This window comes from Bacteroidales bacterium (genome assembly GCA_035342335.1).
Taxonomy (GTDB): Bacteria; Bacteroidota; Bacteroidia; order Bacteroidales; family JAGONC01; genus JAGONC01.
In genome coordinates this window covers 1-57,671 of the sequence record DAOQWY010000001.1, presented here as the reverse complement: position 1 = coordinate 57,671, position 57,671 = coordinate 1, and the positions used below count along the sequence as shown (strand labels likewise).

At 50.1% G+C, this 57,671-nt stretch carries 47 protein-coding genes (1 of these 47 running past the window's edge); 27 read left to right on the top strand and 20 right to left on the bottom strand.

Annotated features, from left to right (window positions below):
- From PKI34_00235 to leuS, 3 genes are all read right to left on the bottom strand, one after another.
- The coding region annotated (locus tag PKI34_00235; GenBank protein ID HNS16230.1) for an alpha-2-macroglobulin family protein crosses the window boundary (this coding region is incomplete at its 3' end): on the bottom strand, positions 1-3,949 show 3,949 of its 6,109 nt. Its footprint begins 2,160 nt before the window's first position.
- A gap of 112 nt (positions 3,950-4,061) precedes the next feature.
- A complete protein-coding gene (locus tag PKI34_00230) occupies positions 4,062-4,868 on the bottom strand; it encodes a DUF3108 domain-containing protein (protein ID HNS16229.1) in 807 nt (268 codons plus the stop codon).
- Between the two features lie 142 nt (positions 4,869-5,010).
- The gene (leuS, locus tag PKI34_00225) at positions 5,011-7,794 is read right to left on the bottom strand and encodes a leucine--tRNA ligase (protein HNS16228.1); all 2,784 of its coding nucleotides are present in this window, start codon (positions 7,792-7,794) and stop codon (positions 5,011-5,013) included.
- A gap of 124 nt (positions 7,795-7,918) precedes the next feature.
- Between leuS and PKI34_00220 the strand changes: the two genes are divergently transcribed.
- The 7 genes from PKI34_00220 to ruvC all read left to right on the top strand — a co-directional run bounded on the left by PKI34_00220 (position 7,919) and on the right by ruvC (position 13,116).
- On the top strand, positions 7,919-8,797 hold the full coding sequence (locus PKI34_00220) for a permease-like cell division protein FtsX (GenBank protein ID HNS16227.1): 879 nt from the start codon (positions 7,919-7,921) through the stop codon (positions 8,795-8,797).
- Positions 8,798-8,807: 10 nt separating this feature from the next.
- Positions 8,808-9,092, top strand: a complete 285-nt coding sequence (locus tag PKI34_00215; protein HNS16226.1) for a DUF3098 domain-containing protein — start codon at positions 8,808-8,810, stop codon at positions 9,090-9,092.
- 28 nt (positions 9,093-9,120) lie between these two features.
- Positions 9,121-9,906 carry an undecaprenyl-diphosphate phosphatase gene (locus PKI34_00210; GenBank protein ID HNS16225.1) on the top strand — a complete coding sequence of 262 codons (786 nt, stop codon included), beginning with the start codon at positions 9,121-9,123 and terminating at the stop codon, positions 9,904-9,906.
- A gap of 22 nt (positions 9,907-9,928) precedes the next feature.
- Positions 9,929-10,657: a tRNA pseudouridine(55) synthase TruB gene (gene truB, locus PKI34_00205; GenBank protein ID HNS16224.1), complete on the top strand. Its 729-nt coding sequence runs from the start codon at positions 9,929-9,931 to the stop codon at positions 10,655-10,657.
- A gap of 113 nt (positions 10,658-10,770) precedes the next feature.
- The gene (queA, locus tag PKI34_00200) at positions 10,771-11,826 is read left to right on the top strand and encodes a tRNA preQ1(34) S-adenosylmethionine ribosyltransferase-isomerase QueA (protein ID HNS16223.1); all 1,056 of its coding nucleotides are present in this window, start codon (positions 10,771-10,773) and stop codon (positions 11,824-11,826) included.
- Between the two features lie 3 nt (positions 11,827-11,829).
- Complete coding sequence (locus tag PKI34_00195; protein ID HNS16222.1) at positions 11,830-12,519, top strand: 2-C-methyl-D-erythritol 4-phosphate cytidylyltransferase; 690 nt, start codon at positions 11,830-11,832, stop codon at positions 12,517-12,519.
- Between the two features lie 42 nt (positions 12,520-12,561).
- Entirely contained in the window at positions 12,562-13,116 is a 555-nt protein-coding gene (ruvC, locus tag PKI34_00190; GenBank protein HNS16221.1) for a crossover junction endodeoxyribonuclease RuvC, read from the top strand.
- 5 nt (positions 13,117-13,121) lie between these two features.
- On the opposite strand, the gene PKI34_00185 is transcribed toward ruvC, so the two are convergent.
- Both PKI34_00185 and topA read right to left on the bottom strand, forming a co-directional pair.
- Positions 13,122-14,297, bottom strand: coding sequence for a formimidoylglutamase (locus PKI34_00185; protein HNS16220.1), 1,176 nt, complete (start codon positions 14,295-14,297; stop codon positions 13,122-13,124).
- A gap of 34 nt (positions 14,298-14,331) precedes the next feature.
- Positions 14,332-16,656: a type I DNA topoisomerase gene (gene topA, locus PKI34_00180; GenBank protein HNS16219.1), complete on the bottom strand. Its 2,325-nt coding sequence runs from the start codon at positions 16,654-16,656 to the stop codon at positions 14,332-14,334.
- A 174-nt stretch (positions 16,657-16,830) separates the two neighbouring features.
- On the opposite strand from topA, the gene miaB reads away from it, so the two are divergent.
- The 6 genes from miaB (at position 16,831) to PKI34_00150 (ending at position 23,956) form a co-directional block, all read left to right on the top strand.
- On the top strand, positions 16,831-18,171 hold the full coding sequence (gene miaB / locus PKI34_00175) for a tRNA (N6-isopentenyl adenosine(37)-C2)-methylthiotransferase MiaB (GenBank protein HNS16218.1): 1,341 nt from the start codon (positions 16,831-16,833) through the stop codon (positions 18,169-18,171).
- A gap of 142 nt (positions 18,172-18,313) precedes the next feature.
- Positions 18,314-18,946 carry an adenylyl-sulfate kinase gene (gene cysC, locus PKI34_00170; protein ID HNS16217.1) on the top strand — a complete coding sequence of 211 codons (633 nt, stop codon included), beginning with the start codon at positions 18,314-18,316 and terminating at the stop codon, positions 18,944-18,946.
- A 20-nt stretch (positions 18,947-18,966) separates the two neighbouring features.
- Positions 18,967-19,872, top strand: coding sequence for a sulfate adenylyltransferase subunit CysD (gene cysD / locus PKI34_00165; protein ID HNS16216.1), 906 nt, complete (start codon positions 18,967-18,969; stop codon positions 19,870-19,872).
- Between the two features lie 26 nt (positions 19,873-19,898).
- Complete coding sequence (gene cysN, locus PKI34_00160; GenBank protein ID HNS16215.1) at positions 19,899-21,179, top strand: sulfate adenylyltransferase subunit CysN; 1,281 nt, start codon at positions 19,899-19,901, stop codon at positions 21,177-21,179.
- A 52-nt stretch (positions 21,180-21,231) separates the two neighbouring features.
- A complete protein-coding gene (locus PKI34_00155; protein ID HNS16214.1) occupies positions 21,232-22,941 on the top strand; it encodes a C69 family dipeptidase in 1,710 nt (569 codons plus the stop codon).
- Positions 22,942-23,014: 73 nt separating this feature from the next.
- Positions 23,015-23,956 carry a hypothetical protein gene (locus tag PKI34_00150; GenBank protein ID HNS16213.1) on the top strand — a complete coding sequence of 314 codons (942 nt, stop codon included), beginning with the start codon at positions 23,015-23,017 and terminating at the stop codon, positions 23,954-23,956.
- Here PKI34_00150 and PKI34_00145 read toward each other — a convergent pair.
- The 4 genes from PKI34_00145 to PKI34_00130 all read right to left on the bottom strand — a co-directional run bounded on the left by PKI34_00145 (position 23,950) and on the right by PKI34_00130 (position 28,653).
- Positions 23,950-24,570 carry an exosortase/archaeosortase family protein gene (locus PKI34_00145; protein HNS16212.1) on the bottom strand — a complete coding sequence of 207 codons (621 nt, stop codon included), beginning with the start codon at positions 24,568-24,570 and terminating at the stop codon, positions 23,950-23,952. The two genes, PKI34_00150 and PKI34_00145, sit on opposite strands and share 7 nt — an antisense overlap.
- Entirely contained in the window at positions 24,563-24,802 is a 240-nt protein-coding gene (locus tag PKI34_00140) for a hypothetical protein (protein HNS16211.1), read from the bottom strand. The genes PKI34_00145 and PKI34_00140 overlap by 8 nt, the downstream gene beginning before the upstream one ends.
- A gap of 12 nt (positions 24,803-24,814) precedes the next feature.
- Positions 24,815-27,838: a lamin tail domain-containing protein gene (locus PKI34_00135; protein ID HNS16210.1), complete on the bottom strand. Its 3,024-nt coding sequence runs from the start codon at positions 27,836-27,838 to the stop codon at positions 24,815-24,817.
- Between the two features lie 182 nt (positions 27,839-28,020).
- Positions 28,021-28,653 (bottom strand): ribonuclease H family protein, encoded by a 633-nt coding sequence (locus tag PKI34_00130; GenBank protein ID HNS16209.1) that lies wholly within the window; start codon positions 28,651-28,653, stop codon positions 28,021-28,023.
- 97 nt (positions 28,654-28,750) lie between these two features.
- Here PKI34_00130 and PKI34_00125 point away from each other — a divergent pair, with 97 nt between their 5' ends.
- Positions 28,751-29,227 (top strand): gliding motility lipoprotein GldH, encoded by a 477-nt coding sequence (locus PKI34_00125; protein HNS16208.1) that lies wholly within the window; start codon positions 28,751-28,753, stop codon positions 29,225-29,227.
- A gap of 17 nt (positions 29,228-29,244) precedes the next feature.
- Here the strand turns inward: PKI34_00125 and PKI34_00120 are convergent, their stop codons facing one another.
- Positions 29,245-30,180: a bifunctional riboflavin kinase/FAD synthetase gene (locus tag PKI34_00120; protein ID HNS16207.1), complete on the bottom strand. Its 936-nt coding sequence runs from the start codon at positions 30,178-30,180 to the stop codon at positions 29,245-29,247.
- A 107-nt stretch (positions 30,181-30,287) separates the two neighbouring features.
- Here PKI34_00120 and PKI34_00115 point away from each other — a divergent pair, with 107 nt between their 5' ends.
- Positions 30,288-32,891, top strand: a complete 2,604-nt coding sequence (locus PKI34_00115) for a lamin tail domain-containing protein (protein HNS16206.1) — start codon at positions 30,288-30,290, stop codon at positions 32,889-32,891.
- On the opposite strand, the gene PKI34_00110 is transcribed toward PKI34_00115, so the two are convergent.
- The 3 genes from PKI34_00110 to PKI34_00100 form a co-directional block, all read right to left on the bottom strand.
- On the bottom strand, positions 32,872-33,642 hold the full coding sequence (locus PKI34_00110; GenBank protein ID HNS16205.1) for a porin family protein: 771 nt from the start codon (positions 33,640-33,642) through the stop codon (positions 32,872-32,874). The genes PKI34_00115 and PKI34_00110 overlap by 20 nt on opposite strands.
- Positions 33,643-33,659: 17 nt before the next feature.
- The gene (locus PKI34_00105) at positions 33,660-34,532 is read right to left on the bottom strand and encodes a PCMD domain-containing protein (protein ID HNS16204.1); all 873 of its coding nucleotides are present in this window, start codon (positions 34,530-34,532) and stop codon (positions 33,660-33,662) included.
- Between the two features lie 206 nt (positions 34,533-34,738).
- Positions 34,739-35,428, bottom strand: coding sequence for a phosphoribosyltransferase family protein (locus PKI34_00100; protein HNS16203.1), 690 nt, complete (start codon positions 35,426-35,428; stop codon positions 34,739-34,741).
- Positions 35,429-35,547: 119 nt separating this feature from the next.
- Here PKI34_00100 and PKI34_00095 point away from each other — a divergent pair, with 119 nt between their 5' ends.
- From PKI34_00095 to PKI34_00075, 5 genes are all read left to right on the top strand, one after another.
- On the top strand, positions 35,548-37,335 hold the full coding sequence (locus tag PKI34_00095) for an ABC transporter ATP-binding protein (protein ID HNS16202.1): 1,788 nt from the start codon (positions 35,548-35,550) through the stop codon (positions 37,333-37,335).
- A 101-nt stretch (positions 37,336-37,436) separates the two neighbouring features.
- The gene (gene rnr, locus PKI34_00090) at positions 37,437-39,596 is read left to right on the top strand and encodes a ribonuclease R (protein HNS16201.1); all 2,160 of its coding nucleotides are present in this window, start codon (positions 37,437-37,439) and stop codon (positions 39,594-39,596) included.
- A 22-nt stretch (positions 39,597-39,618) separates the two neighbouring features.
- Positions 39,619-40,956, top strand: a complete 1,338-nt coding sequence (locus tag PKI34_00085) for a YihY/virulence factor BrkB family protein (protein HNS16200.1) — start codon at positions 39,619-39,621, stop codon at positions 40,954-40,956.
- A gap of 221 nt (positions 40,957-41,177) precedes the next feature.
- Positions 41,178-41,459 carry a type II toxin-antitoxin system RelE/ParE family toxin gene (locus tag PKI34_00080; GenBank protein HNS16199.1) on the top strand — a complete coding sequence of 94 codons (282 nt, stop codon included), beginning with the start codon at positions 41,178-41,180 and terminating at the stop codon, positions 41,457-41,459.
- Positions 41,460-41,464: 5 nt separating this feature from the next.
- Positions 41,465-41,779, top strand: a complete 315-nt coding sequence (locus tag PKI34_00075; protein HNS16198.1) for a HigA family addiction module antitoxin — start codon at positions 41,465-41,467, stop codon at positions 41,777-41,779.
- 136 nt (positions 41,780-41,915) lie between these two features.
- Here PKI34_00075 and PKI34_00070 read toward each other — a convergent pair whose 3' ends face one another.
- Entirely contained in the window at positions 41,916-44,297 is a 2,382-nt protein-coding gene (locus tag PKI34_00070) for a VIT domain-containing protein (protein ID HNS16197.1), read from the bottom strand.
- 76 nt (positions 44,298-44,373) lie between these two features.
- Here PKI34_00070 and PKI34_00065 point away from each other — a divergent pair, with 76 nt between their 5' ends.
- Both PKI34_00065 and PKI34_00060 read left to right on the top strand, forming a co-directional pair.
- A complete protein-coding gene (locus PKI34_00065; GenBank protein ID HNS16196.1) occupies positions 44,374-44,970 on the top strand; it encodes a sigma-70 family RNA polymerase sigma factor in 597 nt (198 codons plus the stop codon).
- Complete coding sequence (locus tag PKI34_00060; protein HNS16195.1) at positions 44,963-46,087, top strand: TonB family protein; 1,125 nt, start codon at positions 44,963-44,965, stop codon at positions 46,085-46,087. The genes PKI34_00065 and PKI34_00060 overlap by 8 nt, the downstream gene beginning before the upstream one ends.
- Before the next feature lie 33 nt (positions 46,088-46,120).
- Here the strand turns inward: PKI34_00060 and PKI34_00055 are convergent, their stop codons facing one another.
- On the bottom strand, positions 46,121-46,804 hold the full coding sequence (locus tag PKI34_00055; protein HNS16194.1) for a hypothetical protein: 684 nt from the start codon (positions 46,802-46,804) through the stop codon (positions 46,121-46,123).
- Positions 46,805-47,010: 206 nt separating this feature from the next.
- Between PKI34_00055 and PKI34_00050 the strand changes: the two genes are divergently transcribed.
- Complete coding sequence (locus tag PKI34_00050; protein HNS16193.1) at positions 47,011-47,853, top strand: histidinol-phosphatase; 843 nt, start codon at positions 47,011-47,013, stop codon at positions 47,851-47,853.
- Between the two features lie 6 nt (positions 47,854-47,859).
- Here PKI34_00050 and PKI34_00045 read toward each other — a convergent pair whose 3' ends face one another.
- Genes PKI34_00045 through PKI34_00030 form a run of 4 tightly spaced genes read right to left on the bottom strand, consistent with a single transcriptional unit; the run spans position 47,860 to position 50,683 of the window.
- On the bottom strand, positions 47,860-48,864 hold the full coding sequence (locus tag PKI34_00045; GenBank protein HNS16192.1) for a beta-ketoacyl-ACP synthase III: 1,005 nt from the start codon (positions 48,862-48,864) through the stop codon (positions 47,860-47,862).
- 56 nt (positions 48,865-48,920) lie between these two features.
- Positions 48,921-49,880: a phosphate acyltransferase PlsX gene (plsX, locus tag PKI34_00040; GenBank protein HNS16191.1), complete on the bottom strand. Its 960-nt coding sequence runs from the start codon at positions 49,878-49,880 to the stop codon at positions 48,921-48,923.
- Positions 49,881-49,923: 43 nt separating this feature from the next.
- On the bottom strand, positions 49,924-50,109 hold the full coding sequence (rpmF, locus tag PKI34_00035) for a 50S ribosomal protein L32 (protein ID HNS16190.1): 186 nt from the start codon (positions 50,107-50,109) through the stop codon (positions 49,924-49,926).
- A 31-nt stretch (positions 50,110-50,140) separates the two neighbouring features.
- A complete protein-coding gene (locus PKI34_00030) occupies positions 50,141-50,683 on the bottom strand; it encodes a DUF177 domain-containing protein (GenBank protein ID HNS16189.1) in 543 nt (180 codons plus the stop codon).
- 120 nt (positions 50,684-50,803) lie between these two features.
- Here PKI34_00030 and PKI34_00025 point away from each other — a divergent pair, with 120 nt between their 5' ends.
- The 4 genes from PKI34_00025 (at position 50,804) to PKI34_00010 (ending at position 56,554) form a co-directional block, all read left to right on the top strand.
- Positions 50,804-51,136, top strand: a complete 333-nt coding sequence (locus PKI34_00025) for a hypothetical protein (protein ID HNS16188.1) — start codon at positions 50,804-50,806, stop codon at positions 51,134-51,136.
- A 149-nt stretch (positions 51,137-51,285) separates the two neighbouring features.
- Positions 51,286-52,050: a LytTR family DNA-binding domain-containing protein gene (locus PKI34_00020; protein HNS16187.1), complete on the top strand. Its 765-nt coding sequence runs from the start codon at positions 51,286-51,288 to the stop codon at positions 52,048-52,050.
- 13 nt (positions 52,051-52,063) lie between these two features.
- Positions 52,064-55,258 carry a histidine kinase gene (locus tag PKI34_00015; GenBank protein HNS16186.1) on the top strand — a complete coding sequence of 1,065 codons (3,195 nt, stop codon included), beginning with the start codon at positions 52,064-52,066 and terminating at the stop codon, positions 55,256-55,258.
- A gap of 126 nt (positions 55,259-55,384) precedes the next feature.
- The gene (locus PKI34_00010) at positions 55,385-56,554 is read left to right on the top strand and encodes an ATP-binding protein (GenBank protein HNS16185.1); all 1,170 of its coding nucleotides are present in this window, start codon (positions 55,385-55,387) and stop codon (positions 56,552-56,554) included.
- 320 nt (positions 56,555-56,874) lie between these two features.
- On the opposite strand, the gene PKI34_00005 is transcribed toward PKI34_00010, so the two are convergent.
- Positions 56,875-57,636 (bottom strand): T9SS type A sorting domain-containing protein, encoded by a 762-nt coding sequence (locus tag PKI34_00005; GenBank protein ID HNS16184.1) that lies wholly within the window; start codon positions 57,634-57,636, stop codon positions 56,875-56,877.
- Positions 57,637-57,671 lie beyond the last annotated feature (35 nt).

Here is a 57,671-nt window from a genome sequence, read left to right as displayed (position 1 = left end):
TGGGAAACACCATCAGGTCCTTCTGCGTGATCAGTTCCTTAGTAACCATCCCGTTCTGCAATTGCTGCGTGTGTGCGAATCCCAGCATCTTCCAGCGGCTGAGCGCCTCGGGGATCGTGAACTGTATGACGACATCGCCGTCCTGATTGGTCTGTAAAGTAGGATAAAAGAAAGCCGTTTCCCGAAATTCCTTCCGGATCTGCAAACTCCCTGCAGGAGCCGGCATCTCTTCGGAGACCGGTGCGGGTGGTACTTCGCCCTTTGCGCTTTCGGTTTCAGCCATGGCTGCGTCCTGCTCCATGGCAACATCCATCATCCCTTCCTCTCGTGCGTTCACGCCCGTGCTTCTGGCTGCCATTCCTTTGAGCATGGGCCGGTAATGTCCTGACCAGGAATCAAACCCGAACCAGTTCAGCGCATCGTACTGCCGGATGATGGGCTGAATATCCACGTAAGGAGCACTGGTGTACGATTCACTGGTGCGCGTTCCAAAGGCATTTTCCACATTCCATCCTACGATGCCGGACAAGGGTTTGAACAGGTCAAAATTCCAGGCGTGAGGCACAAAGGCATCCAGCGAAGCATCATACAGGGTGGCGACCATTTCAGCTGCCACCCTGTCACCTTTCCTGTCGATGATCCTGATCTTCCATTCTTCCTGCTGGCCGGGTAATAATTTGTTCCTGAAGGTTTCAAAGGTGATGGCCAGCTCCTTATTGGTAAAGGGGACCGTTATAAGCTGTTTATCCTGGTAACTGCGGTTGTGCCTGATAAAGGCAGTGAGCACCTGGAAGTTGCCACGATACTCCTCCCGGATGGGGACTTCCCACAGCCGCTGCTGGTCGTTCAAGCGAATCCATTCCCTGGAAACGGTCCGGTTCTCGTGGATCACCTCCCGGATGACCCGTACATTCTTTTCGGCGGTACCCATCACAAGCTGAGCCTTATCACCGGGCTCTCCGGTGGTTTTCAGCGCAGTGTGCCAGTGCAGCATTTCACCGGGGGCCTTCTTATCCTGGGGTGAGAACACCGTAGCGTACTTTTTAACCTCGATCTTCTCGCCAAAAGCATCGGTTGTATTCAGGGCAATCAGGTAGGTCCCGCTCTTCCATCCCCAAAGTCCTTCCAGTACAATCAGTGAATCAGCCGGTGTCCGGATTTCTTTTTCAACAAGGGTGGACTCTTTTGCCCAGGTTTCCTTGTTGTCTTCCTCTTGATAGATATCGTACGGGAAGAGATCATAGAATTCTTTCTGCGACAGAATGAATTTATCCGGACGGGACCATTGTCTCTCCCTGAAGATCCGGCCGGGTTCCTGTAATTTATAAATACCCACCCTGACTGTTGCCGGCTCCGGCTGTCCGTTCAGATTGGTGGTCCGGACGGCAAAAGAGGTGTTCCCGGTCTTGCTGACCTGTGCCGGAACATCGGCATCCACCAGCAAGGCGTTATATCCCACAGCGACCACCGTAAACGATGATTGTGTTTCACCGTTGACATCGGTCACATCCGCATAGATCCTGTAATGAAAGACAGGTTTATGGATCTTTTGAAGACCGGGGTCGGGGACAGCCCTGAAGGTGATCGCAAACTGTCCGGTGTCGCCCGTTATGACCTCGCCATTGGCGATTTCCATTTCAGGGCTGGCAGGGTACCATCCCCGCCACCAGATCGGATAAGGGAAAATGGCAGAACGAACCACCCGGTACTTCACCCGGGCCTGATCCAGGCCCGTGCCTGCATAGGACTTTGCCGCACCGGTCACCGTAACCTGTTCATTAAGCTTATAGACACCCTTCACGGGTTCAAAGACCACCTCAAATTTTGGCCGTTTATATTCCTCGACCTGAACAGCAACTGATCCCGACTCATTGCGGATGGTCATGCGTCCGGTCAGAACGCCCGCGGGAGCTGTAAACGAACCATTGAACGATCCGTATTCATTGGTTATCAGGCTTATCCCGGATATTTTCTGGTTATTGGCATCATAAAAGACAACCTCGCTGGGTTGCTTTTTCAGAATCTCATTGACCTTCCCGTCAGATTCGATCATGATCCCTTTGAAAAACACGGTCTGGCCCGGGCGGTAAATAGCGCGGTCAGTGAAGAAGTAGGTCCTTGGTTTTCTTTCTTTTTCTTTAGAAGACTTGTAATAATGATAAAAATAGGTGTCGGTCATGAACCGGTCATCCGCCTTATGGAAATCCATGATCAGCGACTGTGACCGTTCACCCTTGCCTGCAGCGGGGATTTGAACCAGGCCCTGGGCGTCGGTCACAAACTCCTTCCATACGGTCATCCTGTATTCCCTGGTCTGGTAATCATAATCCCGTCTGTAGGCGGTCACTGCAACGTCAGCAAGGGGTGTCCCTTCATCGCGGTGCAGCACATACACGTCGTACCCCTTTTTATCGGATTCCCTGCTGACATAACTGATATCGGTGATCCAGAGCGCCGTAAAGGCAACCGGTTCGGTTTTGAAGGAAAAATCGGGATTGGGGCTGATGATGAAGATATAATAACCCAGCGGCAGCTCAGGTAAGGCAACTTCCACCGAATGTGACTGGAAGTCACCGTCATCCGGGAGCTTGATATTCCATTCGCGCTCGATGGGTTGTTTGAGGTAGGTGATGAGCGGAGTATCTCCCCGGCCCAGCTCCCGTAATTCTTTATCCTTCTGCGGATCCATCTGAATGATCCTGATATAGGCCGTTGAAGTGTTCCGGTAACGGACCAGCCCGGGGAAAGGGCTGCCGTGGTAGGTGGCATAATCCGTCGTCAGCGAGATCTCCCTGGTTTGAATCCTTTCCAGCAGGGATTTACAGCTTACGGCGCCTTCCGATTCAGGATGGTTCTTGAGGGCATCCAGGCAAAGCTCGCGGGCTTTTTTGATATCCCACTTATGATCGTCCGACTTCAGGGGATCATAGGCAGAGCCTTTTTCATAAAAGGCACTGGCCAGCCGGAAACTGATCTCTGCTGAAGATGGATGGCTTCTGTGGTCATCGAGCATTGTCTGTAAAGCCTGACGATAGAGGCTGTCTTTCAGGTCCATCACACCCTCCTGATGCACAAAATTCAGCCGCTTCAGGTCAACATCGATCAGTGCCTCGGGGGTCTTGTCATTCAGGTGCAGGCGGGCAAGTTCCTGGAACAACCGGATCGCGTGATAGGTTCGGGAAAGAGTGTCTTTAGCAGTAACGTCAAGCCTGGTAAACTCCCTGGCCGGCGCAAAATAGTCAGGTGAATCCAGGGTAAAGCGATAGATGGGTTCGGTCAGGCCGGTCTCTTCATTCATAAAGAAATCCACGGCCCGGTGAGCCAGAAAATCGTACAACGTCGGGCGATATTTTTTGGAATCCTTCTCCGTGACGAGGATCGCATCATAGTCTTTCAGCGGGATCTTCCGGAGGTTTTCCTTTCCTTCGAGGGATGAATCATAGCACAGGTTCACTTCCGATACAAACCTTGTCAAATCCCACGTTTCGACGTCCGGATTTTCAAAATCAACGGTTGGAGTCCGGCTGAGGATCAGATGGCGGTTCATTGAATAATAACGCCAGTAAAGCTCAGCCTGGATGGAATGAAGGATCTGGCGGACCGGAAATTCGGCCTGGTGGATCTCCTCCCGGGTATCAGAGAGGAACATTTTCATGTAATCCTCCTCGAAATCAGAACGGAGGCTCATCTGGTACAGGATGGATTTGACAAATTGCGGCGAATTGTGGGTGGATTGAGCCCTTGCATAGATCTCCCTGACAATTTCAAGTGCTGATTGGGGCAGCCCCTGCCCGACAAGGGAATCCACTTTCATCCATTCTGCAACAAATTCTTCTGCAGGGCGATCCTGCGATGGATGATCCCTGGATGTAATATGTATCATGGTATAACCTGTTAGCACGAAGATGACACCTAAAAGGCTGAGAAGTAAGATGGATCTGGTTTTCATATATGCAATTGATTTCTGGAAAACTTCCTAAGCTTAAAGATGATGAAATCTCCAAAATTCCATAATATGGAAGGTTGGGAAGGCAAAGATAAGGAAACTTTGGTACAGAGTGTTAATCCAGCTTTGCTGTCAGGGGATTGGCCAGGCCCGAAAAATCCTGCAGTTCCACCTTGATTTTTCCGACAAGCACTTTTGACTCAACCCGTACGGGGATACGGTTCGAGTCGTCGGTCACCCACACGGTCATCGGGTAAGGTTCACTGAACACGGGTCCAACAAGCACCATGGGTTTGAATTTCAGGCAGCGGTACGACGTACGGTTCGACTTTATGGTTTCCTTTCCCTGATAAACGACCTGAGAAATATAGACCGAATCATCCAGGAAAAAGTCTAAGGGGAACACATCTCCTTTCTGTGCTGATGAAAAATCAAGCGTACGGGCATAGTAAACAGCAGAAAGGATATCCTGTACGTTGTCGGGAACTGTCCTGGTCGCATAGGTGCCTTTGGCGAGTTTATTTTTACGGTCAAACTCCACGTCGTCGTTCCTTACATAGGATCCTTCCTTGGTGCGACGCAAAAAGTACCAGGGGATCAGGGCCTGCTCGTCAAGATAGGATTCGTACCTGTCACTCACCGTGTAGAACTTCGCCAGCATCCCGCTGGAGCTTCCGACGCCAACGATGTGATACGTATTGCGGGAATCGAATTGTTTGTTTTCTTCGGTGATCTGAAGGGTGGCCGTCCCGGCGACCATCTTGGGCAAGATCCAGGCATCCCAGAAGACTTTGTATTCGAGATGTTCCCCCCGTTCAAATGCAAAATTGTTGACGAATCGGTAGTCCTGGGCACTGGCGTACAAGGCAAGGATACACGGAAATGACACAGACAGAAATATATGAAAGAGGGTTTTCATCATTTGTTGCGGGAATTTGTTGCAGGAGAATCAACAAACATGCCAAAACCTGGAGATGGGATCTGGAGCAATGGAACACAGACGACACGGATAACACGGAATATCACGGAAATTTTCCACGATGATCCGTGTTCTGTCAAGGAAACTAAACAACCAGATTGATAATCTTTCCGGGAACGACGATTACTTTTCTCGGAGTTCTTCCCTCGAGCCACTTCTGTGACCTTTCCTCTCCCAGCACCGTTTTCTCTATTTCGGGAGCGGGCATCTTAACCGGTAAATCCAGCGTAAAGCGCAGTTTCCCGTTGAATGAAACAGCATACGTAGCCAGGTCCTCTTTAAGATAGTCTTCCTTCCAGGCGGGGAAGGCAGCAAAGGAGATGCTTTCCCCGTGTCCGAGCATCTGCCACAACTCTTCCGCCGTGTGGGGCGCATACGGAGACAGAAGCACTGCAAGGTCTTCAAGGATCGACCGTTTGCTGCATTTCAGGTCAGTGAGCTCATTCACGCAGATCATCAGGTTACTTACCACGGTATTGAGAGAAAACCGCAGGATGTCATCCTCCACCTTTTTGATGGTCTTGTGCATTATTTTCAGTTCTGCGGGTGTGGGTGCTTCATCCGACACAGTGAATTCATTATTATCATTATGATAAAGTTTCCACAGTTTTTTCATGAAGCGGAACACTCCTTCGATGCCTTTGGTGTCCCACGGTTTATGGTACTCGATCGGGCCGAGGAACATCTCATAAAGGCGCAGGGTATCGGCGCCGTACTTATCGATCAGTTCATCCGGATTCTGGACATTATGCTTCGACTTCGACATTTTTTCAATTTCCCAGCCGCAGATATACTTGCCGTCCTCAAGGATGAACTCGGCACTGGCAAAATCGGGCTGCCATTTTCTGAAGGCATCGATATCGAGGATGTCGTTATCAACGATATGGATATCAACGTGTTGCTGAATGACATCGTACTCTTTCCGGAGATTGCAGGATACAAAGGTATTGGTGCCTTTGATCCGGTAAACGAAGTTCGACCGTCCCTGGATCTTCCCCTGGTTAATGAGCTTTTTAAAGGGTTCCTGCTCAATGGCCAGTCCGATGTCGCACAAAAACTTGTTCCAGAAACGGGAATAGATCAGGTGGCCGGTGCCGTGTTCATCGCCCCCGACATAGAAGTCCACGTTGCGCCAGTATTCGACAGCTTCCCGGGAGAAGTAGACCTGGTTGTTATGTGGATCCATATACCTGAGGTAATAGCCGCTGGATCCGGCAAATCCGGGCATCGTATTGGTTTCCAGGGGATATCCATCCCTGGTCTTCCAGTTTTGTGCTCTTGCCAGCGGTGGATCACCTGTCTCCGTGGGCTGATAACTATCCACCTCCGGAAGTTCCAGGGGCAGTGCGCTTTCATCCAGGGGAAAGGGAATGTTGTTCTTATAGTAGATCGGAAACGGTTCGCCCCAGTAGCGCTGGCGGCTGAAGATCGCATCGCGGATCCGGAAGTTGATCTTTCCATAGCCCAGATGCTGGTCCTGAAGCCACCGGATCGTGGCAATGATTCCTTCCCTGACGGATAATCCGTCGATAAATCCGGAATGGACCATAAAACCCTCTTTCGAATCGTAAGATTCGTTCCAGGTTTCAGGATCCGAAGGTTGTTCCCCCTCTTTTACGACCACCTGGATGATGGGAAGATGAAAATGGCGGGCAAAGGCAAAGTCGCGGCTGTCGTGACCCGGTACGGCCATAATGGCACCGGTTCCATATCCTGCCAGTACATAATCAGCGATCCAGACCGGGATCCTGGCTCCATTGACAGGATTGATCCCATACGCACCGGTGAATGCACCGGTAATGGTCTTCACTTCTGCGATCCTGTCACGCTCACAGCGATTTCCGGCCCACTGAATGTAGTTCCGGACCTTATCCAGCTGTTCGGCGGTGGTAATCATCTCTGCCAGCTCATGTTCCGGGGCCAGTACCATGAAAGTGGCACCCCAGAGCGTGTCCGGGCGGGTGGTGAACACTTCGAGGACGTGGTCGGATCCGTCGATGCGAAACACGACAGCGGCACCCTCGGAGCGCCCGATCCAGTTGCGCTGGACCTCCTTCAGGGATTCCGGCCAGTCAACCTCTTCCAGTCCATCCAGCAACCGCTGTGCATAGGCGGTGACCCTCAGCGACCATTGTTTCATGAGTTTACGCTCGACCGGGTGTCCGCCCCGTTCGGAAAATCCATCCTTCACTTCATCGTTGGCCAGTACCGTTCCCAGAGGAGGACACCAGTTGACCATGGTATCGTCCAGGTAAGCCAGCCGGTAATTCATCAGGGCCCGTTGCTGCTGCTCAAGGTCCATCGCATTCCATTCCTCTGCCGTGAAATCCATCGGTACGGTGCAGGCTGCATCCAGATCCCTGGTCCCGTTTGTTGCAAAACGGTTTTCCAGCTCCGCGACAGGCTCCGCGCGACAGGTCGCACGATTGTACCAGGATTTGAAAAGCTGAAGAAAGGTCCATTGGGTCCATTTGTAATAAAACGGATCACAGGTACGCACCTCCCGGTCCCAGTCATAGGAAAAACCCAGCTTGTCCAGCTGTTCCCGGTACCGCTGTATATTTTTCCCGGTCGTAATGGCCGGATGGGTGCCTGTCTGTATGGCATATTGTTCGGCCGGTAATCCATAGGCATCGAATCCCATCGGATGCAGCACGTTGAAGCCTTTCAGCCTTTTATAGCGTGCAATGATATCGGAAGCGATGTAGCCAAGAGGATGGCCGACATGCAAACCGGCCCCGGAAGGATACGGGAACATGTCCAGGACATAGTACTTGGGCCTGGAAGGATCGGTATCAGCCTTATAGGTCTTGTTACGATCCCAGTAATGCTGCCATTTCCGTTCTATTTCCCTGAAGTTGTAATCCATGAAACCGGCCTGTTTGATTGGAAAATCCCTGTGAATGCCCATCCGGCCTGCGAAGTTACTAAAAACAGGGGAAACCGTGCCCCGCATCCCAAATTTTTATACCTTAGCTCCCTCAAAAAACAGTATGAGCCTCAGGGAAGAGCACTATAACCGCAGGCGGATCAGATCATCCTACATCACGACACTGGTCAGCATCACGATGGTCTTGTTCATGCTCGGCCTGCTGGGCCTGCTGCTCCTGCAGGCTGACCGGCTCTCCAGGCACGTAAAGGAAAACATCAGCCTGTCGGTGATCATGAACGAGAATGTGAAAGAGGCCAGCATCCTCGAATTTCAGAAAAAACTCGACAGGTCGCCGTTTGTTAAATATACGGAATACATACCAAAGGAAAAAGCGGCGGCTGACCTGAAAGAACAGCTGGGGGAGGATTTCATAACCTTCCTGGGATATAATCCCCTGCTGCCTTCCATTGATGTTCACCTGAAAGCAGCCTACACCAATAACGACAGCATACCCGGGATCGAACTGGCTCTTCTTCAGAACACGGATGTCAGGGAAGTGTTCTATCAAAAATCACTGGTTGACATCGTGAACGCGAATACCCGCAGGTTAACCTACCTGCTGACAGGCATCAGCATATTGCTGCTTCTCATTGCCATAGCGCTGATCAATAATACCATACGGCTTTCCGTTTACGCCAAACGGTTTCTTTTAAGGACCATGCAGCTGGTGGGGGCCACCCAGGGATTCATCCGCAGACCTTTTGTCAGGAAAGGTATTTTGCAGGGACTTATCGGCGGGATCATTGCCTGCTTGCTGCTCCTGCTTGTTGTATGGTGGGCACAGCGTGAAATTCCCGAAATAAAGGCATTGAATGATCTGACCCTGCTCCTGTCAATGATGGGCGGTGTCATCCTGATGGGGATCATCCTGACCTGGATCTCCACCTGGCTCGCGGTCAGAAAATACCTGAACATCAGAACCGACGAACTGTACTATTAAATTCAATCCTATGAATGCGAAAAAGAAATCCCCGGAGCCCATTCAAAAAGCCAGAACACCTGATGTAAAAACAAAGGAGTTTGCATTTGGCAGCAAGAATTACCGCTTACTGATCCTTGGCCTGCTCTTTATCCTGGTGGGATTTCTGCTGATGATTGGAGGAGGTTCGGATGATCCCGCTGTTTTCAATTACAAAATTTTCTCCTTCCGGAGGATCACCCTGGCACCCATCCTGATTCTGGCTGGATTCATCATGGAGATCTTCGCCATCATGCGGAAAACAAAAGAAGACTAAAACCACCATACCATCAATACCGGAAACAATGGATGGACTGACTGCGCTGATCCTGGGCCTGATCCAGGGATTGACCGAGTTTCTTCCGGTGAGCAGCAGCGGGCATCTTGAGCTGGGCAAGGTTCTTTTCGGATTACAGGGATCGGAAAACCTCACTTTTACGGTCGTTGTGCACGGAGCAACGGTACTCAGCACCCTGGTGGTATTTTACAAAGATATCCTTCGTTTGCTGAAAGGTCTGCTGGCCTTCCGCTGGAATCCCGAAATGCAGTTCATGGCTAAAATTTTAATTTCGATGGTCCCCGTGGCCTTTTTGGGATTCTTTTTCCGCGAAGAAGTGGAGGCTTATTTCACCGGCAATACCGTCTTTGTCGGCAGTATGCTGATCATCACCGCCATCCTTCTTGGGCTGACCACGCTGGTGAAACAGGGATTGAAAACGATTCCATTCCTCGACGCAATGATCATCGGTATTGCACAGGCTGTTGCCGTATTGCCGGGTATTTCACGATCCGGAGCCACCATTTCCACCGGACTGCTGCTACGAAACCAAAAAGAGGATGTGACCCGTTTTTCTTTTCTGATGGTCATCATACCTGTCCTGGGGGCCAACTTCATGGATTTGACCGGAGGCAACCTGCAAAACAATGTTGAGGTGGGGAGCGTTCCCCTGCTCATCGGTTTTGTGTCGGCTTTCATCAGCGGACTGATTGCCTGTAAATGGATGGTAGGTCTCGTTAAAAAAGGAAAACTGAAATGGTTCGCCCTGTATTGCCTTGTTATCGGGATCGTGGCCATCATCTGGGGCGGCTGATCGGTACCATGAATCCCTGAGCATGATGAATGAAACATTCTTCCCCCAGAACCAGGAGCTCATCAGCGGACAGCTGCTGTTAATGAACAAACCCTTGGGCTGGACCTCCTTTGACATGGTTGGCTACATCCGCCGGTTACTGCGGGAATACCGCAGTTTTCCGAAAATCAAGATCGGCCATGCGGGTACACTGGATCCGCTGGCCACGGGACTTCTACTCGTCTGTACAGGAAAGCATACCAAGCGAGTCATCGAATTCACGGAGATGGAAAAAGAGTATACCGGCCAGTTCATCCTGGGAGCGACCCGACCTTCCTTTGATAAAGAAACCGAAATCGATCAGACCTATCCTACAGACCATCTTACGGCCGAACAGATCTTCCACGCCGCCAGCCATTTCACAGGTGAGCAGAAGCAGACTCCTCCCGCGTTCTCAGCCACCAAAGTGCAGGGCATCCCTGCCTATCTCTATGCAAGAGATAACCAGCAGGTAGTGATCGAACCCAAAAAGATCACAATCCATCAATTTGAGATCACATCCGTCCAGCTTCCGGAAGTGGCCTTCCGGATCGTGTGCAGCAAGGGAACCTATATACGTGCGCTGGCACGTGACTTCGGCCAACACCTTGCGTGCGGCGCATACCTGGATTCCCTGTGCCGGACAAGGATTGGCCCTTACCTGCTGGAAAATGCCACTGAACCTGGCGAACTGCTGTCACTGCTCCGCAAAGAAAAACAAATCCCTGGCTGATCTACCGGCTCAAATGGGTACAGTTTTTAACTTTCTTATTGATTTTTAACCGAATAATGATTACCTTTGCACCCATTTTATTTATACGATCCAAATAATATTAATATAGACATATGAAATTATCTCAGTTCAGATATCATTTGCCAAAGGAATTGATCGCCGTGAATCCGCCGGAACACCGGGATGAATCAAAGTTGATGGTATTGCACCGGAACACCAAGAAAGTTGAACACCGGGCGTTTAAGGATATTGTGGAGTATTTCGGAGAGGGGGATGTTTTTGTCATCAACAACACGAAAGTTTTTCCGGCTCTTTTGCTGGGTGAAAAAGAAAAAACCGGTGCCAAGATCACGGTCTTTCTTTTGCGTGAACTTAATTCCGAGTCGAGGTTATGGGATGTGCTGGTTGATCCCGCGCGCAAGATACGCATTGGGAATAAGCTTTATTTCGGGGAGGATGATGCACTGGTGGCAGAGGTCATCGACAATACGACTTCCCGTGGCCGGACACTGCGTTTTTTGTTTGACGGGCCTTATGAGGAGTTTAAAAAAACAATCCAGTCGCTGGGAAAGACACCTCTTCCCGAAGAGCTTCAAAAGATCCGGGAGATCCTGCCTGAGGACCAGGAGTGGTACCAGACCATTTATGCCAAGGCAGAAGGGGCTGTTGCCGCTCCCACCGCCGGACTTCACTTCAGCCGCGAACTTATGAAGCGGCTCGAGCTACGGGGCGTGTCTTTCGCAGAAATCACCCTGCATGCAGGTGTTGGAAATTTCAGGGAAATCGATGTCGAGGACCTGACAAAACACAAGACCGATTCGGAAGAAGTATTCATCAGCGATGAAACAGCCAATGCCGTCAACCGTGCCAAAGAAGGAAAACATTACGTCTGCGCCGTCGGGACAACGACCATGAAAGCGCTGGAGTCGTCGGTTTCCATTGCCTGTTACCTCAAACCCTTCAACGGCTGGTCCAACAGATTCATTTTTCCCCCATACGAATTCAGCATTGCGAATGCCATGATCACCAACTTCCACATGCCCATGTCACCCATGCTGATGCAGGTGACTGCATTCGGAGGCTATGATTTTGTGATGGACGCTTACAAAGAGGCCATCAAGAACAATTACCTGTTCTTCACTTACGGGGATGCCATGCTTATCATCTGATTGGTGAATCCCGACCTTAAATATGCCGTGATTGCCGCCGGGGGAGAAGGTGCACGGATGAATAGCCGCATCCCAAAACAATTTCTGCATATCGGGGGACAACCCATGCTGATGCATGCGATCAACGCTTTTAGGCTAGCCATCCCCTCCATTCAATTGGTCGTCGTCCTGCCTCCGGCACAGATTCCCGAATGGAAATCACTGATCAGCTCATTACGGTTCGATATACCTCATCAAATGGTTGAAGGTGGTACCTTGCGTTTTTATTCCGTCCGGCATGGCCTGGAAAGGGTACCTGGTGATAGTCTGGTAGCCATACACGACGGTGCACGCCCTGTCATCTCCTCCCAGCTGATCCGTAACTGCTTTCTGAGTGCACAGGAATACGGCAGCGCCATACCCTTTATCCGGCCGGTGGAAACGGTCAGGATAACGCAAGAAGGTATCCACAGGCCCATCCCCCGTGAAAACATCCGTATCATTCAAACTCCCCAGGTATTCCGGGCAGATCTGATCAAAAAGGCCTACCAGCAGCCCTTCAGTGAATCGTTTACCGACGATTCAACCGTTCTTGAGACGGCAGGCCACCCGATCCACCTGATCGAAGGGGATCCCCGCAACATAAAGATCACCCATCCCGGGGATCTGATCATCGCGGAAGCCCTGATAAAACAGTTGAAAGCTGAGGGTTGACGGTGATTAAAAACCGTTTATTTTTGCAGAAATGAACTGCTTTTGATGACCGACCGTATCATACTGGGAATTGATCCCGGCACGACCATCATGGGGTACGGTCTGATCCACGACCACGGGTCATCCATGGAACTGATCGCCCTGGGGGTCATCAAGCTGGATAAGATGCAGGATCATCTCTCCCGCCTTCAGCGTATCTTCGAAAGGACACTTTACCTGATCGATGAATACAAACCGGATGAAATGGCGATTGAAGCTCCCTTTTACGGAAAGAATGTCCAGTCGATGCTCAAGCTCGGAAGAGCCCAGGGGGTGGCCATGGCTGCGGCTCTCTATCGTTCGGTACCCATCACCGAATATTCCCCGAGGAAGATCAAGCAGTCCATTACCGGTAAGGGAAGTGCAACGAAAGAACAGGTGGCTTCGTTGCTGACCATTCTGCTTTCGCTGAAGGAAGCACCTCAATACCTGGATGCCACCGATGGACTGGCTGCGGCTGTGTGTCATTATTTGCAGAAAAATCCTGGTCTCTCGGGAGGAAAGCATACCAGCTGGAAAACATTCATCTCGGATAATCCTGACAGGATCACAGGCTGACAGGATCACATCAGCTTCTGATAGGCCTGCCACCAGCGGTCAGGAATATCATTTTCACAAGCAGTCTGATAATCTTTATAGGAACAGGGCACCAGGTAATGCCTGGCGTATTTTACCTGCATGTCGGGAGGGCAATTCACTTCCATCCACCAGCGGTCGCTGCGCTTACTTTTATAAAAAATGATTTCATCTCCCTGGCCTTCAATACGAACCATATACTTAACGTACTGATCCTTGTCCTTGTAGGGAAACTCATGGAACCGGCCAAGGTATCCGTCAATGAAATACCAGACCATCTGGGCGGCCAGATGAGCAGTCTGTTCATGGGAGTCGTAGGTTGGGTTGACCTCGTAGATCCCCAGGGAGGTCAGTTTGTCACTTAATCCGGCATAACGCATGATCTGGCAGATCTCCTCCCCGTAAAAACCATTGGGAGAGGTGTGGGCACACCCCGGAGCATCGGAGTACCGAATGGATGAGATATCAACGCTCAACAGATCCGCATTTCTAACCAGGGGCTCTGCCTGCTGAAGGTCAGCCCTGATCTCGCCAAGACGGTACACGTCAAAAAACAGGTTCTTCATCAGCCTGATGGCATCCTGATCAACAAAATAGGTCTGATACCCCATGTTGGTCAGGTTAAACAGAAAATTCGGCTTGTGCAGGATGATCTTGCTGATATAGGAACGTGAATCGAATGCATCTTCAGAGCTGCCGATATCAAATTCTTTGTCAATGGTCACAATGTTCACGATCTGACCCAGGCTTTCATACGCAGTATAGTTGGCATAGGTAAGGTCCTGGCTGCCGCCGAGAATGACGGGGATGATGTTCCGTTTCACCAGTTCAGCCACAACCGCATTCAGGGCGAAGAATGTATCATCGATACCGAAACCCTGTTTGATGTTCCCCAGATCAAGCAAGTGCAGGTTTGGATCTGCAGCATAGAGGTTGTACAGTTTCTCCCGTATGGAGTCAGGAGCCATTCCGCAGCCCTTGTTGTCAGGTGCCTGCCTGTCTTCATTGACACCCAGCAGGGCGATGCCGGGTTCGAACAGTTCAGGAAAGCAGCCCGACTCGTCGAAGGCACGGATGATGTCACCCATCTTTCCGCGATTGGGATTGATGGCATCCATAAAATCCTGACGGAGAACCGGTTCAAAATAGATTGATATATCCATAAGGAAGGTTTATTCGGTAGGATCCCCGCGATCCCTATTTCCTTTTCCCTGACTTCTTTCTGGACCGGGATGCCGGCGTGGTTTGTGCAATCATCAGACAGTCCTCCCTGGTAAGCTTGCCCGGATCTTTTTCCTTTGGAATTTTATAATTATCCTTACCGATGGAAATGTATGGACCATAGCGGCCTTTGATGATTCGCACAGGTGGATCACCTTCGTAGTCGCTGATAATCTTTTCTTTCTCTTCCACCCGCTTAAGCTCAATGATCTCCATTGCACGCTCCAACAGTATGGTATAGGGATCATCCGTTCTTTCCAGCGAATAATAACTGGTTTTGTGTCTGATGTAAGGGCCAAACCTTCCCAGCCCGACCGAAACCTCACTGTCCTCAAACGTACCGAGTTCCCGGGGAAGCTTAAATAACGACAGAGCCTCCTGCAGGGTCAGGGTCTCCATGCTCTGCTCTTTCTTCAGCCGTGAAAATTTAGGTTTTACCGAATTATCCGTTTCACCCAGCTGGGCAATCGGACCATATTTTCCCAGTTTCACATAGACATTTTTGCCCGTCACCGGATCCGTTCCCAGAAGTTTTTCCCCTTTCGCCTTTTCGCTGCTGTTCAGCGTGGTTTCGACCTGTTGGTGGAATGGGCCATAGAACTTTTTGATCATTTCGTTCCACACTTTCCTGCCCTGTGCAATTTCGTCGAAATCCTTTTCCACCCTTGCCGTAAAATGGTAATCCATGATATTCATGAAATGCCTGACCAGAAAGCTGTTGACCAGAATCCCAATGTCGGTAGGGATCAGTTTGCCCTTGGTAAAGCCGAATTTCTCTTTCTTTATCTCTTCATGGAAATTCCCGTTTTTCAGGATGATCACCTCATAATTTCTCCACTCCCCTGTCTTATCTCCTTTTTCAACATATTCACGTTTCTGGATGGTAGAAATGATGGGGGCATAGGTTGAGGGCCTTCCGATGCCAAGTTCTTCAAGTTTTTTCACCAGTGTGGCCTCAGAATAACGGGAGGGAGGTTGCGCATACTTCTGGGTGGCGGCTAAGTCTTTAAGAAACAGTTCCTGACCTATCGTCACAGGAGGGAGCACACTGCCCTGATCCTCTGCATTCTCATCATCCTGTGACTCATGGTAAACCTTCAGGAAGCCATCAAAGCGGACGACCTCGCCTTTGGCAACGAATTTTTCGGAAGTTGTGGAAATGTCGATGGTGATGAGCGTTTTTTCGACCTGGGCTTCGCTCATCTGGGAGGCGATAGTCCGTTTCCAGATCAGTTCGTAAAGTTTTTTCTCCGTGGCGTCTCCTTCAACGGAGGGTTGATCCAGGTAGGTAGGACGGATCGCTTCGTGGGCTTCCTGTGCACCCTTGGTCCGGGTTGTGTACTGTCGGGTTTTGACGTATTCCTTACCATAGGTGGAGGTGATCACATCACGTGCAGCGGCAAGTGCCAGGGAGGAGAGGTTCACTGAATCGGTACGCATATAGGTGATCTTGCCTGCTTCATAAAGTTGCTGGGCGATGCGCATGGTACTTGCCACCGGGAGTCCTAGTTTACGGCTGGATTCCTGCTGGAGGGTGGAGGTTGTAAAAGGGGGAGCCGGTGATTTCGTATACGGTTTGGTTTCGATATCCCCGATCCGGAACGTGGCATTTTTGCATTTTTCAAGGAACCCGACAGCTTCCTGTCTGGTATCAAAACGCTGTGGCAGTTCAGCCTGGAGCACGACTCTTCCCTGCAGGGTCTCCACATCAAAGTGAGCGGTGATCTTATAGGATGCGGTAACCTTAAAGGCTTTGATCTCTTCTTCCCTCTCCACGATCAGCCTGACGGCAACCGACTGCACCCTCCCGGCAGACAGGGCGGGCTTCACTTTTTTCCACAGGATCGGGGAGAGCTCAAAGCCGACCAGGCGGTCAAGCACACGGCGCGCCTGCTGGGCATCCACCAGGTTCATGTCGATGCTACGGGGGTTGCTGATGGCTTCCGCAATGGCCGTCCGGGTGATTTCATGGAAGGCGATCCGCTTGACTTTCTCCTCCTCCAGATGCAACGCCTCCACAAGGTGCCATGAAATGGCTTCCCCTTCCCTGTCCTCATCGGAAGCAAGCCAGACTACTTCAGCCTCCTTTGCGAGTTTCTTCAGCTCAGCAACAACCCTGACCTTATCGGGAGTTATCTCATAATACGGAATAAAATCCTTTTCAATGTTGACACTCAGGTTTTTCTTGGGTAAATCCCTCACATGACCAAAGCTCGACTTCACCAGAAAGTCTTTTCCAAGAAAACCACCAATCGTTTTAGCTTTTGCAGGAGATTCAACAATGACAAGATTTTTAGTCATCCTTCTGGTATTTGTTTTTAAAAAACGTGGCAAAATTATAACTTTTATTGATTAATCCGGAAATGCGAATTTTGTGACCCTTTCATCAAGAAAAACTTTAGAATATATTTGTTATTTTTGCAATTCTTTTTTTAAGCTATTGATTTCTAATTATATCCAAAACCAAGGATCAGAGTGCCGGAAATAAAAAAACTCTACATTGAGACCTTTGGGTGCCAGATGAACTTCTCGGACAGTGAGATTGTGGGATCCCTGATGCTTAGCCACGGATATGAAATGACCAACGGACCGGACAGGGCTGATGTGATCTTCATCAACACCTGTTCCGTCAGGGAGCATGCTGAACAAAGGGTGAGAAGGCGGTTGAAGGAGCTCAGCATCCTGAAAAAGAAAAGACCGTCACTGATCATCGGGCTGCTGGGTTGTATGGCGGAGCGGCTCAAAGAGACTTTACTGGAAGAGGAATCCCTGATTGACCTGCTGATCGGTCCGGATGCATACCGGCACATCCCGGATTTGCTTTCAACGGTGGAAAGCGGTCAGCGGGCGGTGGATGTACTGCTGTCGGAAGAAGAGACCTACGCGGATATCCGGCCGGTAAGGCTGGGCAGCAACGGGGTAAGTGCATTTATTTCGATCATGAGGGGCTGCGAAAATTTTTGCTCCTACTGTGTGGTGCCGTATACGCGGGGTAAGGAGCGAAGCCGCGACCCGGGATCCATTATCCGGGAAGCCACCGGTCTGGTTGAACAGGGATACCGGGAAGTCACCCTGCTTGGTCAAAATGTAAATTCCTACACCTGGAATGAGCAAGGAAAACTAGTGGATTTTTCAGGCCTCCTGGGAAGGATGGCCGGAATTGATCCTTTGCTTCGTGTCAGGTTTGCCACATCCCATCCCAAAGACCTTTCGGATGAATTGATCACCGTCATTGCCTCCTATCCGAACATCTGCAGGTCGGTTCACCTGCCGGTCCAGTCAGGTAGCGACCACATGCTGAACCGAATGAACCGGAAATATACACGGGAGTGGTATATGGACCGGATCAGGGCGATCAGGCAACATATTCCCGACTGTACAATTTCAACGGACATCATTGCCGGCTTCTGCGGCGAAACGGAGGAAGACCATCTGGAAACCCTTTCCATCATGACGGAGGCGGCGTTCGACTTTGCCTATATGTTCCGCTACTCCGAACGGTCTGGCACCATCGCGGCCAAAAAATATAACGATGATGTTCCCGGCGATGTCAAAAGCCGGCGCCTGGACGAAATCATCCGGCTCCAGCAAACACTCTCGCTCCAAAGCAATGAAAAAGACATCGGGAAAATAGCCGAAGTACTGGTGGAAGGACGGTCACGGAAGTCACAACACCACCTTTCGGGCCGGAACAGTCAGAATAAAGTCGTTGTGTTCCCTGCCCGTGATTTCAAGCCCGGGGAATATATCAACGTGCGCATAACCGGGTGCACCTCTGCTACCCTGACGGGCGAAGCATCAGCGGATCGGACATAGCCGGCCAAAAAAAGGGGCCGCTTCAGCAGGGAATGTCGGGCCCGGATGATTAATCCCTTTTGGAAAAGAAAAATCACTATTTTTGCAACCCTGCCTGAGAATTAGGGCAATGGTAACGGTTGCAGACATCATGGTCGGAGATATGAAGAAAACAAGGGAAAACACCCTGGAGGATACCAGGAGGGTATATCCGGAATTCCACAAGATCATTCAGCGATCCGATAAAGAAAGGTTCCTTAAACAACGGTCAAGGGTTCTCTGGCTTACCGGGCTGTCAGGCTCCGGGAAGACCACCCTTGGAAGTTACCTGGAAAAGGAGCTTTTCTCGATGGGGTACATGACACAGATGCTCGACGGAGATAACATCCGCAGCGGTATCAACTGCAATTTGTCCTTTACCGGTGAAGACCGCCGTGAGAACATTCGCAGAATTGCTGAGGTGTCGAAGCTTTTTTTAAACTGCGGAATCATTGTGATCAGCTGCTTCATTTCCCCCACCAACGAGATCAGGGCAATGGCCAAAAAAATCATCGGTCCCGGGGATTTCCTGGAGGTCTATGTCAATGCCCCGCTGGAGATCTGTGAACAAAGGGATGTAAAAGGATTGTACAAGCTGGCCAGGAACGGAAAGATCAGGGACTTTACAGGAATAGACTCCCCGTTTGAGGCACCGCTGAACTGCAACCTTGAAATACGAACCGATCAGCTGACCGTGGAAGAATCAGTACAACAGCTGCTGAACTTTGTTCTCCCACAGATCAGGAATGGTCGTTAATGGATTGACAGGATCAACAAATGAAGAAATACCATTTAAATCACCTCCGGGAGCTTGAATCTGAGTCCATCTGTGTCATGCGGGAGGTGGCAGCTCAGTTTGAGCGTCCGTGCCTTCTCTTTTCAGGGGGAAAAGACTCGATCGTACTGGTCCATCTGGCCCTCAAAGCATTTCATCCATCCCTGATTCCTTTTCCGCTGTTGCACATTGACACAGGGCACAATTTTCAGGAAGCCCTGGATTTCAGGGATGACCTGGCAAAAAAAATCGGGGCGCGACTGGTGGTGGGCTCCGTCCAGGAATCGATCGACAAGGGCCGTGTTGTGGAAGAGACAGGGTACAGTGCCAGCCGGAACGTACTTCAAACCACCACCCTGCTCGATACGATTGCCGAATATAAATTCGATGCCGCCATTGGCGGCGGGCGCCGTGACGAAGAAAAAGCCCGCGCGAAAGAACGGTTTTTCTCCCACCGCGATGAATTCGGGCAATGGGATCCGAAAAACCAACGACCGGAACTGTGGAACATCTTTAACGGCAAAAAACGCCTCGGGGAACATTTCAGGGTGTTTCCCATCAGCAACTGGACGGAAATGGATATCTGGCAGTATATCTATATGGAGAACATCGAACTGCCGGATCTTTACTACACCCATACCCGGGAAGTGTTCAACCGCGACGGCGTATGGCTTGCCTATGCACCGTTCATGAAACTCAAACCCAACGAAAAAGTGGAGGTCAAAACCGTCAGATGCCGCACGGTGGGGGATATCACCTGCACGGGCCTGAGCCTGTCAACGGCAAACACACTGGAGGACATCATCCGGGAGATTGCGGCCACCCGTGTAACCGAACGCGGGAGTCGGTATGATGACCTTCGTTCGGAGGCGGCAATGGAAGACCGTAAACGCGAAGGGTATTTTTAACTGAAGACCGTAAACTTGACGATTGAATGGAAGAAAAATTCTCGAGCAAAGGTTACCTTGACATGCAGCTGCTGCGCTTTACCACCGCAGGCAGTGTCGACGACGGCAAAAGTACCCTGATTGGAAGGCTTCTCTACGACAGCAAATCCATCTTCGAGGATCAGCTGGAAGCTGTAAAACGAGCCAGCATCCGCCGTGGAAATGAACGGGTAGATCTTGCACTGCTCACCGATGGTCTGCGGGCGGAAAGGGAGCAGGGAATCACCATAGATGTCGCCTACCGCTATTTCGCCACGCCAAAACGTAAGTTCATCATCGCCGATACCCCCGGCCACGTGCAATATACCCGCAATATGGTGACCGGAGCCTCCACCGCAAACGCCGCCATCATCCTCATCGATGCCCGCAACGGGGTGACCGAGCAAACATTCCGGCATTCCTACATCGCTTCCCTGCTCGAAATCCAGCACCTGATCATCTGCATTAACAAAATGGACCTGGTGGAGTTCAAACAGGAAGTGTACGAAAACATTAAAAATGAATTCATTGAGTTTTCCAAAAAACTCGAACCCCGTGACATCCGCTTTGTGCCCCTGAGCGCCCTGCTCGGTGATAATGTCGTGGAACCTTCCGCCCATATGGACTGGTATGAAGGAGGGACCCTGATGCATACCCTCGAAACCATTGACATTGCAAGTGATTACAACATGACCGACCCCCGTTTTCCCGTTCAGTATGTGATCCGGCCCCAGTCAGACGATCATCCCGATTACAGGGGATATGCTGGCAGGGTGGACGGAGGGATCTTCCGTAAAGGAGATAAAATTATGGTCCTGCCTCAACAACAAATCACAACGATCGAGTCGATCGACTTCTATGACAAGGAGTTAGACGCGGCCTACCCGCCGATGTCCGTGACCATGCGCATCAAGGATGATATCGATATCAGCCGGGGCGACCTGTTTGCCCGGGAAGATAATTTACCTTCCATTACCCAGGATATCAATGCAATGGTTTGCTGGATGAGTGAACGGCCACTGCAACTCAACGGTAAGTACGCTGTGAAACATACAACCAAAGATGTCAGGTGTATCGTAAAAAATGTTCTTTATAAGGTCAATGTCAATAATCTGAGTAAAAACCATGAAGATAAAAATTTGACATTGAACGAAATTGCCTGCGTATCCCTGCGTACTACACAGCCTTTGCTGATCGACCCGTATAAACGAAACAGAAAAACCGGATCGCTGATCCTGATCGATGAAGGCACCAATAACACGGTGGGCGTGGGAATGGTGACGGATTAAAATCAAATAGCAAAGATCAAAAAGTAAAAAGCAGAAATCAAATTCTTTTATTATGAAACATTTTTTTCGTGCAGCACTCAGTGTGCTCTTCCTTGCCGGAACAAGTCCATGGATGACCTCCAGCGCCTGTACCAATTTCCTGGTCACCAAAGGCGCCTCAGTTGATGGCTCGGTCATGATCAGCTATTCAGCCGATTCACATACCCTGTACGGTGAACTTTATCACTGGGCTGCAGCTTCCTACCCGGATGGCGCCCTGCTGGACATATATGAATGGGATACCGGCAAGTATCTGGGAAAAATCAAACAGGCCCCCAAAACCTACAATGTGATCGGGAACATGAATGAGCACCAGGTAGCCATTGGCGAAACCACCTACGGAGGACGTGAGGAGCTTTCAAGCCAGTCAGGGGCCATCATGGATTATGGCAGCATGATGTATATCGCCCTTCAGCGTTCCAAAACAGCACGGGAAGCCATCAGGGTCATGACAAGCCTGGTCGCGGAATATGGTTATGCCAGCTCCGGGGAGTCCATCTCCGTTTCAGATCCCAATGAGGCATGGATCTTTGAGATCATCGGGAAAGGGGAAGGCCAGAAAGGGGCCGTATGGGTCGCCCTCCGCATACCCGACGGATATGTCAGCGCCCACGCCAACCATGCCAGGATCACCACGTTCCCCCTTGCCAATGGTAAAACATCCATCACCTTCTCGCAGATCGATAAGATCGCTGATCCTGCCGTGGAATGTGTTTATGCTGACGATGTGATCGCGTTTGCCCGCACCAAAAAATACTTCGACAGTAAAGACCAGGATTTCAGCTTTTCCGATACCTATGCACCACTGGATTTCAGCGCCGCCCGGTTCTGTGAAGTGCGCGTGTGGGCCTTCTTCCGGCAGGTTAACTCGGGTATGGATCAATATTTCGATTATGCATCCGGCCACAATCTAAAAAACCGAATGCCCCTCTGGATCAAACCCGAACGCAAGATCTCCGTAGAGGATATGATGGATTTTATGCGTGATCACCTGGAAGGCACACCGCTGGATATGACCAGAGACATGGGTGCCGGACCCTATAAAAATCCTTACCGCTGGCGCCCGCTTACTTTTCAGGTGGATGATAAGGTGTACTGCAACGAACGTGCAACCTGCTCCCAGCAGTGCGGTTTTGTCTTTGTCGCCCAGTCAAGGTCCTGGCTGCCCAACCCCATCGGAGGGATTCACTGGTTTGGAGTGGACGATGCAGCCAGCAATGTCTTTGTGCCCATGTACTGCAGTATCACGGAAGCACCGGAAGCTTTTGCCGCCGGTAACGGCTCCATGATGGAATTCACCTTCAACAGCGCCTTCTGGGTGTTCAACATGGTGTCGAATTTCGCCTATACACGCTACAGCGACATTCATCCCGAGATCCGTAAAGCCCAGGTTGACCTCGAAAACAACTTCATCGAAAGCGTCAGGGAAACCGACCAGAAAGCGCTTGAACTCTACAAGAAAGACCCAAAAGCAGCCGTTGAGCTCCTGACAGAATTTTCAACCGGGCAGAGCGAACTCACGCTGAAAACCTGGCAGCACCTGTGGGCCTATCTCTTTACACGGTATATGGACGGAAATATCAAGACGACTCTGGAAGTCCCGGAAGGATACAAATATTATAGTCCCAGGGTCGAACAACCTGGCTATGGCGAAGACTGGTACAGGAAAATCGTGGAAGAAACCGGCGATCATTTTCTGGTGCCTGGTACACCCGGTCATTGATAATTATTTTTTTATCCGGATATCCTGTATATTTGTTGGGATTAAACCGGCGTTTATCTTAAAATGACATCCTATGAGTACGAGCTATTCATTCGGAGAACCTGATAAGGGATCCTCCGTGAATAAATCCAGATCCTGGATCTACCTGGCCGCGATTTTACTGCTTGCCATCCTGGCCGGGGTCTATATCAGCAAATATGTCAGGACAAACAAAGAAGTCCGGACCCTGACCACTGAAAGAGAAGCTATGCGGGCGAACCTCCAGGGTGAACTGGATTCACTGCTGATTGAACACGAAAAAATCAAACAGGAATACGGTGAGCTGAGCGACGTGCTTATGGTCAAGGATAGTGTTATCCAATCTAATGCATTGGAAATAAAGCAATTACTTGACACACAATGGGAATATAACAAAATCAAGAAGAAGCTGGATAACCTGCGCGAGGTATCCCAGAGTTACCTGAAACAGATCGACTCCCTGTTCACAGTCAACAAGGCTTTGAAGGAAGAAAACCTGGCCATCAGGCAAAACTATGAGGAAGAACAGCGAAAAACTGAAAGCCTGGTAAAGGATAAGGAAGTACTGACTCAGCGGATCACCGAAGCTGCGGTCCTGAACGCCTATAATATCAGTGCTTCCGGGATTCGTTTTAAAAGTGCCGAAGAGGAAAAAGTGACAGATAAGGCACGCCGGGTGGACAAGATTAAAATCTGCTTTACACTGGCTGCCAACCAGCTTATTTCCCCGGGACAGAAAGATATTTACATCCGGATTGCCCGTCCGGATAATATGATCCTTTCCAAGGGAAAAGGCGAGGAGTTTACCTTTTCCTATTTGGGTGCCCTCCTCCAGTATTCCATTCATCAGACCGTTGATTACAACACCGAAGCAACAGAAAGCTGCACCTACTGGATCCACCGCGACAGCTACGAACCGCTCACGGAGGGTCAGTATGTTGTATCCATCTACACCGGGGATACCGAAATAGGCCAGACTTCGTTCGTCCTTCAATGATCCTGATTTCCGGCAGGAGGCAGGCTCCGGGTGAAAAAATTCCCCCGGCTGACGTATTCTTCCCATAGGATCCAGAGCAGAAAAAAGACCAGGTAAAACATGCCCTTGGTGATGAATCCGTGGAATAAATCCCAGTACCGCGGTATGTAAACGATCACCAGTGAAAGACCGACAATCCGTATTAAATTGGTAAAATGCACCACCAATAATCCCGCTGGGACAAACCATGCTTTACGGTTCCACGGTCCGGGATAAAAAATCATCAAAAGTGTAAACTGGGTAAATTGACGGATCCCTGAACAGGGATAACTGATACTCAGCGAACCCGGTGACCCCAGACAGATCCTTTGACCATCGTACCAGGCCTGCAGATGAAAAACCCTGGTCAGGATCCGCTCACTGTCGCGGTAAAGCCCCTGTACCATCCAGCCAGAGAACTCATTGATCCATCGGGTAACCGGGAAAAAATTCAGGGGTTTTTCCCAGATCCACCAGAACAGATAAAGGACTGCCATCAACAGAAAGAACCTGCTGATACCTTCCAACAGTGACCGTGTTCCCTGCCCGCCGGACTGCCTGAACGGGATCCCAGCAGCCAGTTCCTTGTCACTCATTTTTACGCCTCGCCGACACCCATTTCCTTAATCCATAGCCGATGCCGAAAAGCAAAAAGAAAAATAAACCACTACCCAGCGGAACGCCACCGGATAACGGGCCTCCGCCCACCAGTGTGCTGTCACCGTTCATTCCCGGATCAGGCTGCGCTACCAGCACGTTCTGAAAAACAAACCATAGGGCTGAAAGGCTGCAGATCCTGATGATCATTCGAATGTCGATTTTCTTCATAAGTTATTCATTTTAAGGTACATATACTTTTTGAGAAAGGACCCCGCTTCCGGTGATCACTTTCACGATCATCCATCCATGTCCCTGACGCAACGGGACCACCAGCGGGGCGGTGTGAATGGCTTCCAGGTGGACCAGACGCCCTGTCAGATCAACGATATGAAGCATCCCTTCTTTGATCCAGGCAGGTAAAGCGATGTTCAGACAGTTTTCCGATGGAATGATGATCATCTTCCCGGGGGTGAATTCCTCCCGGCCTGAAGGCATTGTAAAATGCAAGATGAACCGTTCGGGATCATCGCCGGTGGAATACGTGAAAAAATAGACGGGATGCAACAGGCAATCCACCAGCGAATCCGCAGCCAGGTCCTCCAGGAGAAACACCGTCCCCGGTGGAAATGACTCCAGACCAGAAAATGCCAGCTGATAGGTCCCCATAGAACCGGTCATAAATCCGATCATTACACCATTCAACTCTCTTAGTGAAGGAAAACAGTTCACTGACAGAGGATACCCGTCTTCTGATACAGAATAGACGTGGGGCACATTATCTCCCCCGAAAAGCTTATGCGCATCAAAATCCGGATCAAAATCCCCCGTTGAGCCTTCCCGGAGGCAGAGGGTTGTCTGGTCCTGTTTGCCATTGCCCGATGATGCTATCCTGAGCAGCGATCCGGGAGGCGACGGGCATCGGTAATAACCTGTCATTTCATGAAGGCGGGATGAATTTGAAAAGGTTACCGAACCTGTTTGACCAGGTTCATCCACCCTGATGAAAAATCCCTGCATGGCCGGTATGTTCGCGTCCGTTGTTTCCGGATTGTTCCCCACCCCATTGATGTACGAGGAGTAGCCATCAAGCCCTGGATTCCAAAAATAGATGGCATTCTGAACCTGATTCTTCAGGATGGCCGGATGATCCCAGTTCAACGACGAAGGGTAGGGATTTCCGATCAGATGGTATCCGGCATATTCTGGCTGATAGGATGGAATTCCGGGAGGGGTATAGTTCAGTCCGCTGATGGTTTGCAACCCGGAATTCAGGGATCCGGTGAAGTTCACAAAGGCACTCCCTCCGGCAAGCCAGGCAGAATAACCACTTACAGGGATAAGAGGGCTTCCGGAAGAAAGGTTTTCCCATTGCTGAACAGGCTCATTGTATTTCCTGACAAAGGCACTGCCCGGGAAAACATCCCCTGCAGTGATCTGATCCACGGGAGAGGCAAGATAATGATAAATGGCATCCTCCGGATCGCGTGATGTGCCGCCGGTCAGAAAGAGCCGGACCGTGGAACTGCCGTTGACAATGACTGCAGCCTGGTCATTCTCCGCTACAAGCGAAGCTACCTTTGACGAATCAGCCAGCAGGGTCAGCGATTGCCCGACCGTAAGTGTGTCCCCCGGGGCAATGGTCAGCAGGGCACCCGGCTCCAGGATCAGATCCTGACACTGGAAGGGGTGATCAACGATGAGGGTTGCGTTGACACTATCGGGAACGGTGATCTGCGTGCCCGCTCCTGCTGACTGTCCGGCCAGCCAGTTGGATGGCACCGCCCAGTTATGCTCCTGTCCGGCGTAGCCTCCTGCCCAGGCCGCCGACACCGGAGCCAGGCTGTTGACCTGACCGGGGGTGCCTCCATTGCAATGACTGGCTTTCCAGTTTCCGGATTCACTGTTGTCCAAACTGCACCCGGCCAGCTCCAGTGAGGGTCCGTAGCCATCCGGGGCGCCGTTGCCCCAGGCTGGACCATCACCGTAAGCCACGCTGTCGGTCAGCTGGCCGGCAGGACTCCGTAAAGCAATGGCCTCACCGGTATTGCTCAGCGTGCCACTCTGCCATTGATAGGCCGTGTATCCCTGTCCGGTGTACAAACCGGAAGAATAAGCAACCACGGCATATCCGCCTGCCGGCAGGATTGCAGCGTCCGGAAATGTAAACGTAATTCCCTGGGAAAAATAATAACCACTGAGATCTACCGGCGCGTTTCCGGCATTGCAGATTTCAATGAATTCGGTCGTATCCGTTCCTGTTTCCGGTCCGTTATAATGAATCTCATTGATCACAACCTGAGGCGGAGGCAGCACGGAGAACGGATTACTGGTATCCGCCTGCAGGGAGGAACCACCCAGAGCCGCGACAGCCAGCATCACGTTGTTTTCTGCAACGTCGTACTTCACCCCGGAAAAGGTCCAAACGCTCTGGCCTGCCGGCAAGGTATCCTGAGTGTTTCCGTACAGATTCCCTGTTCCGCTTACAGGCATCAGGCCGATGGGTATATCCTCATCCACCGGGCAGGGACTGCCGGTGGAATCCACTGTCTGGATGCTCACGTAAAAAGGTTCATTTACCAGGGGGTCTGTTCCCCCGTTTATGGACACAATCTGGAGCCCGGCAGGCTCTGCCTCGCTGCTGATAATCGTAAACCCGGCTGTTGACAGCACCTGGCGCTGCGTATCGGAGCCCGTCCAATGAAGATAATCATTGACAGATAGCAGCAGTTCATTCGTTGATCCCGATACCAGGTTCCTGTCATACAGCATATTATCCGTTTCTGCCAGGGCCACGCAGGTGATCCCGTTTTCCAGTCCGGCAGGAAGCGCCGAAGTACTTGCATCCGTAGCATCTTCCTGCCAGATGTGCTCACCCTCATCATTGATCGCCGCCACAAACAGGGGGGTCTCCTCCGTTCCCTGATACACGATGATCTGATCCCCACTGGAGGAGAGGGCCATATCTGAAATGGGAACGATCACTTCCTCACCTGCAAAATGATCAGTGTCCGCTGTCCAGATATCAATCCCTTCCCCTGTCCTGAATGTGCCGGATGCTTTCCACCCGTTATCGGTAAACCGAATCTCCGTCCCGGCTTCAATGGCTACCATAAACACCACGGAAACCTCATCGGGATTATCCATGTTAAATCCGGTTATAACCAGATCCCCGGGCAGTAAAGCTGTTTGAGCATGGTTGGGTGTTGCTGAAAAAAGGATCGCCAGTGACGACAATCCGGTAAAAACGAAAGTATACGGTTTCATAAAAAAATCACATTTAAGGTTTGACATCTCCCCGTCGAGTTGACTGCCAGCGCAGCTCAACTTTAATGGTTAATCCCGCAAGCACCCTAAATGTGACCCTGTTTTCAGGAAAAAAATGAAAAAATTTTTAAATGGAGTGTACCTAATTGATTATTATTAATTTATAAAACAAAGGAGTGACATCATTTTCTCCCGAAATCCGCCGGGATCTCCCCCCAGGCAACGGTATCCCATTTCAACAGCTGGTTGGCATGCGGATGTTCATGCAGCCACGTCAGAGCACGGTCAATGAGCCCGAACAGTTCCAGGTTGGCGGGACCTCGCACAAGCTTTGTCTTGATCGCCCTGTCTTTCACCCACTTGAGGGCTGTGCGGGAATCACTGTAAACGGGACAGGAAAGGCCTCGTTTCTGCAAGAAGGCCAACCCGTGGACAATGGCCAGAAATTCACCAAGGTTGACGGTACCTTCCGGAAAGGGACCTTCCCGAAAAACCTCTTCACCGTTTTTTGTCCAGACTCCCCTGTATTCAAGTATGCCAGGATTCCCTTTGCAGGCAGCATCCACCGATAAACTTTCCCATACAGGGGAAGACCTACCGCGAGACACAGACAGATCCATTGCTGTTTGAGAGGATCTCTTGTTGATGAAGTCCCTGTGATCGGCCGCAAAAGCATTTTCTGCTGCTTCACGGGTGGGAAATGATTTATACACAGCCCCTTCGTAACCCCTGACCTGTTCTTCACATTCCTGCCAGGAATCATAGATCCCGGGGTTCTTTCCCTTCCAAACGACATAAAATTTGGATCCTGACATAGGCATTGGATTATGACACAAAACTAATAACTATTTTTGTCGGAGTACCGGTATCATCCTGTGAGCCTTGCAATAGGCTTCCTGAAAAATGAATGTAATGCAGCGAATCCTGATTGCCCTTCTTTTCCTGTTTCTTTGGTTCCCTTTCGCCTGCAAAAGAGATAAGGGCCTGACCGTGTTCAACTCATTTCCGGAAAGGGCATGGTCCCGGTTTGAAAAACAATCCTTTGATTTCAGGATAGCAGATAATTCGTTTCCTTATGATTTGATGCTGATCCTTCGCCATTCAGAGAATTATCCGTTTGGGAACCTCTATGTGAATGTCGTAACGGAAATGCCCGGAGGTGAAGAAAGGAGCATGGAGCATGATTTTAAAATGAAAGATTCTGACGGAGCATTCTTATCCCGTGTGAAAGAAGAAGGATACCGTGAAATCACCTTTCCGCTCCATACAGGATTGCATTTTGCGGAAGAAGGAAGCTGCAGCGTTGAAATTGAAAATCTTATCCCAAAAATTGAGATCCCGGGTGTTTTGGAGCTTGGAGTCATTCTGCAACGAAGTTCGCCGGAATAAGGACGGATGATCTGTAATCAGGTATTGCTTTCCAGGATCGTTAACACCGTAATCCTATCTTGCTCCAGTTGCCTGCGCAACGCCTCCAGATCAGCGAACCTGACTTCGTCGCGGATCCTGTCCATCCAGCTGATGATCAGTAAATCCCCGTAGATCTCGTGGTCAAAGTCAAAGATATGGACCTCAACCGTATGATCGTTTCGGTCCAGTGTAGGCCTGTTCCCGATATTTCCCATCCCGTTGAACTCCCTGCCTTTCCATTGGATCCGGCAGGCATAGACCCCGTTGGCCGTAATCAGCTTCAACGAATCGTCAACCTCAATGTTGGCTGTGGGAAAACCCATCGTCCTGCCTACCTGATAACCGGGAATGACTTTCCCCTGGATCGAATAGGTATATCCCAGATACCGGTTCGCCGTTCGTATATCGCCTTCATTCAATGCATTCCGGATTTTTGAGGAACTGACTGCCACACCGTCAATATACATCGGAGAAACTTCCTCAACCTCAAAATCCAGGCTGTTACCGAAATCCCGGAGACTATGGTGATTCCCCAGCCGGTCCTTTCCGAAGTGGTGGTCAAAACCAACCACGATCGATTTCATTTTGATCCCTTCCACCAGAATCTGCCTGATAAACTCATAGGAGGTCATGTTGGCGAGTTCCTTCGTAAATGGAAGGATCACCAGATGATCGATGCCGGTCTTCTGCAGGAGTTCCGTCTTTTTCTGCGGGGAATTGATCAGCTTCAGGTTCCAGGAATCCGGATAGATGACCGAACGGGGATGCGGTTCAAAGGTGATCACAACCGTTTCACCGCCTTTTCCCTCCGCAACTTCCTTCAAACGGTTAATGATCTTCTGGTGACCCAGGTGAACACCATCGAAGGTTCCCACGGTCACTACCGGAAAATCAGTGCCCTTAAACTCATCAATGCCCCTGTAGATTTTCACGCCGTTTCAGTTGGATGCGCAAAAGTATGAATTTTCACGCACCTTTTTCGATGTACCAGGGTAACAAATTGGTAACCGGGGGGATTAACGGTTATACAAATTTCCCCATGAAACGCACAATCTGTTCCATGCTTATGCTAATCGCATTACCATCACAGGCACAGCTGACGGACCATTTTTCGGATGGCAATTTCACGGCAGATCCTCCCTGGATTGGCCATTCAGAAGCATTCAGAATCAATGCGGATGAACAGCTGCAGCTGTATTCCAGCGGATCCGGAACCGCTTCACTGGTAACGGCCAATTCCCTGGCCGACAGCACCGAATGGCAATTCTGGATCAAAATGGGATTCAGTCCCTCCTCCAATAACTTCACCCGGATCTATCTGGTTGCAGACCAGCCTGATCTTACCGGTGCCCTGAATGGGTATTACCTGCAATTCGGCGAATCAGGCGCAAACGATGCCCTGGAGCTCTTTCGCCAGGAAGGACTGAATTCATCCTCCGTATGCCGTGGCCGGGAAGGAGGTATTTCAACAGCTTTCTCTTTGAAAATCAAGGTCGTGCATAAAAGCAACGACGAATGGGAGGTCTTTTCTGCTTCCGACGGCTCCCCTGCGTTCCAGCCTGAAGCCTCCGGATCAGGCAATTTCCAGTCCACGCCAGCTTTCTTTGGGATCATGTGCACCTACACCAGCTCGAACAGTCAGAAATTTTATTTCGACAACTTCCTGATCCAGTACATCCAACAGGATACAGTGGCTCCTTTCGTTGAACAGATCCTGGCGGTTGCTTCCAACCAGGTCGGCATCTTCTTCTCCGAGATCGTGAATGAATCCGACGCTGTCAATCCCGTCAACTATCGCCTTGCCTCCAGTGGAGGGACTCCGGAGCATGCAGGCCTTGATCAGGCCGATCCGCGCCGCGTGATCCTGCACTTTTCCTCCTCTTTTGCCAACGGCTCTGTGGATGAGCTTCACATCAGCAACATTCACGATCCCGCAGGAAATCGTATGATGGATACCACCCTTCCGTTCTCATACTATGTGCCTCAGCCATTTGATCTTCTGATCAACGAGATCATGGCGGATCCCGATCCCTCTTCATCACTTCCTCCGGTAGAATACCTTGAGCTTTACAACGTTTCCGGCTGGCCTGTGAACCTTGAAGGATGGACAATCTCCATAGCAGGTAAACCAAAGGTGTTTCCTCAGGTATGTCTTCCGGCAAAGAGTTATTTACTTGTAACACAAAACGATGACCTGAACGTTTTGGGGCCTTCTGTTCCATTGCTTTCATCATCCTATGCGCTCAGCAACGAGGGCGCCTCCCTGGCGCTGGCCAACCCGGGGCAGCAACTGATCCACGCTGTTACCTATCATAGCGAATGGTGCACGGATACCTGGAAAAAAGAAGGGGGATGGTCACTTGAAATGATCGATCCGTTGAATCCCTGCGGGGAAGAAGGCAACTGGACCGTTTGCACCGATCCGGCAGGCGGAACACCGGGCAGGTTGAATTCAGCCGCTGGAGAGAACAGCGATACCATCCCCCCGCGATTATCCGGGATCGGAATTGAAACCGGCGACCTGATCCGGATCGAATTTTCGGAAAAAATAGATAGCAGCTCACTCCTGTTACCCTCGAATTACAGGATCGACCCTCCCGGGATGCAGCCGGTTTCGGTGGGCTCCACTGGTGATTATTATCAATCGGTTCTTGCACGTTTTCCTGAGCCCCTGGAGGAGCTGGTCTCCTACCAGCTGGTTCTGGTGGATACGATGACCGATTGTACCGGCAACAGCCTTCTGCCCGGGGCAACTTTACCTCTTGGGATCCCATCCCTGCCCGGTTATATGGACATCGTCATCAATGAGATCCTTCTGAATCCTTTTGACCAGGGAGCTGACTTCATTGAGATCTATAACCGGACAGACCGCTATTTCGATCTGTCGGGCCTGGTACTTGCGAGGCTTGACACCACCAGCCAGCTGTTGGTCTCCGTGCACCCGGTCCAGACCCGGTGCCATCTTCTGGCACCCGGCCGTTATATGGCGCTGACGCCGGATCCGCGCGCCATTTTCCGGCAGTATCCGTGTCCGGATCCCGACGCTTTCATCAAAATGACCGGATGGCCTTCCTTTAACCAGACAGCATCTGTGATCGTTCTGGCCAACAAGCACGATGAACAGGTAATCGATCGGGTGTCGTACCGCGAATCCCTGCACTTTGACCTGATCAGCAACCTGGATGGCATTTCACTGGAGCGCATCCATTTCGACCGGCCCTCCGATGACCCGACCAACTGGCACTCCGCCTCCTTTTCTTCAGGTTTTGCAACCCCCGGCTATCAAAATTCACAGTTCACGAATGGCATCACTGCATCGGATCAATGGCTGACAGTGGTTCCGGAGCTCTTCACTCCTGATAGCGATGGTGTGGATGATCTTCTGGCGATCTGCTGCTCAGAAAGCGAACCGGGATGTGTGATCAACATTCAGGTATTTGATTCAGAAGGGATGAGGATCAGGAACCTGGTCGACAATGCGCTGATGGGAATGAATAATGTGTTCACCTGGGATGGCAAGGATGAAACCGGTGTAAGGATGCGATCCGGGATATATGTCATTTTTGCCCGGATCTTCGACCTGAATGGAAACGGAAAGGCAGCCAGGCGCGCCTGTGTGCTTGTCAATCAACACACTCGCTGAGGGTGGCGGAAGTACTTTCAGGATCGGTACCCGGATGTGCCCGGCTGAGACGATAGCCAATGGTTCCGGAGAGATAGATGTTGCGAACGATGCCATCCATTTCGGAATACCCCTCTTCAAAGATGGACCGCAGGCCAACACTGACTCCCAAATCGAAATTCAACCTGGAACGGGATTCATAACTGGTACCCAGCAGAATGCTGTAATCCCATTTATTGATCTTGTCGCTAATGTCAAACGGTTCATCGTATACCGTGGAATAATTTTCACCGATCTGCATGTCAGCCGTTCCTTTATTGAATCCTCTTATAAGATAGGAAATCTGGGGCCCCAGAAGCATGCTGAAGCGCTGGCTGAACTGGTAACGGGCCAGCAGCGGGAAATCAATGTACCGGTTGCCAAATTCCCCCTCCACCCATCCTTCGTACCACGTCGGGATGTAAAATGTATCACCGAGTATGACTTGCTCGTAAAGCGTGTCACCGGAGACCGGAGTCTTGTAGTTGCCTCCCTTCACCGAATAGAGGACCTCCAGCTGAAAATAAAGTTTCTCATTGAATTTCTGCCGCACAAATGCACCCAGCCGGGGCCCCAGACCGAGCGATCCGGAGGATCCCTCCTCAGGTTTCATATAGGGAGTCCCCAGGTTCACACCTCCCTTGATTCCCCAGGAACGGTTCTGGGCAGTGCCTTCCCAGACGACCAGGACAACAAAAGCCAATAGAAGGATTGTTGTTCTTAAAAGATTCATAATCAAAATATTAATTATTATCTTTCTGCAATGATCAATGAACCTCCCGATACGATCTTTTTTGAATCAATAATATGGTAATAATAACTGCCCGATGGCAGATCAGCAACATCAATGATGGCCAGATTTCCTGTAAATCCGGTATTCAGGCACACATTTCCCTGAAAAGAGTATAGGATCAAACGACCCTGCCTGATCTCCCCGCTCAATTCAATGGTCACCCTGTCGGACGCAGGATTTGGATAGGCTTTGGAAACAACCTCCGACATGAGCATCCATTCAACTCCGTTTTCAAACTCCAGTGAAATATCATCAATATACAACGTACTGCCCACCTGGCCTTCGAACAGATCGCCACCAGCACTGGGGGCGAAAATGATCGAAATCGTATCCGGTACCTCCTCCGAATAATAATGATAGGGAAGATCAAACTTAGTCCATTCTTTAACCGTGATGGTATCGGTCTTCCAGGCATAAGCGATCGTATCCCGGCTCTTCGTCGACGGATTCCATTTATACAAAAGCGAATAGACGTCGCAGGAGTCCTGTTTGACAGGAAGGTATTTGAAATATCCCTTTAAACGGTACGGTCTTCCAGTGAATGGGACTCCGTCTTTCAGATTGGAAGGGGGCAGGGCCATTTCATCAAAATATCCGGTGGCCAGCGTTCCGGTCTGTAATATATCGTTCGGGCCTGGCAGATCAGCCAGATCCGTAACAATTTTAGCGGCATAGTTCCCGTGATGGGCATCCCCGGTTTTAAATGTTGTAATCTTGAATATCTCGGGATTTAAAAGTACGGCCTTGTTCGCTGTTGTCCAGATCCCTCCGGCCGGTTCTTCATAAAATCCTGATGAAAATGGAAATTCAGCCCATTCTTCCAAATCCATGTTGGGGAGAACGGTTTGTGCGGAAAGTTGGGTAAGAATAATAAAAATAATTGATAATGAGAGTATTAACTTCCTCATAGGCCTTGTCTTTGTTGAAAAGAAGTGCCAAATTAAAAAAAAATTGAATACATCAACTTTTTTTCTGACTGTTTCAGTGATCATGTGCCTTATGATCCCAATGCCACCTCTGACACCGGAGGTTCTTATCAGTGTGTGGCGAAAGCGATGCAGGCAATGCTCAGGATCAGCTGCGGGATCTTAAGAAGTGCACCGGCACAGGCCTCCATCGTGGAACCTGTTGTCAGGACGTCGTCCACAAGAAGGACATGTTTTCCTGCCAGATGGGTGTCCGATGTGACGGTGAAAATATCCCTGACATTTTCCCAGCGTTTGTAACGGGATTTTTTGGTTTGCGTTTCCGAATACTGCACCCTGACAAGGGTTCTTGTATCCAGGCAAGCTGTCAAAGATCGGCAGATGCCTTCGGCCACCACCTCGCTCTGATTGTATCCCCGCTTCCTTTTTTTCCTGGGATGAAGTGGTACCGGCACCACAGCCTCCACCGTATTGAAAAGTTCACTTTCCAGGAGCTCATCGCCGAGGAGTGCCCCCAGGTAGATCCCAACCTCACGGTTTCCCTTGTATTTGAGCTGATGCAACAGATGCTGCACTCCGCTTCCTTTTTTGAACAGAAACAGTGCAGTGGCAGAATAGACCTCCAGCTTGCCCCAGAACACCTGGCTCACGGGATTGTCCCGCTCCCTGCTGAAATAGGTGCGTGGCAGGTGCAGCAGGCAGGAAGAGCAAATCAAGTGCTCATTCAAAACCAGCGGACTGCCGCAGGCCGCACACACCTCCGGAAATACAAGCCCCACAAAATCCTTCAGTAAACTCATAAAGCAAAAAGTAAATATCAAATATCTGTTAATCGTTAATCTGATATCTTAATCCCCTTCTCACCCCATTTGTTACCCTCCCTTCCCTTTATTTTATGTACTTTTGTCAAAATTTTTCAATGCCTTTGCTTGACATACGGGATTTGACGGTGGAGTTTCGGGACGAGGCTGATTCGGTGACGGCGGTTGATCACGTTTCGTTTTCCATTGAGCCGGGTAAGATCCTGGGGATCGTTGGTGAGTCGGGCTCAGGTAAATCCGTGACCGCCCTTTCGGTCATGCGTTTGATCTCCGTACCGGCAGGCCATATCACGAATGGAAAGATCCTTTTTCAGCTTACGGACTCCCATCCTGTTGATCTGCTGACCCTTACCGAAAAAGAAATGCGATCGTACCGGGGCAACAGGATTTCCATGATCTTCCAGGAACCGATGACATCCCTGAATCCGGTACTTACCTGCGGAAGGCAGGTGGCTGAAACCATCAGGCTGCATCAGAACGTTCCGGCATCCAGTGCCAGAAGAAAGACCCTGGACCTGTTTTCCGAAACGCAGTTGCCCGACCCTGAGGAAATTTACCGGTCCTATCCTTTTCAGCTGTCGGGCGGGCAACGGCAGCGGGTCATGATCGCCATGGCGGTTTCGTCACATCCTGCCCTGCTCATTGCCGATGAACCTACCACGGCCCTGGATGTCACCATTCAGCAAAACATCCTGGCGTTGATCAAGGAGCTTCAGCACAGGTATGGAATGGCCGTTCTGTTCATCTCCCACGATCTGGGAGTGATCAGGCAAATAGCTGACACGGCGCTGGTGATGCGGAACGGTTGCATCGTCGAGGCAGGTCCTGTGGATTCCATTTTCACTCATCCCCGGCATCCCTATACGCGGGGATTGATGGCTTGCCGCCCTCCGCTGGATATCAGGCTGAAAAGACTGCCAGTTGCAGCCGATTTCACCGAAAGCCTGGAAAAGGGGCCGCTGAACCCCGGTCCATCGCTCTCCGTAAGCGTTTCCCCGGAAGAACGGTCCCGCCGTATTGAGCAACTCTACCTTCAACAGCCCGTGCTGCAGGTGATTCATTTAAAAACCTTTTTTCCGTTGCCCGGCAAACTGTTCAGCCGGGTAAGGAATTACCGGAAAGCGGTGGATGATATGCTGTTCGAAGTTTATCCGGGGGAGACACTGGGTCTCGCCGGGGAATCCGGCTGCGGAAAAACAACGCTGGGACGGTCGGTCCTCCGGCTGATCGAACCCACCTCAGGGCAGGTCATCTACAAAGGCAGGCTTCTTTTGGATCTCTCAAGGACAGAGATCCGTGAATTCCGCAAAAACCTCCAGATCATCTTTCAGGATCCGTATTCATCGCTGAATCCACGGATGACGGCAGGAATGGCCATCGTGGAGCCGATGAAGGTACACGGATTGCATTCGGGCGAAAAGGCCCGGCGCCTGAAAGCTTTTGAATTGCTGGAGAAAGTGAACATGGAAGAGCGATACTTTTACCGCTATCCTCATGAACTTTCAGGAGGTCAGCGTCAACGCATCTGCATCGCCCGCGCCCTGGCCGTGGAACCGGAATTCATCATCTGCGATGAGGTGGTCTCCGCCCTCGACGTGTCCATCCAGGCCCAGGTACTCAACCTGCTTAATGCACTGAAAGAAGAATTTAACCTGACGTATATCTTTATCTCGCACGACCTCTCTGTGGTCAAATTCATGTCGGACCGGATCATTATCATGAAAGACGGAAAAATCGTGGAGATGGCCGATGCGGAAGAGCTCTATCAAAACCCGCACGATCCGTATACCCGGAACCTGATACAGGCCATCCCCGTGCTGTCAGTCGGCAGCGGAGCAAAGCGACGTCCTGACGAAAGTCAGGATCAGCAGTCGGCAAAAGTCTGAAGAACAATTGAACAATTTGACAATTTGACAATTTAACAACGAATGACCATAAATGACGCGAGGCCTGAAAGGCCGAGCAAATAACCACCAATAACCATATCATGTCCAAATCACGCAAAAAACCCCCCGTCAGGGTGAATCCCTTTATGAAAGCCGTCCTGGCCATCTTTGCAAATAACCCCCACAAAGGATACAATTTCCGCCAGGTGGCCGCCCAGCTGGGCGTTCAGGACAAGGCCTCCCGTGAACTTGTCAGCAACATCCTGTACGATCTTGAAAACCACGGGGAAATCATCTCCGTCAAACAGGGAAAATACCAGCTCCATCCCGACAAAGCAGCCGCCGCTGTTGTCAGCGCGGTGATCTCCGGGACGGTGGACATGAAGCACACCGGAAAAGCCTATGTCATCACGGAAGATCTTGGGGAAGATGTCTACATCGCAGCCAACAACACCAATCACGCCCTGAACGGCGATAAAGTGAAGGTGCGCCTGTTCCCGAAACGCCAGGGTAGAAAGATCGAAGGACAGATCATCGAAATACTCCAGCGGGCCAAGACCCATTTCGTGGGTGTGATTCAGGCCGCAAAAAAGTATGCCTTCCTGATCCCCGACAATCCCAACATGCCCGTCGACATCTTCATACCGCTGGAGAAACTCCACGGAGCGGCCAACGGGATGAAGGCCGTCGCCCGCATCACCGACTGGCCCCGCGAGTCGAACACCCCCTTCGGGGAAATTACTGACGTGCTCGGAAGCCCCGGAGAACATGAAGTGGAAATGAACTCCATCCTGGTGGAATTCGACTTTCCGGTGAAATTTCCCGAAAGCGTTGAAAGGGAAGCGGACAGGCTCCCGGTGGAAATCACCCCGCACGAGATCAGCCAGCGGAAAGATTTCAGGGAAACGTTCACCATCACCATCGATCCGGAAGATGCCAAGGACTTCGACGACGCTCTTTCGCTGAAGAAGCTCGAGAACGGCCACTGGGAGGTGGGCGTGCACATTGCCGATGTTTCCTGGTATGTCAAACCCGGTAACGTCATCGACCAGGAAGCCTTCGAAAGAGGCACCTCGGTGTACCTGGTCGACCGCGTGATCCCCATGCTCCCCGAAAAACTCTCCAACAACGTCTGCTCCCTGAAACCCCGCGAGGATAAACTCTGCTTTTCCGCCGTCTTTGAACTGGACGACGATGCACGGGTCATTCGTGAATGGTTCGGAAAAGCCATCATCAACTCCGACAGGCGATTCAACTATGAAGAGGTACAGCAGATGATCGAGGGCGGCGACGGTGATTTTAAAGAAGAGATCCTGATCCTGCACCAGCTGGCCACCAAACTCAGGCAGGATCGCTTCGGCAAAGGATCCATCGACTTCCGCTCCGAAGAGGTCAAATTCAGGCTCGATGAAAAAGGCAAACCCCTCGATACCTATATCAAGGAAAATAAAGAATCCAACTGGCTCATCGAAGATTTTATGCTGCTGGCCAACCGTCGCGTGGCTGAAAAGGTAGGACTTGTCAGGGGAAAAACAAAACCCAAAACCTTTGTTTACCGCATCCACGATAAACCCAGCACCGAAAAACTGCAGAATTTCATCGAGTTCCTGGGCAAACTGGGGTATTCCATCCGGACCAACTCCAGAAAAACACTGGCCCAGTCGTTCAACCAGCTTTTCAAAGATATCGAGGGTAAAGGCGAGGAGAACATGATCGAATCCATCGCCATCCGCACCATGGCCAAAGCGAAGTATTCCACCAAAAACATCGGTCACTACGGACTTGGTTTCGATTTTTATTCCCATTTCACCTCTCCCATCCGGCGATATCCTGATCTGATGGCACATCGCTTACTCTTTGAATACCTGAAGGGAGCACCCGGTGTAGATGAAGAAACCTATGAAGAAAAATGCATCCATTCGTCCATCATGGAACGCAAGGCCGAGGAGGCGGAAAGGGCGTCGGTCAAATACAAACAGGCTGAATATCTGGCAGATAAGATCGGACAGGAATTCAACGGCCTGATATCCGGGGTAAGCAAATGGGGCATCTTTGTCGAGCTCGAAGGAAACAAATGCGAGGGAATGGTATCCCTGAAGAATATGCAGGATGATTTCTATTACCTGGACGAAGAAAATTACCGTGTCGTCGGCAGCCGGAACGGAAAAGAGTACCAGCTGGGCAACCCGGTCAGGATCAGGGTAAAAAGCATCGACCTGTCGAAAAAGCAAATGGATTTCGAGCTGGTTGAAACCCTATGAACGGTTTATCGTTTAATCCCTTGTGAAGCAACTCCGGGAATATTACCTTCAGGCCCGAACCTATCTTGAAAAGGATATCTGGCGGATCCATCTTTCCCAGTTACCCTATTACAAGTCGCTGTATATACGGCTGCTCCGCATTGTCATGATCGTTTTGCGGAGTGTGAGCAAGGGCAAACTGACCTTACGCTCATCCTCGCTGACGTTCTATTCCATTCTGGCCATTGTGCCGTTCCTGGCCATCATTTTCGGCATTGCCAAGGGATTCGGCGCTGAAGCATCGATCCGGGACTTCATCCTGGATAGTCTGGCCATCCAGGAACAGTTCATGACGCGGATCATTGATTTTGCCAACAAGCTTCTGGAAAAGACACACGGCGGTCTGATGGCAGGCATTGCATTCATCCTGCTGATCTGGACCATCGTCACCGTCCTGAATACGGTCGAACGTACCTTCAACAACATCTGGCAGATCTATAAAAAACGCTCCTTCATCCGCAAGTTTACCGACTACCTGGCCCTGATCCTGGTGGCACCCGCGCTGATCATCATCTCAAGCAGCATAACGGTCTATGTTTCCACCCAGCTGGATACACTGGCTGACAAGATCAGGGTGCTTGAATTCATCACTCCCCTGGTGATCTTCCTGGCAAAGCTCCTTCCCTATCTGCTGATCTGGATCCTGTTGACGTTCGTTTACATGATCTTTCCCAACACCAAGGTCAAATTCAAATCAGCGCTGCTGGCAGGCATCGTGGCCGGAACGGTTTACCAGATCCTGCAGTGGTATTATATTCGCTTCCAGGTGGGCATTACCAATTACAATGCGATCTACGGCAGTTTTGCAGCCATCCCGCTTTTTTTGATCTGGATCAACCTCAGCTGGCAGATCATCCTTTTGGGTGCCGAGATCTCCTTTGCTGATCAAAATGTTGATACGTATGATTTCGAGGATAACTCCATGCGGCTGAGCCACGCGCACAAGCGCCTTCTGGCCATGATGATCATGCACCGGATCATCCGGCAGTTTGAGGAAGGCAATCGGCCCCTGAGCTCCTCCGAAATTGCCATCAGCCTTGGCATCCCTGCTCGTCTGACCAACCAGCTGATCAACATGCTGGTGGATTGCCATCTGGTCAGTGAAACATACGACAAAGAACTCAACGAAAGCGGTTTCCAGCCCGCCCGGGCGATTTCCACCATCACGATCCAGGGAATGATTGGAACGATCGACTACCATGGAATGGAGGATATCATCGTTAACGACTCCCGGCTTATGGCGGCACTGGAAGAAAAGATCGGTAACTTCCGGACAGCCCTGGAAAAATCGCCTTCCAACGTTTTAATCAAAGATCTCTGAGGATTTACGAACAAAGGAGTGTTGATCTTTGATTTCTGAATTCACTTCAGAAATCAAAAATCTTTGTTCCTCTGTTCGTAAATCAATTACTTCATTCAACAGGGTAACAAAAAGGACACTTTTCGGATTAAGGTATGAATAAGGTCAAAATTTTACCTTGTGATTCATGCATTATTCAAGTTAATTACTTACTTTTGGCGTTAGTATCGTAATACGTTACTATGATACGATCTTTTGGATCCAGGGAAACGGAAAAAATCTGGAATGGGATCAGATCCGGAAAGTTGCCCGATGAAATTCAGCATATTGCCAGGCGGAAACTACGAATGCTTAATAATTCATTAACTTTAAATGACTTGACAGTTCCACCATCCAGCAATTTAGAAAAACTGAAAGGTGAATTAAGGGATTATCATAGCATACGCATTAATGATCAGTGGAGGATTATTTTTCATTGGGAGAAAGGGCACTCCTATAATGTCGAAATAATTGATTATCATTGAAATCTATGAATAAAAAAAGACTAACTAACATTCACCCAGGGGAAATTCTACTGGAAGAATTCCTGATCCCGACGAATGTTTCTGCTTACAGACTGTCAAAGGACATTCATATTCCTCAGACACGGATCAGTGAAATAATAAAAGGAAGGCGAAGGATAACTGCGGACACAGCCCTCAGATTAAGCAATTATTTTGGCAATTCGGCAAAATTCTGGCTCGGGCTGCAGGATGATTATGACCTGGAAGAAGAAAGACTCCTGAAAAAAAATGACCTGGCGGGAATCAGAAAGAATACAGTAAATGTAAGACCAGGCGAATAGCCATCGCCGAACATTCGAAGGATTTACTAACAGAGGAATGTTGATCTTTGATATCTGAATTCACTTCAGAAATCAAAAATCTTTGTTCCTCTGTTCGTAAATCAATTACTTCATTCAACAGGGATACAAAAGGTTCCTACTCCCCAAACTTCACCGCCACCCGCATCTGCATCCTCACCGGTACGCCCCTCTGCAGGGCCGGGGTCCAGAAAGAGCTGGTCAGTTTTATCACACGAATCGCCTCCTGATCGCACTCAGCAGAGAGACCTCTTAAAACCCGTATATCTGAGACCGTCCCATCCTTTTCCACAACAAACGTAAGATACACCTCCCCACCCGTGCCACGGTCAGGCCACGGGTACGGATTTTTGACATGTTCCCAGATGAATTCTTCGAGCGACTGCCCCAGGTGGTTAAAGACAGGTGCAACTTCAGCAACGGTAAAAACCGGTTCTTCCGGATCGGACTCCCATTCGGAAGAAGGATATTCCACGGCAAAATCCCCTATGCTCCCTGCTTCCCTTGCCGGGACACGCACCCCGCCCAGGAATGTATGTCCCTTCAGTTTCCCGTTGACTCCCTGAATCATCGCACCTCCCGAAGACGCTCCCACCGCATAATTGCTGACGCCCTCCGGCAGGGGCAGCGGCTGCCTGACCGTGATCTGCTCCCCGCCTGCATTGCGCACCTGCGAATCAATGGCGACGAACGAAGTGTACCGGGTAAGCAGGTTGTACTTCAGGCCCAGGCTGGTGATCTGCGCCTGCAGCTCGTTTTCCTCGCCCAATCCTGCAAAATCATCCAGGATGCGGATCCGTTCCCGCGCCCAGAGGTATTTCAAACCTTCATTATTACGGTTTAAATCCCTGGTGTTGACTTCAATGGTCTGCCGGTAGCTGGTCCTCCCTGATAATCCCTCAAGGCCGATCTCTCCCGATGGATTGCCCCTCCATTTTCCGAAGACGAGCACTGGTCTTTCTGAAAACACGTCCGGAACGCTCAGCGGCTCCACATCATAAACATCAAGACCATTGAAGCTCATTTTGATATTGGACAGAACGGGGCTCTGGACATATTCCCTGAACCGTTTGGCCATCGTTTCTGCCTCCGATTCGTTCGTGGCAACAAATGCAGTTCCCTGACCGGCATGGGCCATACCCTCGATGATGTACCGATTGACCGATGTACCGATGCCAAAAGGAAAAAAGTTTGCCCGCCCCAGGTTCTCACGGATCAGCCGGAACACCTCCTTCTCAACGGCAACATACCCGTCGGTGGCAATGATGAATGTGCGGGCGTATTCATTGTCAGTTTTCAGCGACAACGCTTTTTCGAGCGCAGGCAGGATCTCCGTACCGCCTCCGCCACTCTGTTCCTCGATCATCCTGACCGCTTTGCCGATGTTCTCTCCATTGGCCGGCAGCGACCTGTCCGACAGCAGCCTGGAATCCCCGGCGAAAAGGATCACATTGAAACGGTCCGACGGCCGCAGACTGCCGATCAGGTCCTTCAGCAGTTTTTTGGAGATGTTGATCGGATAACCGTACATCGAGCCCGACACATCCACGATGAAAACATACTCCCGCGGAGGGATCATCTCCGGGGTGATCATCCGCGGCGGCTGGATCATGGCCAGGAAGAAGTTCTCATCACCTTCCGACAACAAAACTCCCGACTCCAGTTTATCACCCGACAGGCGGAACTGCAGAATGAAATCCCGGTTGCCGCCATAGTGTTCACTTTCCGACAGGGTCACTGCAGCCGACCGGCTCCCGCTGTAACTGGTCTGTATCGCGTGTGAAGTGCTCCTGAGATCCTTTATGGGGACCGGCGAGGTGAGACCGACACGGATACCGAAGGTGTACAACGGCTTATTTCCCTCCTGCGTGTAAGGGTTGGCGTTCCAGGGATCATCATCCCTCCCGGGACCGGTGTACCTGGGTCCGGTCACAGTTGGATAAACAAACTCATAAATCCCCTTTTCAGGGATGAGCAGCTCCGTATAGGACAATTCGACGGTGATCACATCACCCGGCAGGATGTTGGCCACATTCATCTGAAACACATTCGGCCGCTGTTGTTCCAGCAGCGAAGCCGTTCTTCCCTCCTGCCGCGCCTGCTCATAATCATCCCTGGCTTTACCGCTCTCCTCGATCCGGGCAGTGATGGTCCGTTCCCCGATGGTCATCTTCAGCGCATACACGGCCGCGCGGGTGGAGGCCGGGAAGACGTAGACAGCCTCCAGGTCATTTTTCCCTTCATTTTCATACACCTGCGTCACCCTGACGTCGGCAATCACCCCGCTGATCTGTACCTCCGCCGAGGTGGATTTCAGGGGGAGCTGATCGGTGGAAGGATCCTCCGACGGAACGAAAAAATAGGGCGAGGAAGAACGGTCGCTTTCGGGTTCAGGATCCTGAATGACAGGTAAAATGACATTCTGGGCACCGGAAAAAAGCAATAAGCTGCAAAGGATGGGAAGAAGTAACATCCTGCTGATCACGGCATTTGTTTTCATGACTTGAATGGATTTTTGGAATAACTTTTGTTAAAAGATGCATTTTCCAGGGGAATTCCATAAATAAAGATTCAGCGTGTGGTTATTCAGTAAGAAAAATAGTTCAGCCGAGCCGGTTTATGCGGACGATGAACTGATTTCCCGGTATCGGGCCTCCGGCGAAACACGCTACATCGGCACCCTGTTTACGCGTTATACCCATCTGGTCTACGGTGTTTGCCTGAAATACCTCCAGGACAAGGAAGATGCGCGCGATGCCGTGATGGATATCTTTGAAGACCTGATGCAGAACCTGCACTCCCATGACGTGGAAACCTTTAAAAACTGGCTTTATACCGTTTCCAAAAATCACTGCCTGATGATCCTTCGAAAAGAGGCTTCCGTTGAAAAGGTCAAAAAGCAATGGGTGGCATCCTTTTCGGAAGAAATTATGGATTCCGGGGATGTTTTGCATCTTGATAGAAATGAGCTGGACAACCGGCTTTCAAAAATGATGGATGCACTCCGGCGACTCAGTGAGGAACAGCGAACCTGCCTGGAACTGCTTTATCTTCACGATAAATCCTATCAGGAGGTATCAGATATGACCGGATACAGCATGAATCAGGTCAAAAGTCATATTCAGAACGGTAAACGCAACATGAAAAACCTGCTGGTCAAAGAACATGGCTAAAAAAATCCCCATATCACCCCTGTTGACTCCCTCCGGTTGTCTGACCTCCCAAACCATCCGCAGCTTCCTGGAAGGCAGCTTATCCGTTGATGATCAGAACATCGTTCTGGATCATCTGGATACCTGCAGGTTCTGCCAGGATGCGGTGGAGGGGCTGACCGGAGGAAAAAATTCACGGGTGACTGACCGTGAAATCGCCTCCCTCAACCAGCAGATCCTGGAAATGACTTCTGCAGCTTCCTCCCGAAGGCTTCGCCCAGTGACCGGAAAAATATCCGTGATGAAGACCTGGACGGTTGCCGCTGCGGCCGCATCGGTCGTCCTTTTCATTGGTATTTTCCTTCTGTTGCGGCAACCCGGCAGCGATCATCCGGAAGCACTGATCGCACTGAAGGATACCACCCCGGAGAAATCGGTGCAAATACCTCATAATGAACAGGGTTCTGTTACGGAAGCTCCAAAGGTTGTCACCCGTGAGGACATCGCACCCAGGGAAAAATCTCAACCAGAACCGGTGGCATCCAGGCCTCCCTCCACAGAGATCATTCCGACCGACAGAACAGAACCATCCGAAATCCCGGCGGAAGAACTGGCTTCAGCCGTTAGAGCCTATCCGGCAACGGACAGCCTGGCTCAGGGGGCTGAAACAGATCAGGCCATAATCATAGAAATGGAAGACATCACCGTGGCAGAGCCACCGGCAGTTGTTGAGGGAGTCGCGCTCGGTCGTGTATCGGCCGGGAAGAGTAAAAGCGCCTTAAGGACGGTCAATGTCAGTCGGGAAATGCCACAGGGTGAAGAAATATTCACCGTTGCTGAACATTGGCCTGAGTTTCCCGGAGGACAAGACAGCCTTGATGCCTTTCTGCACCGGAATCTTCGCTATCCGGAGCAGGCTCTGGCCGTAAAAACAGAAGGAACCGTCTATCTGAGCTTCGTTGTGGAAACAGACGGGTCCCTTTCAGATATAAAAGTCTTGCGTGGCCTTTCCCCGGAGTGTGCTCAGGAAGCGATCCGGCTGGTCAATTCCATGCCTCTCTGGATTCCCGGAAGGCAAAAAAACACCCCGGTTCGTGTTCAATACCATTTACCTATTCAGTTCCAACTCCCGGATTAATTATTTTTGATTTTTGCTCTTTACTCTTTGATTTTAATTCTGCACCTCAATTTCCCAGCTTCCCGGTTCATAAATGACAAACATCAGCTTGCAGATCAGTGTGCCCGTTCCGATCTTATTGCTGGTTTCGTACGTCACCTGGCCCGTGAAAGGAAAGGTAATGCTTTCAAACCCGGTAAAAGCTGAACTTTGATAGCCGCTGTCGCCCCACAGCAACAAATTGGTCAGATTAGAATTTTCCACTCCTGATCTGTAAAACCGTATCCTGACCTGGTCTCCGGAGTGGTCCATCCGTAAAAAGCGTGTATCATCAATGTCTCTCGAATCCAGCACCTTGTATTCATACTTGTGGTATTCAGTGCCCACATACCGGTCTTCCTTCCAGTAGCCGGTAATGATACTGTCGGCATTGTTCACCCTGTAGGAAAAGGTGCCAAATCCGTCGCGCCTGCCCTCGATCCATTCCCCATCGTACACCTCACCGGTACTCCAGGCATAAACGCCATGGCCTTCCGGGAAACCCCTCACAAATTCACCCCGGTACGTATCCCTTCCCAGGGCAAATCCTTCTCCGTGAGCCAATCCTTTTTTGCACTCCCCCTCATAGCGTTCTGCTATGGAGGGGAGCAATACCCTGCAGGGGGGGGGTGTTTGTGGCTGGGCAATGGCTGGCAGGATCCATAAGAGGGTGAACAGGGTACAAAAGAGCTTTTTCATGATCGGAATGTTTGTAATTTGAATTAAGGGTATTGATCCGGGTTAATATCAGGGGGTTCATTCATTATACCACTCCCCCATACCCTCCCCAGCCGGCAGGGGAGGGGTACAGTTAAACATGCCCCTAAATTAGGTATAATTCATGATTTAATCAATTTTAAGTGGTACTTTCGTGGCCCGGCAGGGACAAATTCATACGGTAACATATGATCCGTTTTAACTACCATACCCATACCCGTTTCTGTGACGGGAAGAATGATCCGGAGGATTACGTTACGGAGGCGCTGCTTCAGAACATGCATTCCCTGGGATTCTCCGCGCACAGCCCTCTGCCTTTTGATACGCCGTTTGCCATCCGCTGGAATAACCTGGATGAGTACTGCCAGGTGATCCTCGGTCTGAAGCAGAAGTACGCTGAACGGCTCCCGATCTACCTCTCGCTGGAGATCGATTACATCCCCGGTATTTCGGATGATTTTGACCGGTTACGAAACACGCTGCATTTGGACTACACCATTGGGTCAGTTCATCTGGTCAGGCCGGATGACCGGGAAGGACTGTGGTTCATCGACGGCCCCCTGCCTGAGATCTATGATTCCGGATTAAGGGATCTTTTTGACAACGATATCCGCCGGGCGGTTGCCACCTATTACCGGTATGTAAACCAGATGATCACCGATCAGCGGCCAACGGTCATCGGGCACCTCGACAAGATAAAGATGCACAACAAGGGCCGTCATTTTAAGGAGGATGAGCCCTGGTATGTTCAGCTGGTGGAAGAGACCCTGGACAACATCCAGGCAGCGGGATTGATGGTGGAGGTCAATACGCGCGGAGTGTATAAAAAACGGTCAGAGGATCTGTACCCTGGCAGATGGGTCCTTCAGAAAATGAACCAACGAAAGATCCCCGTGACCATCAGTACCGATGCGCATCGCCCCGACGAACTGACAGCCTGGTTTGACGAAACAGTCAGGATACTGGCGGAAATCGGGTTTCGGTCGGTCAGGTATCTTGAGGATGGGATATGGGAAGAATATCCCTTGTGATAGTTTTTAACGCCCGTTGGCGTTATAGCCCCACTTCAGGTACATTGCACCCCAGGTGAATCCCGCTCCGAAAGCTGCCAGGATCAGTTTATCGCCTTTTTTCAGCCGATCTTCCCATTCCCACATCAGCAGGGGCAGTGTGGCGGCCGTGGTGTTGCCGTATTTTTCGATATTGATCATCACCTGTTCGGGGCTGATGCCCATCCGGTTGGCCGCGGCATGGATGATCCTCAAGTTGGCCTGGTGCGGCAGGAACCAGGTCAGTTCAGCGGGTGCAATGTGGTTTCGTTGCATGATCTCCACGGATATGTCGGCCATGTTGGCAACAGCGTATTTGAAAACCGTACGGCCCTCCTGGTAAACATAATGTTCGCGGGCATCCACGGTTTCGTGGGAGGCAGGCTTCAGCGAGCCCCCTGCCTTCTGATGCAGGTAAACAGCGCCCGAGCCATCTGACCGCAAAATACTGTCGAGGATGCCGTAATCATCGGTTGTGGGTTCCAGCATCACCGCTCCGGCTCCATCCCCGAAGATCGGACATACAGCCCTGTCGGTGTAATCGACAATGGTCGACATCTTTTCAGCACCCACGATGACGACCTTCCTGTAGTCACCTGCTTCCACAAAGCGGCTTCCCGTTTCAAGGGCGTACAGAAATCCAGAGCAGCCTGCCCCGATGTCAAAACTGAAGGCATTCTTTATTCCGACTGCATCGCTGATCAGGTTGGCTGTGGCCGGGAACTGCATGTCGGGGGTCACCGTGGCACAGATCAGCACATCCACCTGGGCGGGTGAAGTATTTGTTTTCTGAAGCAATTCCGCTACAGCTTTCGCTCCCATAAAGGAAGCCCCTTTATCCCTTTCTTTTAAGATCCTCCGCTCTTTGATGCCTATCCGTTCCATGATCCACTCATCCGAGGTATCGACCATCCGGCTCAATTCCTCATTGGTCAGCCTGTATTCAGGTAAATACGCTCCTACACCCGTTATTGCCGCTCTTATTTTTCCCATAATGCCAGGTGATTTATATTCAGAAAAGAATGATCAGTTTAATCCTAAGTGAACCGTCAAATATTGTTTTGATTGATTTCGGTCAGCGAATGGCTGATTTTTTCAGGCAGGTTGGCTATGGAAACTTCCTTGCTTAGAAGGATCATATTTTTGATGGCGCGTTCGTTGGAGATGCCATGACCGACAATGACGGGTGCATTGATTCCCAGTATCGGGGTTCCTCCGAAATTTTCATAATTAAAACGCTCAAAGTAGTCATCCACCAGGCCTCGTTTTTTCATCAGAAAATACATCTGCTCGAGCGCTTTCAGGACAATGTTGCCCGTATATCCGTCACATACCACTACGTCTGCTTTGTCGTTGAAAAGATCCCGCCCTTCCACATTGCCGGTAAAATTGAAATCACGCGAGTCTTTCATCAGCTGGAAGGAAGATTGACACAAAAGATTCCCCTTGATGTCCTCCTCTCCGATGTTCAGAAGTCCCACCCTGGGATTGCCGATGTGGTGCACATATTTTGCATAGACCGAACCGAGGATGCCAAGCTGGTACATGACATCAGGCTTCAGATCCGGATTGGTCCCGACATCCAGCAGAACGGTTACGCCGCCGTTTTCCTTAGGAATGATGGCAGTGGTGGCCGGGCGGATGATGCCCTGGATCACGTTCACGCTGTAAATGGATCCCACCATCATTGCACCGCTGCTACCCGCACTGGCAAATGCATGTATACGATTGTCCTTCAATAGTTTAAAACCAATCGAAATACTGGAATGAGGTTTTTGCAAAAAGGCGCGGGTGGGGGATTCATTCATCCGGATCGCTTCCGAGGCATGAACGATCTCAAAGCAGGCGGGATCACCCCCTTTGCGAACCAGGGTATCCTGGATGACCTTTTCGTCACCGATCAGAACGATCCGGTCATCAGGGTCCATTTCCCGGTATGCCTGAACAGCACCGCCGACCGGAGCATCGGGGAACCGGTCGCCCCCCATGACATCTAAGCCAATGTTCATGTTGTGCCAGTTAGGTGATCAACAAGTGAAACTGATCGATGCATCAGACAGCCGTTTCTTTCTCAATGGTTTTTTTACCTTTATAATAGCCGCATTCCGGGCAAACTCTATGATAAACCACTGATGCACCGCAATTTGAACAAATGGTGTATGTTGCGGGGGTTTTTTTATCGTGGGTCCTTCGCTTGTCTCTTCTTGTTTTGGAGTGGTTTCGTTTCGGATGTGCCATTGCTTCTCTTATTTAATTGTAAATCAATATTTTATAACAATTTCTTCAGGGTATCCCAGCGGGGATCTGCCGTCTGTTCCTCTCCGCTATGGCTCTGCAGCCTGTCGGTCACCTCCCGGTTGCATTGACTGATCCCACCTTCGCCGTTGGGATGTACGCACTTATAGGGTAACAGCAGATGAATATACTCATAAATGTAATGACTCACGTTGATCCGGTGCTCCGTGCTGGGTATGACCACGATTTCATCTGTCTCTTCAAAGCTGGTCTCCCCAAACCTGACAATCAGCCGCTCAAGGCCATTGACAGGCTGGTCATAATAGTCCAAACACCGGTCACACATCACATGCACCGTTCCGTTGATCGTAAAACGAAGGGTCAGCACCGTTTCCTCCTTTTCAAGTTCAAGATCAACTTCCAGCTTTCCCGATTTTATCTGCGAATACGCAAATTGCCTGAAAAATTCATCATCAACGATGAATTTGTAGTCGTGCATTCCTGGTTTCAGGCCGGAAAGGGGAATCACAAATTGATCGAGATACGGCATGCGGCCCGGAGCAAAAATTGGGTGCAAAAGTATAACTTTTCAGTGTTATTAACAAATTTAGCCGGTTTTTAACAGAATCTTCCATTATTTCCGCACCCCCCTTGATTTATCGAAAAACATTCCCTATTTTTGAACAAACTCTCTCCCATGAAAAACTCACTGTACCGGTTGCGCTGTTTTTTCACCCCAAAAAACAAAAAAGGATTTGTCATCATCAAGGTGACAGGAGCACCCTCCGGATTTGACATCACGTACAAATGCAGCGAAATGAAGGCCCGGCAGGAAAAGAGCCAGCCTGATGGCTGGAGCAGAACATTCCAGGCCTGCCCGGGGATCTACATTTACTGCTCCGCTCAGACCAACCACAAAAATGCCCATGTTTGCGTTGACATCCTGTTCAATGGCAGGATCTACCGAAGCGCCACTGCGATGGGGGATTATGCGGTAGCCACCGCCTCAGGGAGACTGGAACTGGAGTAATTGTCAATTGTCAATTGTCAATGTTCGGGGTCCGGGATCAGTTAGTTGGTAAAACTCTACGCTTATCCTGCAAATCCTCACTTTAAATAAATTCCTTCCACACTAAGAAAGAAAATTCATTACTTTGTGGTTTTCTGAATGAAAACCGAATGACCACCTGCATTGTCGTTGATGACGAGCTCAATGCCCGGGAAGCGCTTGAGAAGCTTATCCAGCGCTATTTCCCCGACAAACTGCAGGTGGTTTGCCTGGCCGCATCGGTCCAGGATGCCGTGCAGGCCATTCATAAATACAACCCGGGCCTCGTATTTCTGGACATCGAAATGCCGGGAGAAAACGGTTTTAAGATTTTCGACTACTTTGACCAATATACCTTTGAAGTCATATTCACCACCGCTTATAAGCAGTATGCCATCCATGCCATAAAGCATGCAGCACTGGATTACCTGCTGAAGCCGGTGAACTTTGCTGATCTCCAGGAGGCCGTGCAGAAACTTGAAAAAAAGATTCAGGTCACTTCCCGGCAGGCCCGCATCGAAACCCTGCTCTCAAACCTGAGCATGGGCTCCGATATTATGAGCAAGGTGGCATTGCCGACCCTCACAGGGTACCAGATGGAACGGATCAACAATATCATGTATTGTGAGGCAGATGAGAACTATACGCGCATTCACCTGGTGCCCTGCGAAGTCGTGGTGGTACCCAAGACCCTGAAGATCATCCAGGAACTCCTCCCTTCCGAAACGTTCTTCCGTGTCCATAAGTCGTATCTGGTCAACCTGAATTATGTAAAAAAGTATACCAAGACCGATGGCCATCTGATCACGCTGGAAGATGGTACGGTCATCGATGTGGCTGCAAGAAGAAATGAAGAGTTCATCCGGGCGCTGACGCACCGGTCTCCATCCCAGTAACAGGAAGCTGCTCATGAAAAATCTTCTGGTGCTCATCCTGGTAATACATTCCCTGGTTTCATCTGCCCAGACCTATTACGCCAGGAATTACACCATCCGCGATGGATTACCGAGCAATTCGGTCCGGGCCATTTTCAAGGATTCCCGTGGTCAGTTATGGATCGGGACCGACGCCGGTGTCTGCCTTTTCGATGGTAAAAATTTCAAGGTCTACAACTCCTCCCACGGGCTGGCCGGCGACCGCGTATGGGCCATCGCCGAAGACGGGCAGGGAAATATGTGGTTCGGGACATTCGACGGGGGACTGAGCAAATTTGATAACCGGACATTTACCAACTTTAACCGGTCCAATGGCCTTTCCGATCACAAAATACGCGAGCTGAAATACGATCACCGGCATCACCTCCTGCTCATCGGCTGCCATACCCAGTTCTGCTATTACGACAGCACGGGCTTCCACGAATTCAACACCCGGAACGGGAAAATATCGCAAAATGCCATTATCACCGACTTTCTGGTGGGAGACACGGCTGTTTTTATCATCGGGTGGTCAGCCAAAAATTACCGTTTTTTTCCCGGGAAGGATTCCCTTGAAATCCTTTCCAAAAACGTTCTGCGGCACACGGATATCAGCGCCTGCTTCGTTTCTTCGGACAGCGACACGGTCTATTCTTTTGGAAGATTAAAAGATTCCATTATTTTGGTGAACAATGGTATTGTAAGAAATTACGGTGGTGTGGGACAGGTCTTTGGCATAACGGAAGACAAGCGGGGCGACCTGTGGCTGGCCGGATGGACAGAGAAACAGGTAAATCCCGTTCATAAAGGGTTGTATAAGATTCAAAACGGGAAGCTGATCCATTTGAGCGAATTTATCAAACCTGTCAGTTCCAATGGTTATTGTGTCTTTTATGATAAAGAAACCGATGTCATCTGGTACGGGTCAATGGATCAGGGGCTTTACAAAATTCCTCCCCAGCTGTTTGAATACCGTGATGCTTCCTGGTTCGGTTTGGAGGATCTCACCATCACGGATCTGCACCATTCAGCACCTGACCGGTTATGGATGCTGACAGATGACGGGGTTTTCCTCGTTCAGGATACAGCTTACGAATTCCTGGGTAAGGAGAATTTTCTGGAGGGAGCAGTTCATAGCCTGGTTGCTGAAAAAGAGAAGCTTCAGAATATGAATTCCTGGAAGCAGGGCTATCCCGTTTTGATGAAGGATTTTGACGCCGGCAACATCCAAAACTACCGGGCAATGGCACAAGCCTACCTGAATACCTTCTATGACATGGAATCCGATTCAAGGGATCAGATCTGGGTGAGCCACAAACTTGGATTCTCCCGCCTTGATCCGGATACAAAAAATACAGAGCTGGTAAGCACCTATGGACCCTCCTGCTTTATTTTCGACGAAGCCGATTCGATCCATTCCGTAGGAAAATGGGTTGAAGGGGTGACAATTTTTTCTGACCATCGGATGAACGCTGGTAAATTTTATTCAACGCTTACCACAGGAGCCCCCAGCAATGCTCAGCGGGTCCTGCGCAAAGGAAACCAGGTTTGGTATGGTTCTTTGACTTACGGGCTTTTCATGAGCTGTGACGGTAATTTCTATGCTTTCAGCCGGAGCGACCCTGCTCTGCCCAAAGTGATCAATGAACTTAAAATGGATCGGTCAGGGCACATCCTGGCGGGAGCCGCCAACGGGGAGATCCTGATCGGTGACTTTGAACAGGATGCCTTCAGGGTGCTGCACCGGATCAGGCCGTTAGGGGAATATTCAGGGAATGCAATCCTGTGGATGCAGTGCGACAGGCAAAACTTTCTCTGGGCAGGGACCAATACCGGCATCCACGTCATTGATCTCCCCGGACTGTATCAAAACAGACAGCCGGACATTTATGTGCTGGATGAGGAAGAAGGTTATAACGATTTTGGTGGAAGTTATGCCGTAATGGATTCCAGCGGGATGATCTGGGTGGGAGCCCGGGATCACCTGATCCGGATCAATGCACCACTTTATCATCAGCTGGCTTATGCTCCCGTGCCGGTCAAGCTGGAACGCATTGACCTGTATAACCAACAGGTAAACTGGGAAGAGTACACCAGCGCAGATACCTGGTCAGGTTTACCTGTTGGTAAATCCCAGGATCCAAATTCCAAATCCCAACTGGAATTAAGGTATGATCAAAATTACCTGACGTTCTATTTCCGGTCGGGGAACTTATTCAATCCGGAGAAGGACCGTTTTCAGTACTATCTGGAAGGGTTTGACCGGCTGTGGTCACCCCTGTCCGGGGAAAAATTTGCAGTGTACTCTCACCTTCCGCCGGGCCGGTACAAACTGATGGTAAAAGGAACGAACCTGCACACCGGGATGGATTTCATCCCCGTGGAATTTACCTTCAAAGTGAAACGTCCCTGGTTCGGTACCTGGTGGTTCTATTCCCTTGTGGGGCTGGCCCTGACCGCCATCCTGCTTATCTTCCACCTCCACCGGATCCGGACAATACGAAAACGGGAAGAAGAACGAAACAGCCTTTACCGGAAACTGTCGGAGATCGAAATGCAGGCGTTGCAGGCGCAGATGAATCCGCACTTTGTCTTCAATGCAATGAATGCCATCCAGAACTACATTCTGGGCAACAAGGTGGATGCTGCGCTGAAGTACCTGGCGGATTTTGCCCGCATCATCCGGCTGACACTGGACAACGCCTCCAAGAAAAACATCACCCTTTCGGAAGAGATGGATTACATCCGTGCCTATCTGGATCTGGAAAAGATGCGCTTCGGCGATAAATTCGAGGATGAGATCCACATCCACGAAAATGTGGACGATTCGCTGGTGATGATCCCGCCGATGATCCTGCAGCCGTACGTGGAGAATGCCGTGCGGCATGGCATGCGCAATAAGGCGGGGAAAGGCAGGCTGCTCATAGGATGCCGGATCACCGGCGACGACCGGTTACACTGCATCATCGAAGACGACGGGGTGGGCAGAGCGGCAGCAGCCCGCTTCACTTCCCTTCAGGGATCCATGCATCGTTCGCATGGGACGCGGATCTCTGAGGAGCGACTCGCCCTGTTGAACGATGATCCTGCCGATCCCCGGTATTATTGCCACATCACGGACCTGTTCGACGACCGGTCGCAGCCTGCCGGCACGCGGGTGGAAATCTGGCTGCCGGTGCGGTACGGGTAAGGGGAACATTATCTCCAAAGATCCTCACTTATCCATAATCATCTTTTTTATAAAATTACAACCTAACGATCAGGGAAATCTTATTATTTTGTGTATTTTTGCATCAACACTTTAAATTTACACAAAATGTATATTCAACGAATCATCGAAGATGAGGTGATTAAAATGTCAAAAGAGTATCCTGTACTTACCATTACGGGTCCCAGGCAATCCGGTAAAACAACCCTGTCAAGACATCTTTTCGGTAATTTACCTTATTACAATTTTGAAAATCCGGATACCCGGTTCATGGTAAGTTCTGATCCAAGGGCTTTTCTGAATAACATTGACAAAGGGGCCATATTGGATGAAATTCAGAATATCCCTGAACTGATCTCCTACCTGCAGCAAATTGCTGATGAAAGAAGAAGTGAAATCACATTTATACTTACGGGCAGCAATCAATTGCTGCTCATTGACAAAGTGACTCAGTCACTGGCTGGCAGAACGGCCATATTAAAATTACTCCCTTTGGGATTATCCGAAATCGGTCCTGAAAAATCGTTACCTACCAGTGATCTTATGCTAAGGGGGTTCTATCCGGGAGTGTATGCTCATAAACTGAATCCTTATAAAGCATACCGAAACTATTATGAAACCTATCTCGAGAGGGACCTCCGAAAAATAACACAAATAAAGGATCTTCAGTTATTCCAAAAATTCGTCCGCATTTGTGCAGGCCGGATCAGCAATCTGGTCAATGCTTCAGCTATTGCCAATGAAACTGGTGTGTCGGTTGGAACGGTCAAGTCCTGGATGTCCATGCTCGAAGCTTCCTATATTGCCTATTTTTTACCTCCCTATTTTGAGAACTTTGGTAAGCGATACATTAAGGCACCAAAAATTTATTTTTATGATGTGGGGCTGGCCGCATTTCTTCTGGGAATCGAAAACACAACCCAGCTCGACAGGGATCCGCTCAGAGGAGCACTCTTTGAAAACATGATCGTATCAGAATTCATGAAAAACCGCTTTAACAAAGGGCTGGACAGTAACCTGTTTTTTTATCATGACAGTCATCATAACGAAATCGATATCGTTATCAAACATGGAAACCTGCTTCAGCCGGTTGAAATAAAATCTTCTCAAACCTTTCATCCTGATTTCATTAAACAATTCAACCACTTTTTAAGGACTTTTCCCAACAGTACTGTCAAACCAGTACTGATATATGATGGGATTACAGAGCAAAAAGTTCAGGAAGTGGAGGTCATCAATTTCAGGAATCTGGAGTCTACTTCTGCAAACAGCATCTGACAGAGCATTCCCTTCACTATGACCTGAAATAACCTCTTCTGGGGAGGGTCATTTGAGCTGTAACTTTTCACCATTTAGGCACAGTTATTCACGAAAATTTGTTTAAAAGATTTCAGATCAGATGAATAGATAGGATAGAAAGATTTCACCCTGATTCCGGACAGGGGATTTTTCAGCATCGCCAATATCGGGTTGCTTTTGATAAGCTATGCCGACATTGTCATGGCCGTACCCGAACGGTTTCAGAATGAAAAGTTTCAATTCTAAAATGAGAGTCAACCGATCTGACTCAGATCCCTGCCTGCGCAGGGATCTAACGATCAATATCCTTTCACAAACTTTTTCACCACACCTCCTTTCTCCGTGACCAGCTTCACATAATAAACCCCCCTTCCAAGACCAGAGCAGTCAAACTCAAAAAGTCCTGATGGTCCGGGTAATAACCTCACTGTCGCCACAACCCTCCCAGCAAAGTCTAAAATCTGCAACGTAGGCTGGCTAATGGAAATCTCATGGTACTCAATGACCAGCACATCTTTTGCGGGATTGGGATACAAATGCAACCAGACCTCCGTATTATCTCTGTCCTCATACCCGATGGAGGTGATGACGAACGTCCAGGCATCCTTGTCCGAAATCCCCTCCCAGGCACTCTCGCACTGATCCAGAAATGCAGCAGAATCAACCGTGATGTAATATTTTGTATGAAGTGCAAGATCGGTCGTGTTGTAAAAAGTGATCATGCCCGTTCCGGAACCTCCGACAGAGCTTGCAGGAATAATCCCTGCTATTACATCAGAAGCATACTCTCTGATAACGATCTGTTTCTCATTGTTGAACCTTACAGGCTTGTCAAAGGTCATCACAAGATCAACGCGATGGGTAGCAATGGAAACGCTGTCGCGGGGTGTCATCCCTGTCACCTGAGGCGGTATCATATCCGGACAGGCCAGCTCCACATTCCCCGTCAGCCTGATATCCTGTGAAGATGCCCCGACAAGGACTTCAAATGCCGTATAATCCAGCCCCCATCCTTTAAGGTATGGCTTATAATATGAAAATGTGTAATCAGTAACCAACAATGGTCAGAAAATGGTAAATAAGGATGGACAGTTTG

Excerpts from the sequence above, each read along its gene's own strand:
- topA (HNS16219.1), bottom strand. The coding sequence starts at position 16,656 with ATGACTAAAAATCTTGTCATTGTTGAATCTCCTGCAAAAGCTAAAACG.
- rpmF (HNS16190.1), bottom strand. The coding sequence starts at position 50,109 with ATGGCACATCCGAAACGAAACCACTCCAAAACAAGAAGAGACAAGCGA.
- PKI34_00110 (HNS16205.1), bottom strand. The coding sequence starts at position 33,642 with ATGAATCTTTTAAGAACAACAATCCTTCTATTGGCTTTTGTTGTCCTG.
- PKI34_00230 (HNS16229.1), bottom strand. The coding sequence starts at position 4,868 with ATGATGAAAACCCTCTTTCATATATTTCTGTCTGTGTCATTTCCGTGT.
- PKI34_00125 (HNS16208.1), top strand. The coding sequence starts at position 28,751 with ATGCAGCGAATCCTGATTGCCCTTCTTTTCCTGTTTCTTTGGTTCCCT.
- cysC (HNS16217.1), top strand. The coding sequence starts at position 18,314 with ATGAAGAAAACAAGGGAAAACACCCTGGAGGATACCAGGAGGGTATAT.
- cysN (HNS16215.1), top strand. The coding sequence starts at position 19,899 with ATGGAAGAAAAATTCTCGAGCAAAGGTTACCTTGACATGCAGCTGCTG.
- PKI34_00055 (HNS16194.1), bottom strand. The coding sequence starts at position 46,804 with ATGAAAAAGCTCTTTTGTACCCTGTTCACCCTCTTATGGATCCTGCCA.
- PKI34_00075 (HNS16198.1), top strand. The coding sequence starts at position 41,465 with ATGAATAAAAAAAGACTAACTAACATTCACCCAGGGGAAATTCTACTG.
- PKI34_00150 (HNS16213.1), top strand. The coding sequence starts at position 23,015 with ATGAGTACGAGCTATTCATTCGGAGAACCTGATAAGGGATCCTCCGTG.
- PKI34_00155 (HNS16214.1), top strand. The coding sequence starts at position 21,232 with ATGAAACATTTTTTTCGTGCAGCACTCAGTGTGCTCTTCCTTGCCGGA.
- PKI34_00010 (HNS16185.1), top strand. The coding sequence starts at position 55,385 with ATGTATATTCAACGAATCATCGAAGATGAGGTGATTAAAATGTCAAAA.
- PKI34_00050 (HNS16193.1), top strand. The coding sequence starts at position 47,011 with ATGATCCGTTTTAACTACCATACCCATACCCGTTTCTGTGACGGGAAG.
- PKI34_00100 (HNS16203.1), bottom strand. The coding sequence starts at position 35,428 with ATGAGTTTACTGAAGGATTTTGTGGGGCTTGTATTTCCGGAGGTGTGT.
- PKI34_00105 (HNS16204.1), bottom strand. The coding sequence starts at position 34,532 with ATGGATTTGGAAGAATGGGCTGAATTTCCATTTTCATCAGGATTTTAT.
- plsX (HNS16191.1), bottom strand. The coding sequence starts at position 49,880 with ATGAACATTGGCTTAGATGTCATGGGGGGCGACCGGTTCCCCGATGCT.
- rnr (HNS16201.1), top strand. The coding sequence starts at position 37,437 with ATGTCCAAATCACGCAAAAAACCCCCCGTCAGGGTGAATCCCTTTATG.
- PKI34_00135 (HNS16210.1), bottom strand. The coding sequence starts at position 27,838 with ATGAAACCGTATACTTTCGTTTTTACCGGATTGTCGTCACTGGCGATC.
- truB (HNS16224.1), top strand. The coding sequence starts at position 9,929 with ATGATGAATGAAACATTCTTCCCCCAGAACCAGGAGCTCATCAGCGGA.
- PKI34_00045 (HNS16192.1), bottom strand. The coding sequence starts at position 48,864 with ATGGGAAAAATAAGAGCGGCAATAACGGGTGTAGGAGCGTATTTACCT.
- leuS (HNS16228.1), bottom strand. The coding sequence starts at position 7,794 with ATGGATTACAACTTCAGGGAAATAGAACGGAAATGGCAGCATTACTGG.
- PKI34_00015 (HNS16186.1), top strand. The coding sequence starts at position 52,064 with ATGAAAAATCTTCTGGTGCTCATCCTGGTAATACATTCCCTGGTTTCA.
- PKI34_00215 (HNS16226.1), top strand. The coding sequence starts at position 8,808 with ATGAATGCGAAAAAGAAATCCCCGGAGCCCATTCAAAAAGCCAGAACA.
- PKI34_00140 (HNS16211.1), bottom strand. The coding sequence starts at position 24,802 with ATGAAGAAAATCGACATTCGAATGATCATCAGGATCTGCAGCCTTTCA.
- queA (HNS16223.1), top strand. The coding sequence starts at position 10,771 with ATGAAATTATCTCAGTTCAGATATCATTTGCCAAAGGAATTGATCGCC.
- PKI34_00130 (HNS16209.1), bottom strand. The coding sequence starts at position 28,653 with ATGTCAGGATCCAAATTTTATGTCGTTTGGAAGGGAAAGAACCCCGGG.
- PKI34_00080 (HNS16199.1), top strand. The coding sequence starts at position 41,178 with ATGATACGATCTTTTGGATCCAGGGAAACGGAAAAAATCTGGAATGGG.
- PKI34_00115 (HNS16206.1), top strand. The coding sequence starts at position 30,288 with ATGAAACGCACAATCTGTTCCATGCTTATGCTAATCGCATTACCATCA.
- cysD (HNS16216.1), top strand. The coding sequence starts at position 18,967 with ATGAAGAAATACCATTTAAATCACCTCCGGGAGCTTGAATCTGAGTCC.
- PKI34_00095 (HNS16202.1), top strand. The coding sequence starts at position 35,548 with ATGCCTTTGCTTGACATACGGGATTTGACGGTGGAGTTTCGGGACGAG.
- PKI34_00025 (HNS16188.1), top strand. The coding sequence starts at position 50,804 with ATGAAAAACTCACTGTACCGGTTGCGCTGTTTTTTCACCCCAAAAAAC.
- PKI34_00210 (HNS16225.1), top strand. The coding sequence starts at position 9,121 with ATGGATGGACTGACTGCGCTGATCCTGGGCCTGATCCAGGGATTGACC.
- PKI34_00185 (HNS16220.1), bottom strand. The coding sequence starts at position 14,297 with ATGGATATATCAATCTATTTTGAACCGGTTCTCCGTCAGGATTTTATG.
- PKI34_00060 (HNS16195.1), top strand. The coding sequence starts at position 44,963 with ATGGCTAAAAAAATCCCCATATCACCCCTGTTGACTCCCTCCGGTTGT.
- PKI34_00220 (HNS16227.1), top strand. The coding sequence starts at position 7,919 with ATGAGCCTCAGGGAAGAGCACTATAACCGCAGGCGGATCAGATCATCC.
- PKI34_00145 (HNS16212.1), bottom strand. The coding sequence starts at position 24,570 with ATGAGTGACAAGGAACTGGCTGCTGGGATCCCGTTCAGGCAGTCCGGC.
- PKI34_00020 (HNS16187.1), top strand. The coding sequence starts at position 51,286 with ATGACCACCTGCATTGTCGTTGATGACGAGCTCAATGCCCGGGAAGCG.
- PKI34_00070 (HNS16197.1), bottom strand. The coding sequence starts at position 44,297 with ATGAAAACAAATGCCGTGATCAGCAGGATGTTACTTCTTCCCATCCTT.